Genomic DNA, 42,361 nt, shown 5'->3' with positions numbered 1-42,361 from the left:
TTGGGTTTTATACAATGATATGATTAATATTCCATTGTGGCAGCGATATTTTCCTATAAAAGTTATGGCTTTAGTAATGGAAAATATTTTTAGCTCGATATATTTAGGATTATGGTCGTTTGGATTAATTGATAATGTAAAAAAAAGTCTAATTAAATCTATAGGGATAATGTTTCTAGGGATGATGTTTTTAAAAATCATACAAGTTATGACTGGGGAGGATTTATGGTTTTTGTTCTATTGAATAAAAATGGCTTGGAATATGGCGTTCCTGAAAAAGGATGCTCTACATGCGCTTGTAGGCGGTATCATGAGCGAACTTACGGGTAATGGTTTCCTAGCAGGGGCAAGCGCGTTCGCTGTTAATGAAATGGTGCAAAAGAAGTTGACTGAGCAATTTGAAGGCGAACCAGATAAGCATCAATGGGCAAGTGCGATTATCGGTGGCATTGTATTGTTTATTTTTTATTATATTGATTGCTTGCTTTTTTGTTTTCTTCCCGCATCATCCTTTCTACCGCTCTTTCACAAAGAATTCATTTGTCAAAAGCATAATTTTGGTTTACACTATAGCTAGAATTCCTGTCTAATATAGTAAATATTGATAATTATAAAGTGAGGCAGACTGATGGCAACATATATTATTGCGGGTTTGTTAGCGGTACTGGTGATTTTGGCAGTGCGCAGTTATTTCGGTAAAAAGTATCGTGGCGGGTGCAACGGCTGTTCTGGCTGTCCGCATGCTAAAAATTGCAACTCGATAAAAAAATAAAATATTGACAAAATCCCCTGTTGGTTATATGCTAATACTAGAGTTTTGTAAAATATAATGTACGCTAAACAAAATTCCAGGGTAAGTTTGATGCCGCAGCAACGATGCTTTGCCTGCGGCTTATTTTATGGACGATAAGCTTAGGAGGATGCCATTGTGCATATTCAACGTGGTGCGTGGGCAGAAATAAATTTAGATGCAATTGCACATAACGTGCAGATGGCTAAGGCCAATCTGAAGCCGACAACCAAATTATGTGCTGTCGTCAAGGCAGATGCCTATGGTCATGGCGCTGTGCGCGTAGCGCAGGAAGCAGCGCGTAACGGTGCAGACTTTTTTGCGGTAGCTCTCCTGCAGGAGGGCGTGAAGCTGCGCGAGGCCGGTATTGAAACACCGATTCTGGTGCTTGGCTCAATGCTGCCGGAGGTTGCGGAAATTTGCGTGCGCTATGATATCAGCCATGCAGTATTTGATGAAGAACGCTTATATGCTTTGAATGCGGCGGCTTTGAAGCTGCATACGAAGGCTAAAATACATATTAAGATTGATACAGGTATGCACCGTATCGGTGTGCATGTGCGTGATGCCGGCAGGTTTGCCAAGCTGGCAGCGTCCTTGCCTGGTATCTATATTGAGGGCGTGTTCAGTCACTTTGCGACTGCCGACGCCGATGATAAGCAGTATGCTGCCTATCAGTTTGAACGCTTTCAGGAGGCGCTGCGCCTGATTGAAGCGGAGGGAGTGCATATTCCTATCCGTCATATCGCCAACAGTGCTGCACTGACGGAGCTGCAGGAATATCAGCTGGATATGGTGCGTCAGGGAATTACCCTGTATGGCTTGCATCCGGCGCATATGATTGACTGCTACAAGGATTTTGAGCCTGTTATGACTGTGAAGACGCAGGTTGCTTTTGTGAAAACACTGCCGCCCGGTGAAACCATCGGCTATGGCAGAACCTATACATTGACGAGACCCAGTGTTATTGCTACTGTGCCTATCGGTTATGCCGACGGCGTGAGCCGCCGCTTGTCTAACCGCGGGTATATGCTGGTCAACGGCAAAAAGGCGCCGATTATCGGGCGTGTGTGCATGGATCAGACGATGCTGGACGTGACGGATATTCCAGACGTTAAGCTGGGCAGTGAGGTCATCGTGTTTGGCGGTCGTGAGCTGCCAATGGAGCTGGTTGCAGAATGGGCGGATACTATCTGCTATGAAATTATCTGCGACGTGAGCCCGCGTGTGCCGCGCGAGTATGTACGCGGCAACTAAAAAGAAGCATTGGCGTGAGCCGCTGCTTCTTAACTAAATACGCTTTCCCTTATTTTATGGCTGCTGGACGCATTTGCGAAAGGCAGTCCTTTTTTTGTGGACGGAGGAGATGTAGCAACCTAAAAAGGCTGCTGCGTAAGAAAACTTACGCAACAGCCATTTTTATGCTTTTAATTTTCAGCAAAAGGTATCTTTATAGCGCTGTTGGCACTGCTTGATGATTTCCTTTGCTTTATCTACGTCATGCGCCTCTTCAAGAGCGGTGCTTTTGCCTTCAAGTGATTTATACACGCTGAAGAAGTGAATCATTTCATCGCTGATATGCTGCGGCAGCTCGCTGATGGATTTGTAGGAATTATACATCGGGTCGCCGAAGGGAATCGCAATGATTTTTTCGTCCATATCACCGCTGTCTTCCATGATGATAACGCCGATGGGGTAGCAGCGCATCAAGGTCATCGGTACAACGTTTTCGGAACATAAAACCAATACGTCCAATGGGTCGTTATCTGCTGCATAGGTACGGGGAATAAAGCCGTAGTTTGCAGGATAGTGGGTTGCGGTGTACAGGATGCGGTCCATTTTGAGCAGGCCGGTTTCCTTGTCCAGCTCGTACTTAACCTTGCAGCCTTTGGGGATTTCGATAACTGCAATAAAATCGTCAGGAGAGATACGTTTGGGATCAATGTCATGCCAGATATTCATAGTCATTTCGTGTTTGCCTCCTCTTGTGCTTTGGGACAGAGATAAATATGTTGCTCACAAATTCCTCTCTTAATCATAGATGTTCTGGAGGCCGATGTCAAATTTTGCAGGGCGATTTTGCACAACTTTTACCAAACGTTATTACAGCCTCATATATGCGCTTATTACGCACGCTCCGCGTGCTCCATTCGCTTTGAGTTCGGCGTGCTGCGTAGCATCGAAACTGATGCCGCCGATAGCGTAAACCGGTAAGCTTACAGCGCTGCAGACGCTTTGCAGAAAGCCGAGGCCGCGTGGCGCAAGGCCGGCCTTGCACTGTGTAGTGTAGATGTGCCCGGCGATGAGCACGGTAGCACCAAGCGCTTGTGCTTCGATTGCCTCTTCAACGCTATGAACTGAGGTAGAAAGCCAGGTGAAATGCGCACGCTCGCAAGTTGGCAGTTGGCGTAAAAGCGCCAGCGGTAGATGCAGTCTTTTTACACCAAGCTCGCGTGCCAGCTGCCAATCGCTGTGCAAAATAAGCGGTATACCTGCAGCTTCGCAGCTTTGCTGTACCTCTAGCGCAAGCGTGCGATAGGCTGCTTTGTCTAAAGATTTCGCACGCAGGATAACAGCCTGCGGACGCAGCTCCGTCAGCTTTGTCAGACGCTCTATTTGCTCAGCTAGCGGACGGGGACAGCTGGCGCTGTCCGTAACGGCAATCAGCGGCAGCTCAGACATAAACGTACTCCGACATTACAGGCTGCAGACCGATTTTCAGCAGAGCGTCATAGATTTCCTGCAGGCTTCTGCTGTCGTCAATCTCAAACTGCTCATCGCCCAGCTCCTGTTTTTTGCTGTGCGCACCGATGCCTGTGTTGACGCCGGCGGAAATCTTGTTGGCGGCAATGAGCATCAGGTTATCACGCACGCGTGCGCATTCGCGGCTGGAAACGGTAATCGAGGCGAAGGGCATGAACAGGCGGTAGGCGCAGACAACCTGCAGCAGCTGGCGCTCGTGCACGTCCATCGGCTTAATTTTGTCGTTGTTGATGATGGGACGCAGGCGGGGGCAGGAGAAGGCAATTTCTGCATGCGGATATTTCTTTTGCAGCAGGTAGGCATGCAGGCCGGTAGCAAGGGCGTCGCGACGGAAGTCGTCTAGGCCGAGCAGAGCGGCGAAGCCGACGCCGCGCATTTTGCCGCGCAGGGCGCGTTCCTGTGCGTAAAAGCGGTAGGGAAATACGCGCTTATGACCTGCCAAATGCAGCTGAGCGTATTTATCCTTGTTATATGTTTCCTGGAAAACAGTTACGTAATCTACGCCGCATTCATGCAGGTAAGCATATTCATTGCTGTTGAGCGGATAAATCTCTACGCCGACTACCTTGAAGTATTGGCGTGCTTGCTTGCAGGCTTCACCGATGTAATGCACGTCGCTCATCTTGCGGCTTTCGCCGGTAAGAATAAGGATTTCCTGCTGGCCGGTGGCGGCGATGGCCTGCATTTCGGCAGCAATCTGCTCGCTGCTCAGGCAGGCGCGCTGAATTTTATTGTGACTGTTGAAGCCGCAGTAAATGCAGTAATTTTCGCAGTAGTTGGCGATATACAGCGGCGTAAAAAAGGTGACGTTATTGCCAAAATAACGCTGGCGTTCAACCTGTGCGGCACGGGCAATCTCCTCCAGAAGCGGCAATGCGGCAGGCGAAAGCAGGGCGGCGAAGTCCTCGGGCGTACGCTCGCTGTGAGCGAGTGCCGCGCGTACGTCTGCTTCCGTATATTTTGTGTAATCGTAAGCGGCACGGGCAGTCTGTACTTTATCGAAAATATCGGAGTCGATAATTTCCATGCCCTCCTGATATTGCATCGGATCGGTTAACTGTTTTTCGCTGAAGGCTGCTGCCTGCTCATCATAAATACTGTTGTTGAAAAATTTATCTTCGTTCTTCATGCTGCCACCTCAATCATGCAAAAAACCTGTCAGCGGGGAGCTGGCGCAGGCTGCATCACGGACGCTGCCGCAGCCTGCAAGATAAGCCTTGCGGCCAGCGTTGATAGCATCGCGGAAGGCACTGGCCATGAGCGGCAGGTTGCCGGCGCTGGCAATCGCGGTGTTCGCCATGATTGCCGCTGCGCCCATTTCCATAGCCTCGCAGGCCTGTGACGGTTTGCCGATGCCTGCGTCGACAATAATCGGCAGGTCGATTTCGTTGATTAAGATTTGGATAAAATCCTTGGTGCAAAGGCCCTTGTTGCTGCCAATCGGTGCACCCAGCGGCATGATGCAGGCAGCACCGGCGTCACGCATGTCACGTGCACTCTGCAGGTCGGGGTACATATAGGGCATAACGATAAAGCCTTCTTTGGCAAGAATTTCTGTTGCCTTGAGGGTTTCATGGTTGTCGGGAAGCAGGTATTTGCTGTCCTTGATTACTTCGATTTTTACAAAGTCGGTGTGGCAAAGCTCGCGTGCGAGGCGGGCAATGCGCACTGCTTCTTCGGCGTTGCGTGCACCGCTGGTGTTGGGCAGCAAGGTGACGTTTTCCGGCACGTAATCAAGAATGTTGGCAAGAGCGCCGCTGTTGGCGCGGCGCAGAGCGAGCGTAAGGATTTCCGCACCGGCCTGCTCTACGGCTGCTTTGATTAAGTCCAGCGAATATTTGCCGCTGCCTAAAATAAAACGGGAATGAAATTCGTGTCCGCCTAAAGTCCATGTATCGTTTGTCATTTTAATTCTCCTCCAAGTCTAAAATAATGCGTGCGGCAAGCAGTGCCTGCTGCATGGCGCAGAGTGCGACGCGCGCACCGCAGAGCGGTAAATCGTGAAAATCGCTGCTGCTGTCGCCGCAAAGATAAAGGTTTTTCGTGATTCTTTTACTGGTGATTTCTTCAGCTTTGCCGAAGCCGGCAATGCCGCTGCCTGCGATAACCTTTTTATCATTCCAGGTGCTCAAAACAGTGCTCACGAGCATAGCCTTGCTGGCAGCATCATCAAGCGCTTCGCAGATGATGTCACAGTCACCTAAAAGCGTGGGGATGTTATCCTCTGTTACCTTGATTACCTGCGAATGCAAAGCTGCGTAGGGGTTAATCTGGCGCAGATGCTTCACAAGGGCGTCAGCCTTGTATTGTCCTATATCGTCAAGGAAATAATATTGGCGGTTTAGATTGGAAAGCTCTATCTGGTCAAAATCATAAAGATAAAGATGAGCTATGCCAAGACGGGTTAAGGCGACGGCGATATTGCTGCCGAGTCCGCCGAGGCCGACGACAGCAACGCGTGCGTTATGCAGAGCGTCAAGCTGCGCCTGTGTCAGTCCTTTGCCAAGTGCGGCATTGATTTCCTCCTTGCTAATCATTCAGCCACCTCCTACAAAGCTGACGATTTCCAATTTATCGGCGTCGGTAATTGTTGTACTGCCAAAGTCTGCCTGCTTGATGATATTGCCGTTAAGTTCTACGGCAACAAACGCAGTGCGATAGCCGAGCTGCGTAAGCAGCTCGCTGAGAGCGGTGGGGCAGCCTAAGGCCTTTTCTTCTCCGTTGATAAGCATGATTTTCTCCTTTCGAGTAATAAAAAAGCTCATGAAAAAGCTACACCCGTGGTGGTGTACCCCTTCATGAGCTAAATTTCAGACTCACTCTAAGCTTTGTTTATGAAGTTGTTAGCATAAGTATAATGTTTTTGTCAGTAAGTGTCAAGGAGATAACTTATATATGCTGGCAGAGAAATATTTGCCTGCAGCACGAAATAGGCATATAATGGAAGCAGTAAAAAAAGAGGGGGCTTTGGTTATGAAAATAACAAACAGCAAAACAGATATCTGCGCCAACCGCTTCGGTGGCAATGGTGACGTAATTATTGAACATTATCTTGACGAAAGCATGCTTAATGACAGCGTAGTAATGTACGCTAAGGTAACTCTTAAACCGGGCTGCAGCCTTGGCTATCATATCCATGACGGCAACAGTGAAACTATCGTAGTGCTGCAGGGAACTGCCGAGTACAATGATAACGGTAAGGCAATGACGCTGCACGCAGGTGACAAGGTGCACTGTCCCAGCGGTGAAGGCCATGCTATCGGTAATCCGGCAGATGCTGCCGAGGATTTGCTGCTGCAGGCTTTGGTCATCAAAAAATAATATTTTCTGTTCTAAACTAAAAGGACTGACGCTGTTGCTGTGCGTCAGTCCTGAATTTTTTTATTTACCTTTGAAAAGACTTCCTAAAATACCGCGTACCAGCCTGCTGCCGATTTGGCTGCCGACTGTGCGGGTTGCGGAATTGACAGCGCTGTCAAATACCTTGTCCAGCACGCTCTTGGTTTGGCGGCCGCTGCTTCTTTGTGCAGCACGTTCTGCTGCAATGCGCTCACGTTCCGCAGCTTTGGCGGCACGCTCCGCTTCCTTGGCCTGCTTGGCTTCTTCTTTTTCTCTCAGCGCTGCTTCCTTCGCTTCAGCTTCAGCCTTCGCTGCCGCTTCGGCTGCCGCATGTGCCTCCTCTGCCTTTTGTGTCAGCAGCTCGTAGGCGGATTCACGGTCAACAGCTTCGGCATATTTGCTGTATAGCGGGCAGTCCTTGATCAGCTGTTGGCGTTTAGCATCATCACACACGCCAAGATAGCTGCGCGGCGGCATAACATAAGCACGCTGTACGATAGAAGGAATACCTTCGGGGTCCAGCATAGAAACAAGCACCTCGCCTGTACCAAGCTCGCCTAAGGCAGCTTCGGCATCTAATGCCGGGTTTTCGCGGAAGGATTGCGCGGTAGCTTTAAGGCTCTTGCGTTCTTTAGGAGTGTAGGCGCGCAGTGCATGCTGCAGCTTGTTGCCCAACTGTGCCAGTACGCTTTCGGGTACGTCTGTAGGCTGTTGGGTGATAAAGTAAATACCGATGCCCTTGGAACGGATGAGGCGGACAATCTGTTCAATCTTATCCAAAAGGGATTGCGGTGCATCCTTAAAAATCAGATGTGCTTCGTCGAAGAAGAAGACCATCTTGGGTTTATCCAAATCGCCTGCTTCCGGCATCATTTCATAGAGCTCGGAAAGCATCCACAGCAAGAAGGTGGAGTAGAGCAGCGGGCGTTGGAATAGTTCGGTAGCGTGCAGCAGGTTGATAACACCGCGGCCGTCTTCTGCCGTAGCAAACCAGTCCTTGATATCGAGTGCCGGCTCGCCGAAGAAGATATCCGCGCCCTGGTCCTCCAGACGCAGCAAAGCTCTTTGGATAGCACCGATGCTGGCGGGAGTGATGTTGCCGTAGCTTGTTTTGAACTGGGCAGCATTATCACCGACGTATTGTACCATGCTGCGCAAGTCCTTGAAATCCAACAGCAGCAGGCCTTGGTCATCTGCTACGCGGAAAACAATATTCATTACACCGCTTTGAGTTTCGTTCAGCTCCAGCAGACGGCTGAGCAGATCAGGGCCCATTTCCGAAACGGTAGCGCGTACGGGAATGCCGCCCTTGCCGTAAACGTCCCAGAAGCGTACCGGGTAACCGGCAAATTTCCATTCCGTTTCCAGACCCAGCTTGTTTCTTAAGCGCTTGCGGAAGCCTTCGCTGTCCTCACCGGGCAGGCACATACCGGAAACGTCGCCCTTGATATCAGCCAGAAAAACAGGTACGCCCATTTCACTGAAGCTTTCTGCCAGCACCTTGAGCGTAACGGTTTTGCCTGTACCGGTAGCACCGGCAATCAGGCCGTGACGATTTGCCATTTTGGGATACATATAGATACCGCCCTTGTCGTTTTGACAAAGCCAGATTTTATGCAGTTTAGGGATATACATCTTGCATTCCTCCTCGCGGCATTAAGATTTAGTATGAACGCTTGCCCCACAGAGGATGAGCGCAAGGGCGCAGCGCAAGACGATGAACCTGCTGTGCCGCTTCTTCAAGAGGCAGGTCCTCACGGCTGCCGCCGCGTTCCAGCACGCAAAGAGGTGCTTCGCTGCCAACCTCTCCGCCGGGCAGGTAAATATATTCTTCGTTATCATTGTCGCCGAAAATAATTCCGGCGAGCAGTTTTTCTTGCGTAACTTTAGACATTTTCTAACCTCAGAACATTCTCTTCTTCCACAGCAGGAAGGCAGTGCCGATGGCAATACATGCCGCCAGACTGATGACGATAAGGAACCCGAAGGGGTTTTCTGCAAAGGGAACAGGTACGTTCATGCCCCATAAACCGCTGATAAGTGTAGGAATCGCCAAAATAATGGTGACGGATGCCAAAAATTTCATGACCAGGTTCAGGTTGTTGCTGATGATACTGGCAAAAACTTCCATCATGCTGTTAAGAATGTGGCTGTACATCTCAACCATCTCTACAGCCTGCTTATATTCGATAATAACATCGTCCAGCAAATCCTCGTCTTCTTCGTATACCTTTATAAGATGCTGGGATTGCGTCGCATTGCGCAGACGCAGCAGTCTTTCCAGTACAATGGAATTGCTGCGCAGAGAGGTGGAAAAGTAGGTTAAGGATTTCTGCAGATCCAGCAGGTTGAAGAGCTCGCTGTTTTCCATGGACTGGCGCAGGTGAATTTCCAGTTCATCCGTACGGCGGATGATGATACGGATATATTTCAGATAGAGAGTAGCGGATTTATAAAGAATCTGGAACAAAAAGCGCGTTTTTTTGAAGGTGCTGAACATTTTGCTGTTGTGCGTGCCAAAGTCTGCAGTTACGGCGTTAGGTTCCAAACAGATAGTAGCAATGCCTTCTTCGGTTACTACGATGCCTAAAGGCAGGGTGTCGTAATCTTTATTGCTGCGTAAAAAAGGAATATCGACCAAAATCAGAATCTGGTCATCTTCCACTTCGATACGAGATTTTTCTTCTTCGTCCAGTGCGGCACTCAAAAAATCCATCTGGATTTTTGTCGCTGCTGCTATTTCCTGCAGCTCTTCTACAGAAGGAGCCACTATGTCAAGCCAGTAGCCCTTTTCCAGATGTTCCAGCTCCAGCTCGTCCAGTCCTTGGTCGGTACTTTTTAAAATTTTGTACATAGTAGGGTTCCTCCTTTCCTCTTTCCTGGCAGGCGTGATATAAAGCACCGTCTGCGTCACAACGATCTTTATATATTATATTACAGATGCTCGGCGATGGCTTTAGCCAATTGGTCGGCGCAGCTGGTGCCGCGGCCGCGGCAGTCATTGCCCTTGAGCAAATCGGCAACTGCTTTGGCATCCTGGCCTTCTACCAGCTTGCCGATAGCAGCCAGATTTCCGGGGCAGCCGCCGTCAAAGCTTACATTGTGCAGCTTGCCGTCAACTATATCAAAATGAATCTCGCGGGAGCAGACTCCGCTGGTTTTATAAGTAAACATATTTCTTTCCTCCATTGTATTACAACATACATTAGACAATTCGACAAAAATAAATAAAATCCTTTTTCTTATGCTTGCGCAAGAAAGATTTTACGTAAATTTTATTTCAAAAATTTTCCCGTTGCAGAAAAGTTTTGGCGGGAGCTTTAATTTACTAAAAAAAGTTGGTATAATATAAGACAAATTATTGTACGTTGTAGGATGGTAGCATGGTTTATATTCTTACAGCACAAGTATTATGCTTTTGTAGCATGGAAGAAAGGTAGTGTAGTTTTTATGTCTATTCAGTTGGTAATTGTCGTAGTGTACATCGCGTTGCTTTTTGGCATCAGCTTGTGGGTTAAGCACAAGGCTGATTCGGGTTCAACAGCGTTTTTGCTGGCCGGACGTAAGCTGAACACGATTCTGGTAGCTGTAAATGTTACCGGTCTGGCAGTCGGTGCTGCTTCTACAGTCGGCGTAGCACAGCGTGCTTTCAGTGTTGGTCTGGCAGCAGGCTGGTATAACGGTGCCTGGTCTATCGGTGCTATTGTTATGGGCCTTTTGGCAGCAGGCAAGCTGCGTTCTATGAAGGTTTCCACTATTCCGGAATTCTTTGAGTTCTATTATGATACCAAAGGACGTGCAATCGCTGCGATTGGTCTGGTTATCATTATGTGCGTTATTACTGCTTTGCAGTACATGGCAGGCGGTGCGATTTTATCCTCGCTGTTGCCGGAGATTTTCTCCTTCCATGGCGGTATGATTATGAGCGCCGTGGTATTTATCGGTATCACTTTGATTGGCGGTCTTTGGTCCAGCGGTCTGGCAAATATCGTCAGCGTTACCTTGATTTATATCGGTATTATCTACTCTGCAATCCAATCTGTATCCAACGTAGGCGGTTGGGACGCAGTGCTCAGTAAGCTGCCTAACCCCGAGGTTATGGGCAGTCCGGTAGCAGGCCTGGCTTTTGCTACTATTCTTGGCTGGATTATCGTTATGATTACTCAGACTATTACTGCGCAGGGACCTGTACAGATTGCCTGCGGTGCTAAAAATGCTAAAGCTGCCCGCAACGGTTATGTGCTGGCTGGCCTGATGATTTTCCCGGTTGGCTTCATCTGCGCTGTGTTGGGCGTTGTCTGCAAGGCTATGTATCCGGAAATGCCGGTGGCGCAGGCTGCACTTGCTATGCCTAAGGTTGTTATGACTCTGGATCCTCTTGCCGGCGGTGTAACTCTGGCTGCTTTGTGGGCTGCGGATGTATCTACTGCCTGCACTATTCTGCTGGGTGCGGCTACGCTTTTCAGTAATGATATTTACAAACGTTTTATTAATCCTGCTGTTGCGGAAAATAAATTTGTCATCATCAATCGTCTGTCTGTTTTTGCTGTCGGCCTGATTACTCTGTGGTTTGCCTTCAATGCAGCAGGCATTGTTAAGACGATGATTGCCGGTTTGTCTATGACCTGCGGCCTGACCTGTGTATTCTTCTTTACGATGTTCGCTCCCGGCCTGTGCCGTCGCAGCTCTGCTTTCTGGACTACATTGGTGAGCCTTCTCGGCATTGCTCTCTGGTTTGTTCCCGGCAGCCCGCTGGCAGGCATCAAACCGCTTTTTGCCAACGAAGTAATTTACTTTGAATGGCCTATCTGCATTATTACCTTCCTGCTGGTAGCAATGCTGGATAAAAATAAAATCAAAGAGGTTGTAGAGGTTCCTGAAGAGGACGAGTAATCTCTGCGCCTGCTGATAGAAAAATGTTTTGTGAGGGGTGGGACTAACATGCATGAATGTGGTAAAAGCTGCATCAACAGCATCGAAATCGGTCGTGCTGCCTTGCGTATTGCACTTACCTCCAGTCGCGTGGAGGAAACGAGGGTAAAGGAACGCTTAGCGGAGCATGGTATCCGTTCGACAGCTGTTGATTTCGGCGGTGAATTTATTCCTTCTATTGTAAAAATTGTCGAGCGCGCTGTAGTTGCTGCGCAGCGTCAGGGACTGGTAACCGAATCTCATGTAGGTGCCGGTGCTGTGGCCGGAGCGGCGCACGAAGCACTGGAACAGGTAAAGGTTAAGGCCTTTGGCTTTAACGTCGGCGGCAAAATCGGTATTGCCCGCGCCGGAGAGCATCTTTGTGTTGCTATTTATATGGGCGTTGGCGTGCTGAATCTCAATGAGCTGTGTGTCGGATTGGCACATCGTTCGCTGGCCAGTGATGAATAGAGGTGCTTTATGAGTATTTTGGATATTATCGGACCGGTGATGATTGGTCCCTCCAGCTCGCATACTGCCGGTGCTGTTCGTCTGGGACTTTTGGCCGCCAGTATTCTTGGCGCTAAGCCGGTAAAGGCAGAAATTTATCTGCATGGCTCCTTTGCCGAAACCTATAAGGGACACGGCACGGATATGGCGCTGCTTGCCGGACTGATGGGCTGGCTGCCGGATGATGAACGCATTCCGCAGGCTGACAGCTATGCGGAGAAAAACGGCTTAGAATATTCTTATCATAAAATTGATTTGGGCAATAAGGCTCATCCAAACACTGTGCTTTTTAAGCTGACTGCAGAAAATGGTGCCCGTTGTGATATCGTCGGTTCTTCTGTTGGCGGCGGTCAGGTACAGGTTACGGAAATTGACGGCTTTCCTGTGGAGCTCACGGGACGCTTGCCTGCTATTTTGACAGTGCATATCGATACCAGAGGTGTTATTGCATTGGTTACCAGTACCTTGGCCAATGCCGGTGTGAATATCGCTACGATGCGCTTGTTCCGCAGCGACAAGGGCGGCATGGCATCTATGGTTATTGAATGTGACGAGGCGGTGCCGCAGGAGATTATCAATCTTATCAGCGCGCTGCAGCAGATAGAATCGGTGCGTTTTATCGCCAGTGTTTTGTAAGGGGTGCAGCATGAAGAAAGAAATGCTGTCTTTGAACAGCTGGATTAAAGAGGCTGCTGAATGGCAGCAGCCGTTAGATGAATTTCTCATAGACTACAATATGCGCGAGCTGGAATGCAGTCAGGAAGATTTGCTGGCGAAGATGCAGGAAATGCTGGACGTCATGGAGAAATCAGTAGAGCATGGGCTAACAGGCATCCGCTCCCACAGCGGTCTGACAGGCGGCGATGCCAAAAAGCTGGCTGCAGCTGCAGGCGCCGAAGGCTTTGTCAATCTTTTGGGCGAGAAGGCTTTGGATGCAGTTATATATGCTACAGCAGTTGGTGAATGCAACGCGGCTATGGGACGTATAGTTGCTGCTCCTACAGCAGGTGCCAGCGGCGTGCTTCCGGGAGTGTTCTTCACCCTGAAAAAGCACTGTGGACTGGACGATGCAACCTTGCAGCGTGGTATGGTGGTTGCCGGCAGTATTGGTATGGTAATCAACGAGCGCGCTTCTCTGGCAGGTGCTATGGGTGGCTGTCAGGCAGAATGTGGCAGTGCTGCGGCGATGGCAGCAGGTGCTGCGGTTTCTATGCTCGGTGGCACACCGCAGCAGGTAGGTACGGCAGTAGCGGTCGTTTTTAAAAACGTGTTGGGTCTTGTCTGCGATCCAGTAGCAGGCCTTGTAGAGGTACCCTGCATTAAACGTAATGGAGCCTGTGCTTTGCAGGCACTGTTGGCAGCTGAACTGGCGTTGGCCGGAATCAGCAGCTTTATTAATGCTGATGAAGCAATTGATGCCATGAAGAGCGTGGGGGATGCACTTCCCTGTGCTTTGAAGGAAACCGCAGGCGGCGGTATGGCCGCAACGCCTTCGGCTATAGAGTGGGCAGCAAAATACTTTGCCCGTAAATAAAAAATAGCAAAGGAGACTTTAATCATGGAAGTTATTGCAACAACAAATGCACCCAAAGCTTTAGGTCCTTATTCTCAAGCTGTATTAGCAGGTTCTATTCTGTTTGTATCCGGTCAGATTGCTATCAATCCGGAAACAGGTGAAATGGTTCAAAGCTCTATCGAAGCTGAAACTCAGCAGGTTTTAGACAATATTGAGGCTATCCTGACGGAAGCACGCTTCAGATTCATGGATGTTGTAAAAACTACTATTTTTGTAGATGACATCAAGAATTTTGATGCTATTAATGCTGTTTATGCAAAAACCTTTAAGATTGAGCCGCCGGCACGCTCCTTTGTACAGGTAGCAGCTCTGCCTAAAGGCGCTCATGTAGAAATTGAAGTTATTGCCCGCCGCTGATTAACTGATGCGAAGCAATTTTTGACTATGTCCGGTGATTGCCGTAAAAATTTTTATAAAAATTAAATTTTCCTATTGACGCAGTGCCGGGAATATAGTATAATACTATTCGTCGCCAAGCTATTCAGCTTGGAAACAAGATGGTGGCTGTGGTGAAGTGGTTAACACGGCGGATTGTGGCTCCGTTACGCGTGGGTTCGACTCCCACCAGTCACCCCACCTTTTCAGATTTAAGTAAATCTGAGTAACCACTAATAAGCTTGGGGCGTAGCCAAGTCGGTAAGGCACGGGACTTTGACTCCCGCATGCGTTGGTTCGAGTCCAGCCGCCCCAGCCAATGATCCACTAGCTCAGTTGGTAGAGCACCTGACTTTTAATCAGGGTGTCCCGAGTTCGAGTCTCGGGTGGATCACCACGAATTTAAGGCCGTTCTTCGAAAGAAGGACGGCTTTTTGTTTACATGGACAGTTGCCATAGCTGTTCTTGTTATGATATAATATTTTATATGCGAGTGTGGCGGAACTGGCAGACGCACTAGACTTAGGATCTAGCGCCTTTCGGCGTGCAGGTTCGATTCCTGTCACTCGCACCAACTTTATAAATCAGGCTCACGTGGAATAGTCGCGTGAGCTTTTTTATTATATGCTTGAACCATATAATAAAAGAATATCATTGATTGCTTTACTGCTCACGTGGCAATAGCTGCGTGGACTTTTTTTGTACACTGAAATCTGTAATAGTGTTTACATTAACAGAATGAAAAAGGAGAACGATTCAAGAATGTTACACTTTTTGTTGACAAAAACTTTAGTTGCTGAAATAATAAAAAAACACTGATTATATGATGCCGGCAAACCGGACAGATTTGCAAGAGTATCAGAGCTGTAGATATGTTATTGCAGGAGGGAAAGATATGGAGCAGATTTTATCGATTGTTGTACGTAATCAGCCGGGTGTGCTGATGCGTGTAGCAGGCATGTTTTCACGCCGTGGCTTCAATATTGACAGTCTGGCTGTAGGCACGACGCAAAACCCGGAGTTTTCGCGTATGACGGTAACGATGGAGGCTGACGAGCCGACTATTATCCAGGTTACCAAACAGTTGGCGAAGCTGGTTGAGGTAGAGCGTGTCAAGGTACTGCCTCCTAAATCCAGCGCTACCCGCAGCATGATTCTGGTTAAGGTAAAAGCCGGCAATAAGCGTCCGGAGCTGCTTCAGCTGGCGGAAGTGTTCCGTGCGCATGCAGTGGATGTAACCGGTGAGTCATTGATATTTGTTGCTACCGGCGATGAGGGCAAGCTGCGCGCATTTGTTGATGTCATGCGTCCATACGGCGTAACCGAAATGGTGCAGACCGGTCTTGTTGCTTTAGAGCGCGGCGATGCGTCGCTTGCTGTGGAACAATCACGTTTTGAATGGCCGCAGATGGATGATGGTCATGCGGCAATATAAGAGATAGATTTGCGGAAGGAAGTGAGCGTATGCAGTTAAGCGGCGCAGAGATTATGTGCAGGATACTGGCAGAAGAAGGGGTAACAACTGTTTTCGGTTATCCCGGGGGTGCGATTCTCCCTTTTTATGATGCATTACGGCAAAGTCCGATACAACATATATTAACGGCGCATGAGCAGGGTGCTGCGCATGCGGCAGACGGCTTTGCGCGTGCTTCAGGTAAGGTGGGCGTGTGTATAGCTACATCGGGTCCCGGAGCAACCAATCTGGTCACAGGTCTGGCAACGGCATTTTTGGATTCCGTACCGGTTGTGGCCATTACAGGGCAGGTAAACAGGGCGCTTATCGGCCATGACGCGTTTCAGGAGGTAGATATCACCGGTATAACAATGCCTATTACCAAGCATAATTTTTTAGTTAAAAAGCCGGAAAACCTGGCGCAGACATTGCGTCTTGCCTTCCAGCTGGCGCGTGAAGGACGCCCGGGACCGGTGTTGGTAGACGTGCCGCGCGATGTGCAAACGGCGCTGATAGATTTTGAGGAAGCCCGTCTGGCGGAGCTGCAGCCGTTGGAGCCTGATGCTGAACGTGTGGCAGCGGCTGCAGCGGCTATCAATAAGGCACAGCGTCCGGTAATGCTGGTCGGCGGTGGCGTTATCAATGCCAATGCAGAATATGATGCCATGCATTTGTGTGAAAAGCTGCATATCCCGGTTGTCAGCACGTTGATGGGGCTTGGTGCGATTAGTGCCTACAGACAGCTGTTTTTGGGAATGACAGGCCTGCATGGACATGAACGTGCCAATAATGCTGTTAAGGAAGCTGACCTGATTTTGGCTGTCGGCAGCCGCTTTAATGACCGCGTTACAGGCGAGCGTAGCAGCTACAGTGCCAACAAGCTTATTATCCATTTGGATATCGACCCTGCTGAGGTAGATAAAAATATTGATTCGGGCATAGGCATCACCGGCGATATGGTGGCAACGCTGAATGCGTTGGAAAAGGCAGCGCAGCCGCACGATTTGAGCTCGTGGTGGGACAAAATAAACTCCTGGCCAGGGATGGACGATGATTTTGGAAATGAGGAGGCGCCCAAGTTTTTTAAAGCATTGAATCCGGTGCTCAAGGACAAGGATTATATTATTACTACGGACGTAGGCCAGCATCAGATGTGGGCAGCGCAGCATTTGAAGATACAGTTTGCCCGCCAGTGGCTGACAAGCGGCGGATTGGGAACGATGGGATTCGGTCTGCCTGCTGCGTTGGGCGCACAGCTGGCGCGTCCGCAGAGCCGTGTCATCAGTATAAGCGGTGACGGCGGCTTTAAGATGACAGGCAGCGAGCTTTTTACTATTGCAAGCAATAATGTGCCTGTTATCGCTATAGTGTTCAATAACAGCGGACTGGGAATGATACGCCAGCTGCAGACGGTGCAGTTTGCCAAACGCTTTACGGCCTGCGAGCTGCCGGGTTATGTTGACTTTGTAAAATATGCTGCTGCCTTCGGAATTGAAGGTGAGCATGCAGATACGCCGGATGCTTTGGCCCAGGCAGTGGACAAGGCGTGGGAACGCAGGAAACCTTACCTTATAGAGGTTTGCGTTAATCCTAAAAATATGGTGCTTCCGATGGTGGCTCCAGGACTGGGAATTAATGATTTTGTAAAATTCGCCAACGATGAGATAAACTAAATTGGCTAAGATTTTGCTTAGTTGCTCTTAAAACTCTTGCTGAAACAGGTTAAAAATGTTACGATAAAGGGACAGAAGAAAATATCATCTGTCCTTTTATTTTTTATGCTTTGGAGAAGAACATGGGAATTTTATCACAAACTTCTGCTCCGGTGTACGAGGCACTGGAGCGTTTTCGTAAAAAACGCGTTGTCCCCTTTGATGTACCAGGTCATAAGCGCGGTCGTGGCAACCCGGAGCTTCGCGAGCTGTTGGGGGAAAAATGTGTAAACCTGGATGTCAACTCTATGAAGCCTCTTGATAATCTCTGCCATCCTGTTTCGGTAATCCGTGACGCAGAGGAGCTGGCAGCAGAGGCCTTCGGTGCGGCACACGCATTCTTTATGGTAGGGGGTACGACCTCGTCCGTGCAAAGCATGGTCTTGGCTTCCTGTAAGGCAGGCGATAAAATTATCCTGCCGCGCAATGTACACAAAAGTGTGATTAACGCGCTGGTACTTAATGGCGCGATTCCGGTTTATATCAATCCGCAGGTTGACAGTAAGCTGGGAATTTCTCTGGGGATGGAGATCGGCGAGGTAGCTAAGGCGATTAAGGCCAATCCTGATGCTACGGCAGTGCTCGTAAACAATCCTACTTATTATGGTATCTGTTCGGATTTGCGTTCTATCGTCAAGCTGGCGCATGAGCATAACATGCTCTGCCTGGTAGATGAGGCACACGGTACACATTTTTATTTCGGAAAAAATATGCCTGTTAATGCGATGGCGGCCGGCGCTGACATGGCATCTGTTTCCATGCACAAATCAGGCGGCAGCCTGACGCAGAGCAGCCTTTTGCTGACGGGCCCGAATGTTAATTGGGAGTATGTAAGCCAGATTATTAATCTGACGCAGACTACCAGTGCTTCGTATCTTCTGCTTTCCAGCCTGGATATTTCCCGCCGTAACCTGTATATGCGCGGCGAGGCATCCTTCGGCAAGGTTCAGGAGATGGCGGAGTATGCCCGCGAGGAAATTAATTCTATCGGCGGCTTTTATGCTTACGGACGCGAGCTGAAAAACGGCAGCAGTATTTATGATTTTGATGTTACCAAGCTTTCGGTCTATACGCGTGATATCGGTCTGGCAGGCATCGAGGTTTATGATTTGCTGCGCGATGAATATGATATCCAGATTGAGTTCGGCGATATTGCCAACATTCTTGCCTATATTTCTATCGGTGACCGTATTCAGGATATTGAACGTCTTGTGGGTGCTTTGGCAGATATCAAGCGCTTGTATTCCAAGGATACGTCGCAAATGCTCAATACCGAATATATCGCGCCTAAGGTTGTTGTTTCGCCGCAGAAGGCATTTTATGCCAAGGACGAATCTTTACCTATACGCGAAACTGCAGGACGCATCTGCAGTGAGTTTGTAATGTGCTACCCGCCGGGAATTCCTATCCTGGCACCGGGTGAGGTTATTACCAAGGATATTATAGATTATATTATTTACGCTAAGGAAAAGGGTTGCTCTATGCAGGGACCAGAAGATCCGGACGTTAATAATATCAATGTACTAGTTTAAAGGACGTGATTAAATGGAGCTATGGTTTTCTGACTATCATACAGAAGATGTGAAGCTGGATATCAAAATCGAAAAGCAGCTTTTCGGTGCGGATACGGATTTCCAAAGAATAGACGTTTTTGAATCTAAGGAGTTCGGTCGCTTCATCAGCTGTGACGGTACCATAGTCTTTTCGGAAAAGGACGAATTTGTTTATGACGAAATGATTGTCCATGTGCCGATGGCAGTGCATCCGCACGTGCGTAAGGTACTGGTAATCGGCGGCGGCGACGGCGGTGTTGCGCGCGAGCTGACGCATTATGATGAAATAGAGGAAATCGACGTAGTAGAAACAGACCATGTTTTTATTGATGTCTGCCGCGACTATTTCCCTGATAACGCCTGCGGTCTTGATGACCCGCGCGTAACTGTTTTCAACGCTAATGGTCTGCGCTTTTTGCGTACCAAGGTTGATGAATACGATCTGATTATCAGCGATGCTATTGATCCCTTAGGACATGCAGCAGGCCTGTTTACCAAGGAGTTTTACGGTAACTGCTTCCGTGCGCTCAAAGAGGACGGCATCATGGTTTACCAGCATGGCAGTCCCTTCTACGATGAGGACGAGGAAACCTGCCGCGCCATGCACCGCAAGGCCAGCCACAGCTTCCCCATCAGCCGTGTATATCAGGCGCATATTCCGACCTGTCCTTCAGGCTACTGGCTGTTCGGCTTCGCTTCTAAGAAGTATCATCCGCTGAAGGATTTTGATGCCAAGAAATGGCTGGAGCGTGGTATCAAGACCTGGTATTATTCCGAGCATCTGCATAAGGGAGCATTTATGCTGCCGAAGTATGTTGAAGATATGCTTGAGGAAGAAGAGAGGTAGACGCACGATAAGGCGCCATCTGCGTTGTTGCAACTCCTAGACGTACTGGGAGTACGCCGTCGTCGTTGCGCCTAGCATCTGGCACCTTCTCGTGCGTCTATGCTTAAGATGTATATATAAGGAATTATCTGCGTCGTTGCGGCTCCTAGACGTATTGGGAGTAGAGAAAGAGAAGGCTCCCCTTGGGGGGAGCTGTCACCGTAGGCGACTGAGAGGGGATGGAGTTATAGTCCCTCTCTTACTCGGCACCTTTCCCCAAGGAGAGGCTTTGAAATTAGCTTTTATTTTCCATATTATTTAATTTATGAACAGGAGATGATTTGAATTATGAGTAAATTATTAGTAATCGGCTGCGGCGGTGTTGCCGGCGTAGCTATCGCAAAATGCTGCCAAAACAGTGATGTTTTCACCGAGCTGTGTATTGCCAGCCGTACGAAGTCCAAATGTGACGCAGTTAAGGAAAAGCTGCAGCCCACGACCTCTACTGTGATTACTACAGCACAGGTTGACGCTGATAGCAAGGAACAGCTTGTACAGCTGATTAAGGCTTACCAGCCGGACGCAGTGCTGAATGTTGCTCTGCCTTATCAGGACCTGACTATTATGGACGCCTGCCTGGAATGCAAGGTTGATTACATCGATACCGCTAACTATGAGCCGGAAAACATTGATGATCCTGCATGGCGTGCAGTTTATGACAAGCGCTGCAAGGAAGAGGGCTTTTCTGCTTACTTCGATTATTCCTGGCAATGGGCTTATAAAGAAAAATTTGAGCAGGCCGGCATTATGGCTCTGCTCGGCACCGGCTTTGACCCCGGTGTTACCAGTGTTTTCTCTGCTTATGCACTGAAGCATTATTTTGATGAAATCGAAACTATCGATATTCTGGACTGCAACGGCGGCGACCATGGTTATCCGTTCGCTACCAACTTCAACCCGGAAATTAACCTGCGTGAGGTTTCTGCTCCCGGCTCCTATTGGGAAAACGGTCATTGGGTAGAAATTCCGGCAATGGCTATTAAACGCGAGTATGATTTCCCTGAGGTTGGCATGAAGGATATGTATCTGCTGCACCATGAGGAAATTGAATCTCTGGCTAAGAATATCCCCGGCGTAAAACGCATCCGTTTCTTCATGACCTTCGGCCAAAGCTATCTGACACATATGAAGTGCCTGGAGAATGTTGGCATGCTGTCTACCAAGCCGATTAACTATGAAGGCAAGGAGATTGTTCCTATTCAGTTCCTTAAAGCGCTGCTGCCGGATCCTGCTTCTCTCGGTCCTCGCACCGTAGGCAAAACCAACATTGGCTGTATTTTCACCGGTACCAAAGATGGCAAGAAGAAGACCATCTATATTTATAATGTCTGCGACCATCAGGAATGCTACAAAGAGGTCGGCTCTCAGGCTATCAGCTACACCACCGGCGTTCCTGCAATGATCGGTACTGCGCTGGTTATTACCAAGCAATGGCAGGGCAAGGGCGTATTCAATGTGGAAGAATTCGATCCTGACCCGTACATGGATATGCTGAACAAGTTCGGCCTGCCTTGGGTTGTTGACGAAAACCCGGCTACGGTAGAATAAGATGACGGACGCTAAGGAAACTGTAATGCCGGCATATGTTGTCGACAAGGCTGAAGGGGCTAACCGTCTGGCAGATTTGCAGAAGAATTTGCGCGCAGAGCGCGAGGAGGCGGCGCTGAAGGCGCTGCCGACGCCCTGCTATGTGGTTGATGAGGCGAAGCTGCTGAATAATCTGCGTCTTTTGCAGCATGTGCAGCGCGCAAGCGGTGCGCATATTCTGCTGGCACAGAAATGCTTTTCTATGTTCCGCCTCTATCCGCTGATGGGCGAATATCTGGCCGGTACTACGGCGAGCGGCATTTATGAAGCGCGTCTTGGTCATGAGGAGATGGGCAAGGAAAACCATGTTTTTGCGCCTGCCTTTAAGGAGCAGAATATGCAGGAGCTGGTGCAGATCTGCGACCATATTATTTTCAATAGCTTTGCGCAGCTGGAAAAGCATCTGCCTGTCTGCAAGCAGGCCGGCGTTAGCGTGGGCATCCGCGTGAACCCGGAGTGCTCGACGCAGGAGGGAGAGCACGCGATTTATGATCCCTGTGCTTATGGCTCCCGTCTAGGCGTTACGCTGGCGAACTTCCCGGAGGTTTTGCCGCCGGAAATCGAAGGTTTGCATTTCCATACGCTGTGTGAGCAGAACGCTGATGACCTGCTGACAACATGGAAGGCATTCGAAGCGAAGTTCAGCAAATATTTTGCACAGCTTAAATGGCTGAATCTGGGCGGCGGTCATCATATTACACGCAGTGATTATGATGTGGAAGCGCTGATTGATTTGGTGAAATATATTCGCGCTACCTATCATGTTGAGGTATATCTGGAGCCCGGTGAGGCTGTGGCGCTCAATGCCGGCTATCTTGTGACCGAGGTGCTGGATATTGTGCATAACGGTCTGGATATTCTTATTCTTGACGCCTCGGCTGCCTGCCATATGCCTGACGTGCTGGAAATGCCTTACCGTCCGCCTCTGCGCGGCGGCTATGAGGCTGACGAGAAGCAGTATAAATACCGTTTGTCCTCGATGACCTGTCTGGCCGGTGACGTGATTGGCGATTACAGCTTTGATAAGGAAATCAAGGTTGGCGATAAGCTGATTTTTGAGGATATGGCGATTTATTCCATGGTAAAAAATAATACCTTTAACGGCATTCCGCTGCCTGATATTGTGCTGCTGCACAAGGACGGTACTACGGAGCTGGTGCGCCGTTTCGGTTATGAAGATTTTAAAGGACGTTTGTCATGATGTTAGAGAAAAACTTTACTCCCGCTGCCGACGGCTTTCATATGCCCGGCGAATACGAACCGCATGACGGCTGCATCATCGTGTGGCCGCAGCGTCCAGGCTCCTGGAGCTTTGGCGCAGTGGCGGCCTGCGAAGCGTTTACGGCTGTGATTAAGGCGATTGCGGCGAGCGAAAAGGTTTATGTTATCTGCGGTGCTAAGCACTTTGCTGTGGCACAGGAATATCTTGCAGATGTTGCCAACATTGAGCTGGTCGCTATGGAAACAGACGACAGCTGGGCGCGTGACATCGGTCCGACGTTTGTGGTACGCGACGGCGCGCAGGGATGTGAGCTGCGCGGTGTGAACTGGCGCTTTAACGCCTGGGGCGGCGAGGTAGATGGCCTGTATCCCGATTATGAGCAGGACGACGCTTTTGCGGAAAAGTTTGCGGTGCATTATGGCGTTACCCTGTACGATGCTGCCCCCTTTGTACTGGAGGGCGGTTCTATTCACTGTGACGGTGAAGGAACGGCACTGGTAACAGAGGCCTGCCTGCTGAGCGCAGGACGTAATCCCGACCTTTCCCAAGAGAAGATTGAGCAAAAGCTTAAGACTTACCTGGGCGTAGAGAAGGTTTTGTGGATTCCTCGCGGTATTTATAACGATGAAACAAACGAGCATGTAGATAATGTCTGTGCCTTTATCCGCCCCGGTGAGGTGGTGCTGGCGTGGACAGATAACGAAGCTGATCCGCAGTATGCTTTGAGCAAGGCCAGCCTGAACGCTTTGGAGCAGCTGACGGATGCTAAGGGACGCAGAATCATCGTGCATAAGCTGCCTGTGCCTGCGGTGCCGGTGTGCATCACAGAGGACGAGGTAGCAGGCTTCGACTTTGTTGAAGGCGAGGATATGCGCGAGGCCGGTGAACGTCTGGCGGCTTCGTATGTAAACTTTTATTTCAGTAATGACAGTGTTGTAGTGCCTGCCTTTGGCGGTGAGAATGCGGCAAGCGATGCGCTGGCGGCGGAAATTCTTGCCAAGCTCTGTCCGGAGCGTAAGGTAGTACAGATACCGGCGCGGGCTATTTTGACCGGCGGCGGTAATATTCACTGCATTACACAGCAAATTCCGAAGGGAGTGTGCTTATGAGCAAGGTAAAGGTGGCAGCAGTGCAGATGCGCTGTGCGCCGACCGTAGAAGAAAATTTGCAGCACGCTGAAGCGCTGGTACGCGAAGCTGCAGCGAACGGTGCGCATATTATTCTGCTGCCGGAGCTGTGGGAGCGTCCGTATTTCTGCCAGCAGCGTCGCTATGATTTCTATCAGTATGCACTGCCTACGGAAGAAAATCCTGCGGTGCAGATGGGCAAGCGTTTGGCAAAGGAGCTGAATATCGTTCTGCCTATCAGCTTTTTTGAGCGTGATGTCAACGAATTATATAATTCCATCGCCTGCATTGATGCTGACGGTGAGATTTTAGGCGTTTATCGCAAAACACATATTCCTGACGATCATTTTTATCAGGAAAAATTTTACTTTAAACCCGGTAACAGCGGCTTTACGGTTTTCAATACCAAGTATGGCCGTGTCGGTATCGGTATCTGCTGGGACCAATGGTTCCCTGAGACAGCACGCTGCCTGGCGCTGAACGGAGCAGAGCTTTTGTTCTATCCTACGGCGATTGGTTCCGAGCCTATCTTAGACTGCGACAGCATGCCGCATTGGCGCCGTGTTATGCAAGGCCATAGCGCAGCTAACCTGATGCCTGTGGTAGCAGCAAACCGCATTGGTCTGGAAACTGTGGAGCCCTGCGAAGGCAATGCGGGCCAACAGTCCTCCTTGCTGTTCTACGGCTCTTCCTTTATGACCGACGGTACCGGTGCGCTTGTGCAGGACGCATCGCGTGATAAGGAAGAAATTCTTTATGCGGAGTATGATTTGGCAGCCTTGGCTGAGGACAGACTGAGCTGGGGCCTGTTCCGCGATCGCAGACCGGAATGCTACGGTAAAATTGCCGGTAAGTAAATATTGAAGCTATAATAAAAAATCACAATCGGTTATATATGTAACCGGTTGTGATTTTTGCTTTATCCGATATTGAGCTCGTGCTTGAGAGCATCCTGTAAAATTTTGGAGAAGTTCAGCTTTTTGGCAATCGCCGCATCATTTAACCATTTGGGGATGGTGAGAGTTTTTTTGACTGCTTTGGTAAAGTGCTCTTTGGCATATGCTTCTACATCAACACTTACTATATTAACAAAGGCTTCTGCGTAATCGCTATATTCTTCGTTAACGTCAATAGTGTTTAATTCAGATGGTTCCGGAACAGCTTCATTGCTGAGCTTTGCTTCGTAAAGAAAGCCGGCAAGGCAGTCTGTTGCCATTTTCATGGCATTTTGTAAATCCGTACCACAGGTTGCCAGGTGGTTAAGGTCTGGGAAAATTACGGTGTATTGTCCGTCTTTTTCTTTATAAAAGCACGCAGGATACATTGATAACATAAAATCACCCTTTCTGAAAATCTAAACCGGCTTGTTTGAAAATAGCTTTAACTGTGCCTATGGGAATATCTCCCTTATGGTTAGGAACAGTTACTTTATTAGGTTGGCGTGGATGTACGTAATAAAAGTGGGAGCCTCTGGTCGAATATAATGTCCAACCGGCTTTTTTCAGTAGCTTTTCCAGTTCTTTAAATTTCATGATATTGCTCCTTTCATAATTGTATCATTTAACACGTATAAAAACAATACGTATTGATAATGCTATTAAAAAAGGAGTATTGCAGTTGGTACTACAATACTCCTAAGAGAACGACAACAGTATTAAATTTGTATGTTAGACTTATTATATCATAGAAAATATGGTTAGAGGTATATTTGCAAAAATTTCATAAGATGTTTGGATTAATGATGATAAAATTTTGACTATCTCATCCTCCTACTTTGTCATCAGGCAGATACATAATGGTTATGCTGTAAATAATGATTGTGCAGATTACCAGACAGATAGACAGTGGTATGAGCAGCTTCAGCCAGGGAATTTCCTGCTGCAGATATTTGCGGCAGTAGCGCCAGAAGCAGATAAGCGTAAAGAGGTTGAAGATGCTGCCTAGAATGAGCATTGTCCAGACGCTTTTGGCAAGCGGCAGGTAGGAAAGGCTGAGATTGATGGCTGCGAGCACAGGCATGGCAGTCATAGTGTTGTAGATTTTGCCGTCTGCTATGGCAAAGCTGGCGGTGAGAACGACGCTGCCTAAAATCAGCGGCAGCAATGAGGCATATATGAGAGTGTTACTGCTAAAACTATATTGCTGTAGCCTGTTGCGCCAGAGAAAACGCCCGAAGAGCTTGTAAAGAATAAATGCATAAAGTGTTGTCAAAATAGCGCTGGCAAGGGTATCCATGCCGCCGAAGCCGATGAAAGCAACAAGAAAATGAATTACAAAAAATCCTAATGCCCCCAAAAAGAAGAAGAGCTGGTTATAGAGCCAGTACCAAAAGGCTAATGGCAGAAAAGTACGCATGGCAGAACCTCCTCACACAATGTATTAAGCAAATTTATTGGTCACTTTTATTATAATATGAATGAGAGGAAAATGCTATGCTTTTGCCTCTTTGGGTAAAATTAGCTTGAAATTTTGCTGAGAATATAAAAAGTCCGATTCGTCTGTGATGACAAATCGGACTTTTTTATGTGGCTGATTTTTTAGGCTTATACAATTATTCCTCAACGTAGTTGTTGGCTTTATCATAAAGTTCAGCAACATCCTTGGAAGGACCGCCGCTGAGCAGAGAAACGATGACACCTGCTACAAGGCTGGCAAAAAAGCCGGGGATAATTTCGTAGATGCCAGTGGAAGCAGCCATAGTCAGGTACCAGCCGATATCAACAACAGCACCAACGATGATGCAGGCTACAGCACCCTGGAAGGTGAAGCCGCGCCAGAAAAGGCTGAGCATGATAGCAGAACCGAAGGCTGCACCGAATACGCCCCAAGCGTTGGCAACCAGCTCCATGATGCTGCCGGCACGCGGGGAATCGGCAATAAGCAGCGCAACGAAGGAGATAACGAGTACGACGATACGTCCTGCCCAAAGCATTTCCTTATCTCCGGACTGGTATTTACGGATTACAGGCTTATAAACGTCGCTGGCAAAGGCAGAAGCGGAAGCGAGCAGCTGACTGGAGGCAGTACTCATGGAAGCTGCCAATACGCCGGAAAGCAGGATACCGCTCATCAGAGCCGGGAAAATGCTGCGAACCATGGCGATGAATACCAGAGAGTTTTGGTTGATGTTTTCATCCATGCCCAGATACATACGGCCAACAACGCCTACCATGGTAGCGAAGAAGCAGATGAGGGCGGTCCAACTGATAGCGATAACAGCGGATTTCTTCATTTCCTTTTGAGATTTGAGGGACATGAAGCGGATGATGATATGCGGCATACCGAAGTAGCCCAGGCCCCAGCCGAAGCCGGAGATGATATCAGAGGTTTTGGCAACCGGATTCCAGTAATCGGGCGGAATGCCGGCAACAGCCTGCGGATTGATTAAGGATACTGCGAAGATAGGTGCAATCAGCAGAGAACCGAGAATCATCAGGCCTTGGTAGAAGTCGGTCCAGCAAACAGCGGAGAAGCCGCCTAAGAAGGTGTAGCCGATGATGATGAAGGCTGCCACATACATGGTGTAGGTCTGGTCAATACCGATAACAGTGTTGAACAGAGTACCGCAAGCCTTGATGCTGGAAGCGGAATAAATAGTGTAGGCAATGAGGAAGACGATTGCACAGATTACCTGCAGCACGTGGGACTTAGATAAAAAGCGGTTGCTGAGGTACTGCGGAATAGTGATGGCATCGTTGGCCACGATGGAAAAACGACGCAGGCGCGGTGCCTGGAAAATCCAGCTTAAGGAATAGCCGGTGAGCAGGCCGATACTGATCCAGGCCTGACCGAGACCAAGAGCATAAATAGATGTCGGCAAGCCCATGAGCACCCAGGCGCTCATATCAGAAGCACCGGCAGAAAGAGCGGTTACCCACGGTCCCATCTGACGGCCGCCGAGGAAGTAGGTCTTTTCACCACCCTGACGATTTTTATAGAAGAACCAGATACCGATTGATAGCATGAATAGCAGGTAGATAATGAAGACTACCATTTCCGTATAATTCACGAACACCCCTCCAAAATTTAAGAATAGATAATACTATTATACACTTAATCTTTGTGCTACTGCAAGCAAATAATAAAAATAAAGTGTTTAATCTGTAAATAACAGCGTTTTTAGGTCTGAACTACAGATTTCCTGTTGCTAAGCAAGCACAAAAAATTCACCATGTAAAATAAGTATAAACTGTAAAGATAGTCAAAATGATTATTTCACACAGAAGTACAGGCTTAAGCGTTTTGAAAAAGTTGGCTTTGAAATAATCGACAGTGATGACAAGACACATATGCGTAGGTGTGAGCATCTGCCCCGCAATACCGAAGGCCATGGCAACGCCGGCCAGGTTCAGGCTGCCTGTCTGCATGGCGGCGACAATGGGCATAACGATGGCCACGTGTCCCTGCGACATACCGGTGAGCACGCCGATGATGAAGCTGACGCAGGCGATGATGACAGGCACCGGCAGCGGAGAGCTTTGGAAGGCTGCAACGATTTCCTGCAGCACATGGGTGACCGTCAAAATCTGAATGAAGTAGAGGATGCAGAGCACATTGAGAAACATTTTGATATCTAGCGCACCGATGACAACATCCTTGAGGCCGACCTCGCGTTTAGTAAAGCGAAGTACCAGAAAAAGGCAGGCTGTTACCAATCCCATGCCGGCAGAGGCATTAAAGCCGCAGAATACTACGAGAATAAAGGTGATAATGACAGGCGAAAGCGCCAGCCATAAATCCTGCATACCCTGACTGTCATTGGCAATTGCTTCAGTACGGCTGCTGTCCGCTTTGATGGGGCGGATGAGAACAAACCAGCCGGCGGAGAAGGCCAGTACGGTGAGCCAGGCCAGATGCAGGATGAATTCACTGTAGCTGACACCGGCGATGTTGCAGGCCATTATCATACCGGGGATAATCGGGCTGGAAAATTCAAAGATATGGCGGAACCAGAAATTGATGGCTGCCTTGTGGTCCTGTTCGATAGGAATATTTTTGCTGGCTTCCTCTACAATGGGAGCCGAAAAGCGCGCGCCGCCCAATGACGGCAGCAGTCCTAAGAAGGCAGGCATCACGGCCAGGGTTACCTTAGCGCTGGAAAAGATGCGTTGCAGCGCCTGCACCATACCGGCCAGTGCACCGCTGGTGCGCAGCTCGATTTCCAGGCACATGACAAAATAGAGGGCAAAAAGAATATCATAGGTGCGCGGCATTGTCAGCGTTTCGCGTAATGCCTGCACCAGATACTGTAGCTCCGGTGCTTTCATCAGCCAGATAAAAATACCGCTGGTGAGCATACAGGGGCCGATGGGGATGTGACGACGCAGCATGAGGATAATCATGAGCATGGCGATTGTAAGCAGAAGAAATATATTCATAAACAGTTTTTCCTTTCGGTTGCGTAATTGTTGGCAAGTACCAAGTAATTGCTGATGATGTTTATTTATTATACACCCTGCTACAAAAAAATCATAATAAAACTGTAAAAAATCTTAGTATGGGATGCAAATAATGCTATAATGTAAGCAGAGATACAGAAACGGAGGTCAGATTATGCAGATAGAAAGATTAAGGCTGAAGAATTTCCGTTGTTATGATGAGCTTGATATTGATTTTGAACCTAGGCTGACAGTTATTGTAGGTGAAAACGGCAAGGGCAAGACGGCGATTTTTGATGCGCTGGCAATTGCTCTGGAGCCCTATCTGCGCAGCTTTGATGCCAGTGGCCGGCAAATTACTCCCCAGGATGTGCGACGTGTGCCTGTTTATAAAAAGGATATGCGTCATATTGATGGTATGGAATGCCATTATCCGGTAGAAATTAAGCTGGAGGGTGAGGTTTACGGCAAAAAGCTTACCTGTACCCGCCGCCTGCTTGAGGGTAATGTGCCTGAGGATGATGCTGATGAGCTGTGCGAACGTGGCTGTGCATTGGCGCACGATGCCAAGGAGAACGGCAACAGGCTGCTGCCGGTGCTGGCCTATTACGGTACTCAGCGCATTTGGGTAGACAGCAAGCTGATGACAAATTTTCATAAATCACTGATGGAACGCAATGTAGGCTACGAGGAATGTCTGGAGCCGTCTTCTTCCTACAGTACCTTCGGAAAATGGTTTGAGTACGTTACCAAGTGTGCGCAGTCAGAGCAGCAGTACAGCGCAGAGGTGAAGCGCAATGTGATGCTGAAGAATGCTATTCAGAACGCTGTAGACGTGTGTCTGGAAAGTACCGGCCTGCGTGATTTGTATTATAATTATCGCCTGAAATGCTTTGTTGTCAGCCATCCAGATATGGGTGAGATGGTGGTAGATGAATTGAGCGACGGCTTCCGCAGTATTATCAGCATGGTGGCGGATCTGGCCTATCGCATGGCACGCCTGAATCCGCAGCTGCGTGAGGAGGCCGTAACCAAGACACCGGGGCTTGTATTGATTGATGAGGTGGAAATGCATCTGCATCCGCTGTGGCAGCAGACGGTGCTGCTGGATTTGCAGAAAACCTTCCCGATGGTACAGTTTGTGGTGACTACGCATAGTGCCCAGGTGCTGAGCAGCGTGCCGGCCGAGAGCATCCGTGTGCTGGCCTGGGGTAAGCAGTTCGAAGGCGTGCGCCACGTAGATTTTTCCTTGGGCGCCAACAGCTATCAGCTGCTGCAGGATATTCAGAATGTGAGCCCACGTCCGCAAGCTCTGCCGATTGTGCAGGATTTAAAGCGTTATCTGCAGCTGGTGAGCGAGGATGCCTGGGATACGCCGGAAGCGCTGGAGCTGCGCAAAAAGCTGGATAAATGGTCCAAGGGCAAGGAGCCTGCTCTGCTGCGTGCGGATATGGATATTCGTATGCGTCAGTTCCGCAGGAGGCGCTCATGAAACGTGTTTATAAAAGCAAGGAAGAGCCCGAGCTGCTGAAGCATTACCGTCTGCGTAATCCCGAGGAAACCTGGGAGCATTTCCGCCGTCGCTGCCGCAAGGGCTATAAACAGGTGCGCGAAGCAATTTTGCGTGACCAGCACGGCCTTTGCGCCTACTGTGAGGTCGGTATTAAGCTGGCGGAGGAGGAAGGCGAGGTTGATGACTTCCGCGTAGAGCATTTTTATCCGAAAAATGCTACGCAGGAGCACGGACACAACTATCATTTGGATTGGCGCAATCTGTTAGGCGTGTGCCACGGCGGCAGTCAGCCTTATGTGCCTGATCCCGAGTGGCGCTATTCCAGCCAGAAGCGGGACCGTAGCTGTGATGTGCCCAAGGGTGGGCGTGAAATTACAAACTATATCCTCAATCCTCTGAAGATTCCAGGCAAAATCCGTCTGTTCCGTTATGCGGAGCATAGCGGGCGGATGTACGTAGACGAAGACACCTGCCCCAAAGATTTGCAGGGTAAGGCGCGCAGTACCATCCGCGAGCTGAACTTGAACGCGCCGCGGCTGATGCGCATGCGTCGTGAGGTAATCCATACGCTGGAGGACCAGATTAGCGAGGAGCTTAGCAAGGGCCGTGAGCTGGATGAAGTTCTGGAAATGCTGGCGACCATCTGTCTGGTGCCTGATTATAATGGCGTGACGCTGCCGTTCTTTTCCGTTATCCGTTGGTATCTGGGCGAGGCAGCGGAAGAAGTTATCCGTGCGAGCGGAGCAAAGCTGTAGCATTTAAATCCTGTCTGCAATGCAGGCAGGATTTTTTTGTTTGATGAAGAATAATATAAAATGGTTCTTGAACAATGAAATTTTGCTAAATACACTATAAAAAAAGGAGAATAGAGAAATGCAAGTTACAAATAAGGCTTTCAAGGCTTACGATGTACGTGGTGTTTACCCTACGGAGGTTAATGAGGAAATGGCTTACCGTATGGGACGCATTTTTTCAGCAATGTTTGCTGCAGAAACTGTTGTTGTCGGACATGATATCCGCCTGAGCGGCAGAGCATTGGTAGATGCGCTGACAGAGGGACTGCGCCATGGCGGTACCAAGGTTATTGATATCGGCCAGTGTGGTACAGAAATGATTTATTTTGCTACCGCGCATCTGAAAGCAGATGGCGGTATTATGGTTACTGCCAGCCATAATCCTAAGGAATACAATGGCATGAAGCTGGTGCGTCGTGATGCGCGTCCTGTTTCCAGCGATACCGGTCTGAAGGAAATTGGTGAGATGGTTGCTACTACAAAGCCGTTTGCACATCAGGTGGTAGCAGGCAAGACTATGGGTGCCTTGGAGCAGCTGGATATTATGCCTGCTTATATTGAGCATTTACTGACTTACGTTGATACGAGTGTGCTCAAACCGATGAAGATTGTTGCTAACCCCGGCAATGGTGGTGCTGGCCCGATTTTGAAGGAGCTGGCTAAGCATTTGCCGTTTGAGTTTATTACGCTGAACGAAACGCCTGACGGCACCTTCCCCAATGGTGTGCCTAACCCGCTGCTGCTGCCAAATCGTGAGGCTACAGCCAAGGTTGTGCGCGAGAGTGGTGCTGATCTGGGTATTGCCTGGGATGGTGATTTCGACCGCTGCTTCCTTTTTGACGAGAAGGCAGATTTTATCGAAGGCTATTACATTGTCGGTCTGCTGGCGGAGGTTTTCCTGCACAAGGAGCCGGGTGCGAAGATTATGTTCGACCCGCGCCTGACCTGGAATACGGAAGCTATTTTGCAGCGTGACGGCGGTGTGCCTGTGCGCTGCAAGAGCGGCCATGCCTTTATGAAGGAATGCATGCGCAACAATGACGTGCTGTACGGCGGCGAGATGAGTGCGCATCATTATTTCCGCGATTTCTCCTGCTGCGACAGCGGCATGATTCCCTGGCTTTTGGTAACTGAGCTGATGTGCCGCAGCGGTAAAAAGCTCAGCGAGCTGGTAGGCGAGCGCGTTGCTATGTATCCCTGCAGCGGTGAAATAAACCGCAAGGTTGCTGATTCCGCAGCAGTACTGGCAGAGCTGGGCAAAAAATATGCTGACGGCGAGCAGGATCACCTGGACGGCCTGAGCGTTGCTTATGATAACTGGCGCTTTAATGTGCGTGTATCCAATACGGAGCCTGTAATGCGTCTGAACGTAGAAACTAAGGGTGATAAGGAGCTGCTTGCTGCGAAGACAGCAGAATTATTGGAAGTTATTGGCGGCGAAGAAGCTTAACTTTCCTGAGTATCCGTGTTTTTTCGTAAAGCACTGCCTGCAGCGTTGCTGCTATGCATATATTTCATTTGAGTCTGTAAAGGAGATAAGATTAAATGTTTAAACCTGTACGTAAAGCCGTTATTCCGGCAGCAGGCCTGGGCACACGCTTCCTGCCTGCAACCAAAGCAACTCCGAAGGAGATGCTGCCTATTGTTGATAAACCGACCATCCAATATATTATCGAAGAGGCTCTTGCTTCCGGCATTGAGGATATCCTGATTATTACCGGCCGCAGCAAGCGTGCCATTGAAGACCATTTCGACCGCAGCATCGAGCTGGAGCTGAACCTGGAGGCCAGCGGCAAGACCAAGGAGCTGGAGCTGGTTCGCAAAATTTCTGATATCCGCATTCACTATATCCGCCAAAAGGAGCCGCGTGGACTTGGTCACGCTATTTTGTGTGCCAAGCATTTTGTGGGCGATGAACCCTTTGCTGTATTGCTGGGTGACGACGTTGTTGACAGCCAGGTGCCTGCACTGAAGCAACTGATTGATGTCTATGATAAAACCGGTGCCAGCGTTTTAGGTGTGCAGGAGGTGCCGCAGGAGAAGGTATCTGCTTATGGCATTGTTGCCGGTGAACCGACTGGTGAAGCACGCACTGTTAAGGTAAATGATATGGTAGAAAAGCCTGCGGTAGAGGAAGCACCCTCTCGTCTGGCTGTTTTGGGACGTTATGTAATTACACCGGAAATTTTCCCGATTCTGGAGCAAACTCAGCCCGGCCGTGGTAATGAAATCCAGCTTACCGATGCGCTTAAGGTATTGGCTAAGAAGCAGCCGATGTATGCTTATGACTTTGAAGGACGTCGCTATGATGTGGGTGATAAGCAGGGCTTCTTGGAGGCAACTGTAGAAATGGCGCTGAAGCGTCCTGAGCTGCGTGACAAGTTCCTGACCTATCTGCAGGGAATCGTTGCAAAGGAGAGCAAATAATTAATGAATATCCTTGTTACCGGCGGAGCAGGTTATATTGGCTCCCATGTAGTGGAGGAGCTGCAAAAGAGCGGCTTTACTCCTATTGTCTATGATAATTTTTCTACCGGCCATGAGGCAGCAGTGCCTGACGAAGTACAGCTGGTAGAAGGCGATATCCATGATGTACGCTTTGCCAAGCATATTATGGAGCAGTTTAAAATTGATGCGGTGATTCATTTTGCTGCCAGCAGTCTGGTAGGTGAATCTATGACCGACCCGGCGAAATATTATTTTAATAATGTTGAAGGCAGCCTGCATCTTTTAGAGGCTATGCGTGGTGCCGGTGTGGACCGCATGGTATTTTCTTCTACCGCAGCTGTTTACGGTGAGCCGGAAGCAGTACCTATTACCGAGGACAGCCGTCTGGCACCGACCAACGTTTACGGCCGTACCAAGCTGGCGATTGAAGGCATGCTGGCGGATTATGACCATGCCTATGATATGCGTTATGTAGCTTTGCGTTATTTTAACGCTGCCGGTGCTTCTCCAACGCGCGATATCGGCGAGGACCACAGCCCGGAAAGCCATCTTATTCCGCTGATTCTGAAAACGGCGCAGGGCGTGCGCAAGCAGGTTTCTATTTTCGGTACCGATTATCCGACGGCTGATGGTACCTGCGTGCGTGATTATATTCATGTCTGCGATTTGGCGAAGGCGCATGTGCTGGCGCTCAAACATCTTTTGAGCGGCGGCAGCAGCCGTGTGTATAATCTGGGTAGTGAAAACGGCTTCAGTGTACGCCAGATGATTGACAGCGCCAAAAAGGTTACCGGCGTTGACTTCCCCGTTGTGGAGGAGGCGCGTCGTGCCGGTGATCCCGCAGTGCTCATTGCTTCTTCGGCTAAAATTCGTGAGGAGCTGGGCTGGGAGCCGCAGCATAGCAGTGTAGATGAGGTTATCAGCACCGCGTGGAAGTGGCATAAGGGCCATCCGCATGGCTATTGCGGCTAAAAGTAAATAAGTGCATACTAAAAAACCGGTTTCCCAGGCTTTTAAGCCGATAGGGAAACCGGTTTTGTTATGTGTTGAGAAAGCTTTTCTTAGCAATAACTGTCTAAGCTAAGCAATAACATTGCATAGCAGTCTGCTTATTTGCGTTTGTTGAGGAACTTGCCGATGTCGAAATGCTTGCCTGCCAGCAGGCAGTCGATACGCGCGGTAACTACATCGTTATTGCTGAGCTGACGTGCTTTAATCAGCGAGCGGCGGATGGCAGGCGTGATAAATTCCTGTCCCCAGTCATCGACAATGCCGCAGGCGATGCCGCGCGGCAAATCGAAGATAGATTCCAGGGCAGCGCAGATAATAGCATCGCTTTCACCTGGATGTGTGTTGAGATAACGCAGCGGTACCAGCAGGTCGTTTTGTTCTACACAGTAGCGGGGCAGGTCCGCTTCGATTTGACGCAGTACACGCTCGGAGCGCTGCTCGCCTTCGTAGGAAAGCAGGTACGGGAACAGCGGTGTTTCGTCCGGATGCGCCAGCCAAAAATCGAAAAGCCGCGGCCAAATGTCTATATCAAGCTCCACTGCCAGGTTGCACAGCTGGTAATCGAGTTTATCATCCTTGATTAAATTATTTTCTATTTCCGGCTGCCAGTCCTTGCGGTAGATGATTTTTTCGCAGGCGGCAATCTGTTCATGGCATTGATTAAGAGTGAGCTGCATATGGTTCTGCTCATCGCAAAGCTGCTGCAGCGCCGTAACGTAGCTAATTAAATCAAGCACGTCCTCCGGTTTGCTGACATGCGCTTCAGCCTGGTCAAGCAGACAGGTAAGCAGCTTGTTCAGATGGATGTCGCTGATATTGAACTGCTCTTCAATCACCTCTGCCGGAAAATGGTTGAGCATAATCAGATAATTGCCCACGATGATGACAGCGCTTTTATACTGTGCGTAGTTAAGCAGATGTGCCAGCTGTTCCTCTAAGTGTGTTTCTCTGATGAATTTGACGGACAGTGGCGGATATTCTACATCGATATCGGGACCGTTCTGCAGCAGCCAGAGGCGTTCCTCCTCATTACGGCAGTGGCAGTCGGTAATGCTGAAAACCTTGCCCCAACCACTGGTACAGCGGATAAGCTCCCAGATAGCGTTTTGCGGGTTGAAATTTGTTACGCGGCAGGAATATAAAAAGGCGAAGGTAAATTCCTCGCAGTGTGCTATGCGCAGCAAATCCTGCCAAAGCTCCTGATCCTGATGACAAATTTTTTCCATGCCGTACATACCGAAAATCAAGATAGCAAATTTTACCTGCTCACGTCCATCTGCGTTGTAGAAAAAGCGGCGCGCCAGGTCATAGGCTACGGCGTTAATGTCATTTTGGTCTAAGGCTTCAATAAAGGGGTCGCAATATTCCGCGAAGGCCATGCCCTTCAGCTCATTGTACAGTCTGCTGCGTTGCTGGGTTGTAGGCTCCTGCATATAAGCTTGCAGCAGCTTGAGCAGCACACTGGCGGAATTGGGATTGGGCAGGTTGCCCATTGTATAGTGAAAGGCATCTTCGGAGCCAAGGGGACGGGGGATGGTGGCGTAGCGGTCATCGCACAGGTCAGTAGCTGTAAAGCGGCCATGCTCGTCCAGATGGCTGTTTACGAATTGATAGATTGTCTGTTTCATGTGCTCACCTCGTAATAAAAATATGTCTTGCAGCAAATAATGCTGTTCTTAAAAAAGCAAAGAATAACTATATCATAACATAGAGCAAAAATAATGACCAGCAAAAAAACAAGGCTGCTGTAGTGGTGGAAATCCACCACGTCAGCAGCCTTAATTTTAAGCGTATATAATTTTACATTTGCGTTTTGATTTCCAACAGGCAGTCGCCGCTTTCTACGCGTTCGCCTGCAGCTACATGGATAGCGCTGACGATACCGGAAATCGGTGCCGAAAGCGTGGTTTCCATCTTCATTGCTTCGGTAACAATCAGCGGAGTGCCTTTGGTAACGGACTGGCCTTTTTCTACCAGCACCTTGACAACGGAGCCGGAAAGGGAAGCACCGATTTCACCCATATTGCCTTTTTCGGCTTTCTTGCGGGTAACAGTGGTAGTTTTGGCGTTGCGGTCCTTGATTTCGATTTCACGTGGCAGGCCGTTGAATTCGAAGAAGACGGTACGCATACCGGCAGCGTTGGCTTCGGAGATGTGGTCCAGCTTGATAACGAGCACTTTGCCCTGTTCAATCTCAACCTTGATAACCTCGCCCGGCGTCATGCCGAAGAAGAAGGTAGGAGTATCGAGAACGGATACATCACCGAATTGGTTGTAACGGTTTACCCAGTCGGTGAATACTTTCGGATAGAGGCAGTAAGCGCTCACTGCTTCGTCCGTAGTAGGTGCATCCAGCTCCTTGAGCTTAGCGCGTACATCCTCAAAATCTACCGGAGGCAGTACAGCGCCCGGACGCTCGCTGATGGGAGTGCGTCCCTTGAGCACCAGCTTCTGCAGCTTTTCGGGGAAGCCCTGGTACGGAGTGCCGATGCGTCCTTCGAAGAATTCCACAACGGAAGCCGGGAAGTCCAGAATATCGCCCTTAGCGTAAACGTCTTCTTCCGTCAGGTCGTTCTGCACCATGAAGAGTGCCATATCACCGACAACCTTGGAGGACGGAGTAACCTTGATTAAATCGCCGAACATCATGGATACGCGGTGATACATATCCTTGATTTCCTCCCAGCGATGGATGAGGCCCAGAGCCTGTGCCTGCTGTTTGAGGTTGGTATATTGTCCGCCGGGCATTTCGTGTACGTAGACCTCGGGGTTGGGGAAGTTTTCGGTTCTGTCGGCTGCCTTGTAGTAGGGGCGCACGGTTTCCCAATAACGGGACAGCTCGTTCATAGCGTCTACATCAAGACGCGGTTGACGCGGATGGCCGCTGAGAGCGTAGTACAGGCTACTGCCGCTGGGCTGGGAGGTACCGTTGCTCATGGCGCTCATAGCAGTATCTACGATATCAACGCCGGCATCAATAGCACGCGCGTAGGTGTAGATAGCGTTGCCGCTGCCCTCGTGGGTGTGCAGATGGATAGGCACGTTGACATAGGATTTGAGGCTGCTTACAAGGCGGTAAGCTGCTTCCGGCTTCAGCAGGCCGGCCATATCCTTGATGGCGATGATGTTGGCACCGGCTTTTTCCAGCTCTTTAGCCATGTTTATGTAATAATGTAAATCGTATTTGTCGCGGTCGGGGTCGAGAATATCGCCGGTGTAGCACAGTGCTGCCTCTGCCACCTTACCGCATTCGCGGACGGTGTCAATCGACAGGCGCATATTGTCCAGACCGTTGAGGCTGTCGAAGATACGGAAAACGTCAATGCCGTTCTTGGCAGCCAGCTTGATGAACTGCTTAACAACATTATCCGGATAGCTGGTATAGCCTACAGCGTTAGCGCCGCGCAGCAGCATCTGGAAGAGAATATTCGGCGCAGCCTGACGGAACTGTGCCAGACGCTGCCAGGGGCTTTCATCGAGGAAGCGATATGCTACGTCAAAGGTAGCGCCGCCCCAGCATTCAAAGGAGAAGAGTCCGGGCAGCTTGCCGGCGGTATCGCGCATAACGCGCAGCATATCGGCAGTACGCAGGCGGGTTGCGAAGAGGGACTGATGCGCATCACGGAAGGTGGTGTCGGTGAGCAGAACCTCCTGCTGTGCCAGTACCCATTCAGCCAGACCTTCAGGTCCGCGGGTATCAAGAACGTGCTTAGCACCCAACGCCAGAATGCCGTTGTAGGGTTTTGGCATATTCAGCGGGGCGAAGTCCGGCTTCGGCTGTACGCCGACGTTGGAATAGCCGTTGACGGTGATATCGGCAATGTAGTTCAGCAGCTTGTTGCCGCGGTCCAAGGTTTTCTGGAAGACAAACAGCTCCGGTGTATTATCAACAAAGTCGGTAGTATAATCGCCCTTGATGAAGTGCGGGTTCTGCAGTACGTTTTCCAAAAACTGGATATTGGTTTTGACGCCGCGGATACGGAATTCTTTTAAGCAGCGCAGCATCTTGGTAATTGCAATCTGGTGAGTGAGGCCCCAGGTGGTAGCCTTAACCAGCAGAGAATCGTAATACGGAGTGATGACGGAACCGGTGAAGGCGTTGCCGCCGTCCAGACGGATGCCGAAGCCGCCGCCGCTGCGGTAGGTAATCAGCTTGCCGGTATCGGGCATAAAGTTGTTGGACGGGTCCTCGGTGGTAATACGGCATTGGATAGCATGGCCGATGGTTGTCAGCTCATCCTGCTGCGGCAGGGCGATTTCCGGACCGTGCAGGTTGTAGCCCTCGGCAATCTTGATTTGTGTCTGCACAATGTCTATACCGGTAATCTGCTCGGTAACGGTGTGCTCAACCTGAATGCGGGGATTAACCTCAATGAAGTAGAACTTGCCGTCAGGCGTAGCCAAAAATTCTACGGTGCCGGCGCTGATGTAGTCAACATTTTTCATCAGCTTGACAGCAGCCTCGCAGATAGCTTTGCGTTGTTCCATAGGCAGAGCGAAGGCCGGAGCAATTTCAACCAGCTTCTGGTGGCGGCGCTGTACGGAGCAGTCGCGCTCAAACAGATGCATTAAATTGCCGTGGGTATCGCCGATAATCTGTACTTCAATGTGTTTCGGATTTTGCAGATATTTTTCCAGATATATTTCATCATTGCCAAAGGCTTTTTTAGCTTCACTTTTAGCCATGTCGTAGGCAGTTATGGCTTCTTCGGCGCTGTGAACAACGCGCATACCGCGGCCGCCGCCGCCGTTGACTGCTTTAATGATGATAGGATAACCGCATTTTTCGCCAAAGGCCAGTACCTCATCGAGGCTGTTTACCGTGCCCTTGCTGCCGGGAATCATGGGGATGCCTGCCAGCTCGGCTTGCTTACGGGCGTTTATTTTGTCGCCGAACATTACCAGGTGTTCCAGGCGAGGGCCGATGAAAATCAGGCCTTCCTCAGCACAGCGGCGTGCTAAATTACTGTTTTCGGATAAAAAGCCATAACCGGGATGGATGGCATCTACGTCATGCTCCTTGGCTACGCGCAGAATGTCTTCGATATCAAGATAAGCGTCGGTCGGACTTTTGCCTTCGCCTACCATGTAGGCCTCGTCGGCTTTGTTGCGATGCAGGGACAGGGTGTCCTCCTTGGAATATATAGCAACAGTACGGATTCCTAATTCGTTGCAGGCGCGGAAAACGCGGATGGCGATTTCGCCGCGGTTAGCAACTAAAACTGTATTAATTTTAGGCATAAGTTTGACCTCCTTAGATAGTTACATGCTAATTGTATAGAAAACGGCATGTAAATTCAAGGGATAGGGCGCATGTATACAAGTATTCTTGCAGGGGACGAGGAGAGTGTGATTTTTTAACACTTTTTGTGTTGACTATACAATCAGCTTCACATTTTTTTCGTTTGTTTATTGCTATAAATAGGTATACAATAATACTTATAAAGCATAGTGAGGAGATGAAATGATGAACGATAACAATGATAAAAAGCGGCCATTGACGTATTATTATATGCTGATGCTGGTTTTGATTCTGGTATTCAATTCCGTAATCATGCCAATGTTCTTCAACCCGAAAATGAAGGAGGTTTCCTATAATAATTTTCTTCAGATGGTGGATGAAGGCAAGGTATCTAAGGTAGAAATTACCGATAAGCGTCTGGCTGCGGTTGATAAGAACAACGAAAAAGAAATTTACGTTACAGGCAGAGTGGAGGACCCGGAGCTGGCTAACCGCCTGATGAAAAGTAAGGTAGAATTTACGCAGGTTGTGCCCAAGGAACAAAGTCCGCTTGTAACCTTTTTCACCAATTGGGTACTGCCTATTCTGATTTTCTTTGGACTTGGACAGCTGTTTATGTACTTTATGGGCAAGCGTATGGGCGGCAACGCTATGAGCTTCGGCAAGAGTAATGCCAAGGTCTATGTGGAAGCGCAGACAGGCAAAAGCTTTGCCGATGTAGCAGGTCAGGACGAGGCTAAGGAAGCACTGATGGAGCTGGTGGATTTTTTGCATAATCCAGGCAAGTACAAGGATATCGGTGCCAACATGCCGAAGGGTGCATTGCTGGTAGGCCCTCCCGGTACGGGTAAAACCTTGCTGGCGCGTGCGGTAGCCGGCGAAGCCAAGGTGCCGTTCTTCAGCATTAGCGGCAGTGAATTTGTAGAAATGTTCGTCGGCATGGGTGCTGCCCGTGTGCGCGATTTGTTCAAGCAAGCGCAGGAAAAGGCGCCTTGCATAGTATTTATCGATGAAATCGATGCCATCGGCAAACGCCGTGATAACGGTCAGTTCGGCGGCAATGATGAACGCGAGCAGACCTTGAATCAGCTGCTGAGCGAAATGGACGGCTTTGACGGCAGCAAGGGCGTAGTCATCTTAGCAGCTACCAACCGTCCGGAATCTTTGGACAAGGCGCTTTTGCGTCCGGGACGTTTTGACCGCCGTATTCCTGTTGAGCTGCCTGATCTTAAGGGCCGTGAGGCTATCCTGAAGGTTCATGCACGTAACGTGCGTATGGCAGACAATATCGACTATGGCACGTTGGCGCGGGCAACAGCCGGAGCCAGCGGTGCAGAGCTTGCCAATATTATCAATGAGGGTGCGTTGCGCGCCGTAAAAATGCATCGTAACGTGGTGGAGCAGGAAGATCTGGAGGAATCCATTGAAACCGTTATCGCCGGGTATCAGCGTAAGGGTGCGGTAATTTCTCCCGCAGAGAAAAAGGTTATTGCCTACCACGAAATTGGCCATGCGCTCGTGGCTGCGATGCAGAAGCACAGTGCTCCGGTTCATAAGATTACTATTATTCCGCGTACTAACGGCGCTTTGGGTTATACCATGCAGATTAGCGAAAACGATAGCGTGCTGATGACCAAGGAGGAGCTGTTCAATAAAATTGTGACAATGACCGGCGGCCGTAGTGCGGAGGAGGTTGTTTTCGGCAGCATTACCAGCGGTGCTTCCAATGATATTGAGCAGGCTACCAAGCTGGCACGCAGCATGGTAACACGTCTGGGTATGACGGAAGAATTTGATATGATGGCTACCGAGGTTGTGGCCAACCGTTATCTGGGCGGTGACGCTGCCCTGCAGTGCAGTGAAACTACAGCCGGCAAGATTGATGCCAAGGTTTTGGCGTTGATAAAGGAGGCTCACGCAAAGGCACGCACGATTTTGCAGGACAACAGAGATAAGCTGGATGTACTGGCACAGTACCTGCTGGAAAAGGAAACTATTACCGGCGAGCAGTTTATGGCTTTGCTGCAGCAGGAGCAGGCTAAGGAAGCTGCCGGCGAGAACAAGCCGGAAGTATAAAATAAGTGCAAGCTTAAACGCAGTTACGTATTCCGTAAAACGGCAACGTGACTGCGTTGTTTTTTGCACGCAGCGTTAATCGCGGAAAAAAATAA

Annotated in this window: 41 protein-coding genes and 4 tRNA genes; 28 read left to right on the top strand and 17 right to left on the bottom strand. The window is 49.3% G+C overall.

The features are described from left to right. The 4 genes from RDW05_RS08670 to alr form a co-directional block, all read left to right on the top strand. Positions 1-244 (top strand): hypothetical protein (locus tag RDW05_RS08670; RefSeq protein ID WP_307978689.1); only part of this gene is annotated, 244 nt, incomplete at its 5' end. Positions 245-250: 6 nt separating this feature from the next. After that, positions 251-577 (top strand): hypothetical protein, encoded by a 327-nt coding sequence (locus tag RDW05_RS08665; RefSeq protein ID WP_307978688.1) that lies wholly within the window; start codon positions 251-253, stop codon positions 575-577. Positions 578-628: 51 nt separating this feature from the next. Further along, positions 629-772, top strand: coding sequence for a FeoB-associated Cys-rich membrane protein (locus tag RDW05_RS08660; RefSeq protein ID WP_293722239.1), 144 nt, complete (start codon positions 629-631; stop codon positions 770-772). Between the two features lie 156 nt (positions 773-928). Next, positions 929-2,047, top strand: a complete 1,119-nt coding sequence (alr, locus tag RDW05_RS08655) for an alanine racemase (protein WP_304260218.1) — start codon at positions 929-931, stop codon at positions 2,045-2,047. Positions 2,048-2,224: 177 nt separating this feature from the next. On the opposite strand, the gene RDW05_RS08650 is transcribed toward alr, so the two are convergent. The 6 genes from RDW05_RS08650 to thiS all read right to left on the bottom strand — a co-directional run bounded on the left by RDW05_RS08650 (position 2,225) and on the right by thiS (position 6,285). Further along, on the bottom strand, positions 2,225-2,752 hold the full coding sequence (locus RDW05_RS08650; protein ID WP_040564460.1) for an inorganic diphosphatase: 528 nt from the start codon (positions 2,750-2,752) through the stop codon (positions 2,225-2,227). A gap of 141 nt (positions 2,753-2,893) precedes the next feature. Further along, on the bottom strand, positions 2,894-3,472 hold the full coding sequence (locus RDW05_RS08645; protein ID WP_307978687.1) for a thiamine phosphate synthase: 579 nt from the start codon (positions 3,470-3,472) through the stop codon (positions 2,894-2,896). Then, on the bottom strand, positions 3,465-4,682 hold the full coding sequence (gene thiH, locus RDW05_RS08640) for a 2-iminoacetate synthase ThiH (RefSeq protein ID WP_307978686.1): 1,218 nt from the start codon (positions 4,680-4,682) through the stop codon (positions 3,465-3,467). The genes RDW05_RS08645 and thiH overlap by 8 nt, the downstream gene beginning before the upstream one ends. A 9-nt stretch (positions 4,683-4,691) precedes the next feature. Beyond that, positions 4,692-5,459, bottom strand: coding sequence for a thiazole synthase (locus RDW05_RS08635; RefSeq protein WP_304242758.1), 768 nt, complete (start codon positions 5,457-5,459; stop codon positions 4,692-4,694). A gap of 1 nt (position 5,460) precedes the next feature. After that, positions 5,461-6,090: a sulfur carrier protein ThiS adenylyltransferase ThiF gene (thiF, locus tag RDW05_RS08630; RefSeq protein WP_307978685.1), complete on the bottom strand. Its 630-nt coding sequence runs from the start codon at positions 6,088-6,090 to the stop codon at positions 5,461-5,463. Then, positions 6,091-6,285: a sulfur carrier protein ThiS gene (gene thiS, locus RDW05_RS08625; protein WP_307978684.1), complete on the bottom strand. Its 195-nt coding sequence runs from the start codon at positions 6,283-6,285 to the stop codon at positions 6,091-6,093. 241 nt (positions 6,286-6,526) lie between these two features. Here thiS and RDW05_RS08620 point away from each other — a divergent pair, with 241 nt between their 5' ends. Beyond that, positions 6,527-6,874 (top strand): cupin domain-containing protein, encoded by a 348-nt coding sequence (locus tag RDW05_RS08620; protein ID WP_044484707.1) that lies wholly within the window; start codon positions 6,527-6,529, stop codon positions 6,872-6,874. A 60-nt stretch (positions 6,875-6,934) separates the two neighbouring features. On the opposite strand, the gene RDW05_RS08615 is transcribed toward RDW05_RS08620, so the two are convergent. The 4 genes from RDW05_RS08615 to RDW05_RS08600 form a co-directional block, all read right to left on the bottom strand. After that, complete coding sequence (locus RDW05_RS08615; RefSeq protein ID WP_307978682.1) at positions 6,935-8,527, bottom strand: helicase HerA-like domain-containing protein; 1,593 nt, start codon at positions 8,525-8,527, stop codon at positions 6,935-6,937. A gap of 28 nt (positions 8,528-8,555) precedes the next feature. Further along, entirely contained in the window at positions 8,556-8,786 is a 231-nt protein-coding gene (locus RDW05_RS08610; protein ID WP_210685092.1) for a hypothetical protein, read from the bottom strand. Positions 8,787-8,795: 9 nt separating this feature from the next. Then, entirely contained in the window at positions 8,796-9,746 is a 951-nt protein-coding gene (locus tag RDW05_RS08605) for a magnesium transporter CorA family protein (protein WP_021720430.1), read from the bottom strand. A gap of 80 nt (positions 9,747-9,826) precedes the next feature. Beyond that, positions 9,827-10,066: a TIGR03905 family TSCPD domain-containing protein gene (locus RDW05_RS08600; RefSeq protein WP_293821939.1), complete on the bottom strand. Its 240-nt coding sequence runs from the start codon at positions 10,064-10,066 to the stop codon at positions 9,827-9,829. 276 nt (positions 10,067-10,342) lie between these two features. On the opposite strand from RDW05_RS08600, the gene RDW05_RS08595 reads away from it, so the two are divergent. From RDW05_RS08595 to aguB, 17 genes are all read left to right on the top strand, one after another. Beyond that, a complete protein-coding gene (locus tag RDW05_RS08595; RefSeq protein ID WP_044484485.1) occupies positions 10,343-11,785 on the top strand; it encodes a sodium:solute symporter family protein in 1,443 nt (480 codons plus the stop codon). 48 nt (positions 11,786-11,833) lie between these two features. Next, complete coding sequence (locus tag RDW05_RS08590; protein WP_307978679.1) at positions 11,834-12,274, top strand: HutP family protein; 441 nt, start codon at positions 11,834-11,836, stop codon at positions 12,272-12,274. A 9-nt stretch (positions 12,275-12,283) separates the two neighbouring features. Next, the gene (sdaAB, locus tag RDW05_RS08585; RefSeq protein WP_293391612.1) at positions 12,284-12,949 is read left to right on the top strand and encodes an L-serine ammonia-lyase, iron-sulfur-dependent subunit beta; all 666 of its coding nucleotides are present in this window, start codon (positions 12,284-12,286) and stop codon (positions 12,947-12,949) included. A 10-nt stretch (positions 12,950-12,959) separates the two neighbouring features. Then, positions 12,960-13,847, top strand: a complete 888-nt coding sequence (gene sdaAA / locus RDW05_RS08580; protein WP_307978677.1) for an L-serine ammonia-lyase, iron-sulfur-dependent, subunit alpha — start codon at positions 12,960-12,962, stop codon at positions 13,845-13,847. 24 nt (positions 13,848-13,871) lie between these two features. Further along, entirely contained in the window at positions 13,872-14,246 is a 375-nt protein-coding gene (locus tag RDW05_RS08575) for a RidA family protein (RefSeq protein WP_021720424.1), read from the top strand. A 143-nt stretch (positions 14,247-14,389) separates the two neighbouring features. After that, positions 14,390-14,465, top strand: a tRNA-His gene (locus tag RDW05_RS08570). A gap of 42 nt (positions 14,466-14,507) precedes the next feature. Beyond that, positions 14,508-14,583 (top strand) — tRNA-Gln (locus RDW05_RS08565). A gap of 2 nt (positions 14,584-14,585) precedes the next feature. Then, positions 14,586-14,661: transfer RNA gene (locus RDW05_RS08560), tRNA-Lys, on the top strand. A gap of 92 nt (positions 14,662-14,753) precedes the next feature. Then, positions 14,754-14,838, top strand: a tRNA-Leu gene (locus RDW05_RS08555). Positions 14,839-15,159: 321 nt separating this feature from the next. Continuing rightward, complete coding sequence (ilvN, locus tag RDW05_RS08550) at positions 15,160-15,699, top strand: acetolactate synthase small subunit (protein WP_304157862.1); 540 nt, start codon at positions 15,160-15,162, stop codon at positions 15,697-15,699. Positions 15,700-15,728: 29 nt separating this feature from the next. Further along, on the top strand, positions 15,729-17,390 hold the full coding sequence (ilvB, locus tag RDW05_RS08545; RefSeq protein WP_307978676.1) for a biosynthetic-type acetolactate synthase large subunit: 1,662 nt from the start codon (positions 15,729-15,731) through the stop codon (positions 17,388-17,390). A gap of 122 nt (positions 17,391-17,512) precedes the next feature. Further along, positions 17,513-18,961, top strand: coding sequence for an aminotransferase class I/II-fold pyridoxal phosphate-dependent enzyme (locus tag RDW05_RS08540; protein ID WP_307978675.1), 1,449 nt, complete (start codon positions 17,513-17,515; stop codon positions 18,959-18,961). Between the two features lie 13 nt (positions 18,962-18,974). After that, positions 18,975-19,829, top strand: coding sequence for a polyamine aminopropyltransferase (gene speE, locus RDW05_RS08535; RefSeq protein ID WP_009144908.1), 855 nt, complete (start codon positions 18,975-18,977; stop codon positions 19,827-19,829). Positions 19,830-20,156: 327 nt separating this feature from the next. Beyond that, a complete protein-coding gene (locus RDW05_RS08530; protein ID WP_009144909.1) occupies positions 20,157-21,416 on the top strand; it encodes a saccharopine dehydrogenase family protein in 1,260 nt (419 codons plus the stop codon). A gap of 1 nt (position 21,417) precedes the next feature. Beyond that, positions 21,418-22,656, top strand: a complete 1,239-nt coding sequence (gene nspC / locus RDW05_RS08525) for a carboxynorspermidine decarboxylase (RefSeq protein WP_307978673.1) — start codon at positions 21,418-21,420, stop codon at positions 22,654-22,656. Further along, positions 22,653-23,786, top strand: a complete 1,134-nt coding sequence (gene aguA, locus RDW05_RS08520; protein ID WP_307978672.1) for an agmatine deiminase — start codon at positions 22,653-22,655, stop codon at positions 23,784-23,786. The genes nspC and aguA overlap by 4 nt, the downstream gene beginning before the upstream one ends. Further along, the gene (aguB, locus tag RDW05_RS08515) at positions 23,783-24,661 is read left to right on the top strand and encodes an N-carbamoylputrescine amidase (RefSeq protein WP_307978670.1); all 879 of its coding nucleotides are present in this window, start codon (positions 23,783-23,785) and stop codon (positions 24,659-24,661) included. The genes aguA and aguB overlap by 4 nt, the downstream gene beginning before the upstream one ends. Before the next feature lie 62 nt (positions 24,662-24,723). On the opposite strand, the gene RDW05_RS08510 is transcribed toward aguB, so the two are convergent. The 5 genes from RDW05_RS08510 to RDW05_RS08490 all read right to left on the bottom strand — a co-directional run bounded on the left by RDW05_RS08510 (position 24,724) and on the right by RDW05_RS08490 (position 29,182). Beyond that, positions 24,724-25,137 (bottom strand): type II toxin-antitoxin system HicB family antitoxin, encoded by a 414-nt coding sequence (locus RDW05_RS08510; protein WP_249747652.1) that lies wholly within the window; start codon positions 25,135-25,137, stop codon positions 24,724-24,726. 4 nt (positions 25,138-25,141) lie between these two features. After that, positions 25,142-25,336, bottom strand: coding sequence for a type II toxin-antitoxin system HicA family toxin (locus RDW05_RS08505; protein ID WP_009144914.1), 195 nt, complete (start codon positions 25,334-25,336; stop codon positions 25,142-25,144). A 229-nt stretch (positions 25,337-25,565) separates the two neighbouring features. Beyond that, positions 25,566-26,159, bottom strand: coding sequence for a hypothetical protein (locus RDW05_RS08500; RefSeq protein WP_307978668.1), 594 nt, complete (start codon positions 26,157-26,159; stop codon positions 25,566-25,568). Between the two features lie 196 nt (positions 26,160-26,355). Continuing rightward, positions 26,356-27,813, bottom strand: coding sequence for a sodium/proline symporter (locus RDW05_RS08495; RefSeq protein ID WP_293821915.1), 1,458 nt, complete (start codon positions 27,811-27,813; stop codon positions 26,356-26,358). A gap of 157 nt (positions 27,814-27,970) precedes the next feature. After that, positions 27,971-29,182: a DUF401 family protein gene (locus RDW05_RS08490; protein WP_307978667.1), complete on the bottom strand. Its 1,212-nt coding sequence runs from the start codon at positions 29,180-29,182 to the stop codon at positions 27,971-27,973. 175 nt (positions 29,183-29,357) lie between these two features. On the opposite strand from RDW05_RS08490, the gene RDW05_RS08485 reads away from it, so the two are divergent. The 5 genes from RDW05_RS08485 to galE all read left to right on the top strand — a co-directional run bounded on the left by RDW05_RS08485 (position 29,358) and on the right by galE (position 34,909). Continuing rightward, a complete protein-coding gene (locus tag RDW05_RS08485) occupies positions 29,358-30,674 on the top strand; it encodes an AAA family ATPase (RefSeq protein WP_307978666.1) in 1,317 nt (438 codons plus the stop codon). After that, positions 30,671-31,450: a retron system putative HNH endonuclease gene (locus tag RDW05_RS08480; protein ID WP_293722292.1), complete on the top strand. Its 780-nt coding sequence runs from the start codon at positions 30,671-30,673 to the stop codon at positions 31,448-31,450. Before RDW05_RS08485 ends, RDW05_RS08480 begins: the two co-directional genes overlap by 4 nt. A gap of 118 nt (positions 31,451-31,568) precedes the next feature. Continuing rightward, positions 31,569-32,939, top strand: coding sequence for a phosphomannomutase (locus RDW05_RS08475; RefSeq protein ID WP_304224975.1), 1,371 nt, complete (start codon positions 31,569-31,571; stop codon positions 32,937-32,939). 95 nt (positions 32,940-33,034) lie between these two features. Beyond that, positions 33,035-33,916: a UTP--glucose-1-phosphate uridylyltransferase GalU gene (gene galU, locus RDW05_RS08470; RefSeq protein WP_307978664.1), complete on the top strand. Its 882-nt coding sequence runs from the start codon at positions 33,035-33,037 to the stop codon at positions 33,914-33,916. A gap of 3 nt (positions 33,917-33,919) precedes the next feature. Continuing rightward, a complete protein-coding gene (gene galE / locus RDW05_RS08465; protein ID WP_303710049.1) occupies positions 33,920-34,909 on the top strand; it encodes a UDP-glucose 4-epimerase GalE in 990 nt (329 codons plus the stop codon). A 137-nt stretch (positions 34,910-35,046) separates the two neighbouring features. On the opposite strand, the gene RDW05_RS08460 is transcribed toward galE, so the two are convergent. Together RDW05_RS08460 and pyc are read right to left on the bottom strand one after the other, a co-directional pair. Beyond that, a complete protein-coding gene (locus RDW05_RS08460; RefSeq protein ID WP_307978661.1) occupies positions 35,047-36,576 on the bottom strand; it encodes a hypothetical protein in 1,530 nt (509 codons plus the stop codon). A 172-nt stretch (positions 36,577-36,748) separates the two neighbouring features. Beyond that, positions 36,749-40,189 carry a pyruvate carboxylase gene (gene pyc / locus RDW05_RS08455; protein ID WP_307978659.1) on the bottom strand — a complete coding sequence of 1,147 codons (3,441 nt, stop codon included), beginning with the start codon at positions 40,187-40,189 and terminating at the stop codon, positions 36,749-36,751. Positions 40,190-40,415: 226 nt separating this feature from the next. On the opposite strand from pyc, the gene ftsH reads away from it, so the two are divergent. Next, positions 40,416-42,266 carry an ATP-dependent zinc metalloprotease FtsH gene (gene ftsH, locus RDW05_RS08450; RefSeq protein ID WP_369335455.1) on the top strand — a complete coding sequence of 617 codons (1,851 nt, stop codon included), beginning with the start codon at positions 40,416-40,418 and terminating at the stop codon, positions 42,264-42,266. The last annotated feature ends 95 nt before the right edge of the window (positions 42,267-42,361 follow it).

It is taken from the genome of uncultured Phascolarctobacterium sp. (assembly GCF_902463975.1).
Classification (GTDB): domain Bacteria; phylum Bacillota; class Negativicutes; order Acidaminococcales; family Acidaminococcaceae; genus Phascolarctobacterium_A.
The sequence above is the reverse complement of the archived record's forward strand: the minus strand, read 5'-3'. Positions and strand labels throughout refer to the sequence as shown.

Excerpts from the sequence above, each read along its gene's own strand:
- RDW05_RS08665 (WP_307978688.1), top strand. The coding sequence starts at position 251 with ATGGCTTGGAATATGGCGTTCCTGAAAAAGGATGCTCTACATGCGCTT.
- RDW05_RS08660 (WP_293722239.1), top strand. The coding sequence starts at position 629 with ATGGCAACATATATTATTGCGGGTTTGTTAGCGGTACTGGTGATTTTG.
- RDW05_RS08650 (WP_040564460.1), bottom strand. The coding sequence starts at position 2,752 with ATGAATATCTGGCATGACATTGATCCCAAACGTATCTCTCCTGACGAT.
- RDW05_RS08645 (WP_307978687.1), bottom strand. The coding sequence starts at position 3,472 with ATGTCTGAGCTGCCGCTGATTGCCGTTACGGACAGCGCCAGCTGTCCC.
- thiH (WP_307978686.1), bottom strand. The coding sequence starts at position 4,682 with ATGAAGAACGAAGATAAATTTTTCAACAACAGTATTTATGATGAGCAG.
- RDW05_RS08635 (WP_304242758.1), bottom strand. The coding sequence starts at position 5,459 with ATGACAAACGATACATGGACTTTAGGCGGACACGAATTTCATTCCCGT.
- thiF (WP_307978685.1), bottom strand. The coding sequence starts at position 6,090 with ATGATTAGCAAGGAGGAAATCAATGCCGCACTTGGCAAAGGACTGACA.
- thiS (WP_307978684.1), bottom strand. The coding sequence starts at position 6,285 with ATGCTTATCAACGGAGAAGAAAAGGCCTTAGGCTGCCCCACCGCTCTC.
- RDW05_RS08620 (WP_044484707.1), top strand. The coding sequence starts at position 6,527 with ATGAAAATAACAAACAGCAAAACAGATATCTGCGCCAACCGCTTCGGT.
- RDW05_RS08615 (WP_307978682.1), bottom strand. The coding sequence starts at position 8,527 with ATGTATATCCCTAAACTGCATAAAATCTGGCTTTGTCAAAACGACAAG.
- RDW05_RS08610 (WP_210685092.1), bottom strand. The coding sequence starts at position 8,786 with ATGTCTAAAGTTACGCAAGAAAAACTGCTCGCCGGAATTATTTTCGGC.
- RDW05_RS08605 (WP_021720430.1), bottom strand. The coding sequence starts at position 9,746 with ATGTACAAAATTTTAAAAAGTACCGACCAAGGACTGGACGAGCTGGAG.
- RDW05_RS08600 (WP_293821939.1), bottom strand. The coding sequence starts at position 10,066 with ATGTTTACTTATAAAACCAGCGGAGTCTGCTCCCGCGAGATTCATTTT.
- RDW05_RS08595 (WP_044484485.1), top strand. The coding sequence starts at position 10,343 with ATGTCTATTCAGTTGGTAATTGTCGTAGTGTACATCGCGTTGCTTTTT.
- RDW05_RS08590 (WP_307978679.1), top strand. The coding sequence starts at position 11,834 with ATGCATGAATGTGGTAAAAGCTGCATCAACAGCATCGAAATCGGTCGT.
- sdaAB (WP_293391612.1), top strand. The coding sequence starts at position 12,284 with ATGAGTATTTTGGATATTATCGGACCGGTGATGATTGGTCCCTCCAGC.
- sdaAA (WP_307978677.1), top strand. The coding sequence starts at position 12,960 with ATGAAGAAAGAAATGCTGTCTTTGAACAGCTGGATTAAAGAGGCTGCT.
- RDW05_RS08575 (WP_021720424.1), top strand. The coding sequence starts at position 13,872 with ATGGAAGTTATTGCAACAACAAATGCACCCAAAGCTTTAGGTCCTTAT.
- ilvN (WP_304157862.1), top strand. The coding sequence starts at position 15,160 with ATGGAGCAGATTTTATCGATTGTTGTACGTAATCAGCCGGGTGTGCTG.
- ilvB (WP_307978676.1), top strand. The coding sequence starts at position 15,729 with ATGCAGTTAAGCGGCGCAGAGATTATGTGCAGGATACTGGCAGAAGAA.
- RDW05_RS08540 (WP_307978675.1), top strand. The coding sequence starts at position 17,513 with ATGGGAATTTTATCACAAACTTCTGCTCCGGTGTACGAGGCACTGGAG.
- speE (WP_009144908.1), top strand. The coding sequence starts at position 18,975 with ATGGAGCTATGGTTTTCTGACTATCATACAGAAGATGTGAAGCTGGAT.
- RDW05_RS08530 (WP_009144909.1), top strand. The coding sequence starts at position 20,157 with ATGAGTAAATTATTAGTAATCGGCTGCGGCGGTGTTGCCGGCGTAGCT.
- nspC (WP_307978673.1), top strand. The coding sequence starts at position 21,418 with ATGACGGACGCTAAGGAAACTGTAATGCCGGCATATGTTGTCGACAAG.
- aguA (WP_307978672.1), top strand. The coding sequence starts at position 22,653 with ATGATGTTAGAGAAAAACTTTACTCCCGCTGCCGACGGCTTTCATATG.
- aguB (WP_307978670.1), top strand. The coding sequence starts at position 23,783 with ATGAGCAAGGTAAAGGTGGCAGCAGTGCAGATGCGCTGTGCGCCGACC.
- RDW05_RS08510 (WP_249747652.1), bottom strand. The coding sequence starts at position 25,137 with ATGTTATCAATGTATCCTGCGTGCTTTTATAAAGAAAAAGACGGACAA.
- RDW05_RS08505 (WP_009144914.1), bottom strand. The coding sequence starts at position 25,336 with ATGAAATTTAAAGAACTGGAAAAGCTACTGAAAAAAGCCGGTTGGACA.
- RDW05_RS08500 (WP_307978668.1), bottom strand. The coding sequence starts at position 26,159 with ATGCGTACTTTTCTGCCATTAGCCTTTTGGTACTGGCTCTATAACCAG.
- RDW05_RS08490 (WP_307978667.1), bottom strand. The coding sequence starts at position 29,182 with ATGAATATATTTCTTCTGCTTACAATCGCCATGCTCATGATTATCCTC.
- RDW05_RS08485 (WP_307978666.1), top strand. The coding sequence starts at position 29,358 with ATGCAGATAGAAAGATTAAGGCTGAAGAATTTCCGTTGTTATGATGAG.
- RDW05_RS08480 (WP_293722292.1), top strand. The coding sequence starts at position 30,671 with ATGAAACGTGTTTATAAAAGCAAGGAAGAGCCCGAGCTGCTGAAGCAT.
- RDW05_RS08475 (WP_304224975.1), top strand. The coding sequence starts at position 31,569 with ATGCAAGTTACAAATAAGGCTTTCAAGGCTTACGATGTACGTGGTGTT.
- galU (WP_307978664.1), top strand. The coding sequence starts at position 33,035 with ATGTTTAAACCTGTACGTAAAGCCGTTATTCCGGCAGCAGGCCTGGGC.
- galE (WP_303710049.1), top strand. The coding sequence starts at position 33,920 with ATGAATATCCTTGTTACCGGCGGAGCAGGTTATATTGGCTCCCATGTA.
- RDW05_RS08460 (WP_307978661.1), bottom strand. The coding sequence starts at position 36,576 with ATGAAACAGACAATCTATCAATTCGTAAACAGCCATCTGGACGAGCAT.
- pyc (WP_307978659.1), bottom strand. The coding sequence starts at position 40,189 with ATGCCTAAAATTAATACAGTTTTAGTTGCTAACCGCGGCGAAATCGCC.
- ftsH (WP_369335455.1), top strand. The coding sequence starts at position 40,416 with ATGAACGATAACAATGATAAAAAGCGGCCATTGACGTATTATTATATG.